Source organism: Coleofasciculus sp. D1-CHI-01, assembly GCF_040218875.1.
GTDB lineage: Bacteria > Cyanobacteriota > Cyanobacteriia > Cyanobacteriales > Coleofasciculaceae > Coleofasciculus.
In genome coordinates this window covers 1-51,152 of sequence record NZ_JAVJQP010000169.1, presented here as the reverse complement: position 1 = coordinate 51,152, position 51,152 = coordinate 1, and the positions used below count along the sequence as shown (strand labels likewise).

General features: G+C 45.4%; 36 protein-coding genes and 1 pseudogene. 17 read left to right on the top strand and 20 right to left on the bottom strand.

Annotated elements, in window-relative coordinates:
• Positions 1-945 precede the first annotated feature (945 nt).
• The gene (locus RIB93_RS29415; protein ID WP_446378365.1) at positions 946-1,842 is read left to right on the top strand and encodes a lipid kinase; all 897 of its coding nucleotides are present in this window, start codon (positions 946-948) and stop codon (positions 1,840-1,842) included.
• A 254-nt stretch (positions 1,843-2,096) separates the two neighbouring features.
• Here the strand turns inward: RIB93_RS29415 and RIB93_RS29410 are convergent, their stop codons facing one another.
• From RIB93_RS29410 to RIB93_RS29395, 4 genes are all read right to left on the bottom strand, one after another.
• Positions 2,097-3,197, bottom strand: a complete 1,101-nt coding sequence (locus tag RIB93_RS29410) for a hybrid sensor histidine kinase/response regulator (RefSeq protein WP_446378363.1) — start codon at positions 3,195-3,197, stop codon at positions 2,097-2,099.
• An 88-nt stretch (positions 3,198-3,285) separates the two neighbouring features.
• A complete protein-coding gene (locus RIB93_RS29405; RefSeq protein WP_446378361.1) occupies positions 3,286-8,751 on the bottom strand; it encodes a PAS domain S-box protein in 5,466 nt (1,821 codons plus the stop codon).
• 224 nt (positions 8,752-8,975) lie between these two features.
• Positions 8,976-10,220, bottom strand: coding sequence for a PQQ-dependent sugar dehydrogenase (locus RIB93_RS29400; protein ID WP_446378359.1), 1,245 nt, complete (start codon positions 10,218-10,220; stop codon positions 8,976-8,978).
• 43 nt (positions 10,221-10,263) lie between these two features.
• Positions 10,264-10,422, bottom strand: coding sequence for a hypothetical protein (locus tag RIB93_RS29395; protein ID WP_446378357.1), 159 nt, complete (start codon positions 10,420-10,422; stop codon positions 10,264-10,266).
• A gap of 417 nt (positions 10,423-10,839) precedes the next feature.
• Here RIB93_RS29395 and RIB93_RS29390 point away from each other — a divergent pair, with 417 nt between their 5' ends.
• Positions 10,840-11,190, top strand: a complete 351-nt coding sequence (locus tag RIB93_RS29390; protein WP_446378355.1) for a 4a-hydroxytetrahydrobiopterin dehydratase — start codon at positions 10,840-10,842, stop codon at positions 11,188-11,190.
• 223 nt (positions 11,191-11,413) lie between these two features.
• Entirely contained in the window at positions 11,414-12,379 is a 966-nt protein-coding gene (locus RIB93_RS29385) for a phosphoribulokinase (protein ID WP_446378353.1), read from the top strand.
• 149 nt (positions 12,380-12,528) lie between these two features.
• Here the strand turns inward: RIB93_RS29385 and RIB93_RS29380 are convergent, their stop codons facing one another.
• Positions 12,529-12,768: a hypothetical protein gene (locus RIB93_RS29380; RefSeq protein ID WP_446378367.1), complete on the bottom strand. Its 240-nt coding sequence runs from the start codon at positions 12,766-12,768 to the stop codon at positions 12,529-12,531.
• On the opposite strand from RIB93_RS29380, the gene RIB93_RS29375 reads away from it, so the two are divergent.
• The gene (locus tag RIB93_RS29375; protein ID WP_446378351.1) at positions 12,661-12,918 is read left to right on the top strand and encodes a transposase; all 258 of its coding nucleotides are present in this window, start codon (positions 12,661-12,663) and stop codon (positions 12,916-12,918) included. The two genes, RIB93_RS29380 and RIB93_RS29375, sit on opposite strands and share 108 nt — an antisense overlap.
• A gap of 234 nt (positions 12,919-13,152) precedes the next feature.
• On the opposite strand, the gene RIB93_RS29370 is transcribed toward RIB93_RS29375, so the two are convergent.
• On the bottom strand, positions 13,153-14,238 hold the full coding sequence (locus RIB93_RS29370) for a Fe(3+) ABC transporter substrate-binding protein (RefSeq protein ID WP_446378349.1): 1,086 nt from the start codon (positions 14,236-14,238) through the stop codon (positions 13,153-13,155).
• Positions 14,239-14,553: 315 nt separating this feature from the next.
• Between RIB93_RS29370 and dprA the strand changes: the two genes are divergently transcribed.
• Positions 14,554-15,678, top strand: coding sequence for a DNA-processing protein DprA (gene dprA / locus RIB93_RS29365; RefSeq protein ID WP_446378347.1), 1,125 nt, complete (start codon positions 14,554-14,556; stop codon positions 15,676-15,678).
• A gap of 379 nt (positions 15,679-16,057) precedes the next feature.
• Here the strand turns inward: dprA and RIB93_RS29360 are convergent, their stop codons facing one another.
• From RIB93_RS29360 to RIB93_RS29350, 3 genes are all read right to left on the bottom strand, one after another.
• Positions 16,058-16,696 carry a Uma2 family endonuclease gene (locus RIB93_RS29360; RefSeq protein WP_446378345.1) on the bottom strand — a complete coding sequence of 213 codons (639 nt, stop codon included), beginning with the start codon at positions 16,694-16,696 and terminating at the stop codon, positions 16,058-16,060.
• A gap of 425 nt (positions 16,697-17,121) precedes the next feature.
• Entirely contained in the window at positions 17,122-20,043 is a 2,922-nt protein-coding gene (locus RIB93_RS29355; RefSeq protein WP_446378343.1) for an NACHT domain-containing protein, read from the bottom strand.
• Between the two features lie 262 nt (positions 20,044-20,305).
• Positions 20,306-20,995, bottom strand: coding sequence for a peptidase C15 (locus tag RIB93_RS29350; protein ID WP_446378341.1), 690 nt, complete (start codon positions 20,993-20,995; stop codon positions 20,306-20,308).
• Between the two features lie 65 nt (positions 20,996-21,060).
• Here RIB93_RS29350 and hisH point away from each other — a divergent pair, with 65 nt between their 5' ends.
• Positions 21,061-21,696 carry an imidazole glycerol phosphate synthase subunit HisH gene (gene hisH, locus RIB93_RS29345; protein WP_446378339.1) on the top strand — a complete coding sequence of 212 codons (636 nt, stop codon included), beginning with the start codon at positions 21,061-21,063 and terminating at the stop codon, positions 21,694-21,696.
• Between the two features lie 49 nt (positions 21,697-21,745).
• Here hisH and RIB93_RS29340 read toward each other — a convergent pair whose 3' ends face one another.
• Positions 21,746-22,513, bottom strand: coding sequence for a carbonic anhydrase (locus tag RIB93_RS29340; RefSeq protein WP_446378337.1), 768 nt, complete (start codon positions 22,511-22,513; stop codon positions 21,746-21,748).
• Between the two features lie 305 nt (positions 22,514-22,818).
• Here RIB93_RS29340 and RIB93_RS29335 point away from each other — a divergent pair, with 305 nt between their 5' ends.
• The 9 genes and pseudogenes from RIB93_RS29335 to RIB93_RS29295 all read left to right on the top strand — a co-directional run bounded on the left by RIB93_RS29335 (position 22,819) and on the right by RIB93_RS29295 (position 36,531).
• On the top strand, positions 22,819-23,676 hold the full coding sequence (locus tag RIB93_RS29335) for a prohibitin family protein (protein WP_446378335.1): 858 nt from the start codon (positions 22,819-22,821) through the stop codon (positions 23,674-23,676).
• A 426-nt stretch (positions 23,677-24,102) separates the two neighbouring features.
• Positions 24,103-25,545, top strand: coding sequence for a cytochrome ubiquinol oxidase subunit I (locus RIB93_RS29330; protein ID WP_446378333.1), 1,443 nt, complete (start codon positions 24,103-24,105; stop codon positions 25,543-25,545).
• Between the two features lie 8 nt (positions 25,546-25,553).
• The gene (locus tag RIB93_RS29325) at positions 25,554-26,567 is read left to right on the top strand and encodes a cytochrome d ubiquinol oxidase subunit II (RefSeq protein ID WP_446378331.1); all 1,014 of its coding nucleotides are present in this window, start codon (positions 25,554-25,556) and stop codon (positions 26,565-26,567) included.
• A gap of 148 nt (positions 26,568-26,715) precedes the next feature.
• Entirely contained in the window at positions 26,716-27,270 is a 555-nt protein-coding gene (locus RIB93_RS29320) for a hypothetical protein (RefSeq protein WP_446378329.1), read from the top strand.
• A 141-nt stretch (positions 27,271-27,411) separates the two neighbouring features.
• Positions 27,412-28,038: a hypothetical protein gene (locus RIB93_RS29315; protein ID WP_446378327.1), complete on the top strand. Its 627-nt coding sequence runs from the start codon at positions 27,412-27,414 to the stop codon at positions 28,036-28,038.
• Between the two features lie 82 nt (positions 28,039-28,120).
• Positions 28,121-28,687: a nitrogen fixation protein gene (locus RIB93_RS29310; protein WP_446378325.1), complete on the top strand. Its 567-nt coding sequence runs from the start codon at positions 28,121-28,123 to the stop codon at positions 28,685-28,687.
• Positions 28,688-28,798: 111 nt separating this feature from the next.
• Positions 28,799-31,813 (top strand): pentapeptide repeat-containing protein, encoded by a 3,015-nt coding sequence (locus RIB93_RS29305; protein WP_446378323.1) that lies wholly within the window; start codon positions 28,799-28,801, stop codon positions 31,811-31,813.
• 117 nt (positions 31,814-31,930) lie between these two features.
• A pseudogene (locus RIB93_RS29300) lies at positions 31,931-34,249 on the top strand (pentapeptide repeat-containing protein).
• Positions 34,250-34,809: 560 nt separating this feature from the next.
• Complete coding sequence (locus tag RIB93_RS29295; RefSeq protein ID WP_446378321.1) at positions 34,810-36,531, top strand: DUF1963 domain-containing protein; 1,722 nt, start codon at positions 34,810-34,812, stop codon at positions 36,529-36,531.
• Positions 36,532-36,599: 68 nt separating this feature from the next.
• Here the strand turns inward: RIB93_RS29295 and RIB93_RS29290 are convergent, their stop codons facing one another.
• Positions 36,600-37,655, bottom strand: a complete 1,056-nt coding sequence (locus RIB93_RS29290; protein ID WP_446378319.1) for a YheT family hydrolase — start codon at positions 37,653-37,655, stop codon at positions 36,600-36,602.
• 69 nt (positions 37,656-37,724) lie between these two features.
• Between RIB93_RS29290 and RIB93_RS29285 the strand changes: the two genes are divergently transcribed.
• On the top strand, positions 37,725-38,831 hold the full coding sequence (locus RIB93_RS29285; RefSeq protein ID WP_446378317.1) for a TRAP transporter substrate-binding protein: 1,107 nt from the start codon (positions 37,725-37,727) through the stop codon (positions 38,829-38,831).
• Between the two features lie 69 nt (positions 38,832-38,900).
• On the opposite strand, the gene RIB93_RS29280 is transcribed toward RIB93_RS29285, so the two are convergent.
• The 9 genes from RIB93_RS29280 to psbP form a co-directional block, all read right to left on the bottom strand.
• Positions 38,901-39,650 (bottom strand): DUF928 domain-containing protein, encoded by a 750-nt coding sequence (locus RIB93_RS29280; RefSeq protein ID WP_446378315.1) that lies wholly within the window; start codon positions 39,648-39,650, stop codon positions 38,901-38,903.
• 79 nt (positions 39,651-39,729) lie between these two features.
• Complete coding sequence (locus RIB93_RS29275; protein WP_446378313.1) at positions 39,730-42,339, bottom strand: CHAT domain-containing protein; 2,610 nt, start codon at positions 42,337-42,339, stop codon at positions 39,730-39,732.
• 267 nt (positions 42,340-42,606) lie between these two features.
• Positions 42,607-45,483, bottom strand: a complete 2,877-nt coding sequence (locus tag RIB93_RS29270; protein ID WP_446378311.1) for a two-partner secretion domain-containing protein — start codon at positions 45,481-45,483, stop codon at positions 42,607-42,609.
• A gap of 290 nt (positions 45,484-45,773) precedes the next feature.
• Entirely contained in the window at positions 45,774-46,526 is a 753-nt protein-coding gene (locus tag RIB93_RS29265; RefSeq protein ID WP_446378309.1) for a hypothetical protein, read from the bottom strand.
• 45 nt (positions 46,527-46,571) lie between these two features.
• Positions 46,572-47,372: a hypothetical protein gene (locus RIB93_RS29260; RefSeq protein ID WP_446378307.1), complete on the bottom strand. Its 801-nt coding sequence runs from the start codon at positions 47,370-47,372 to the stop codon at positions 46,572-46,574.
• A 186-nt stretch (positions 47,373-47,558) separates the two neighbouring features.
• Positions 47,559-49,058: a hypothetical protein gene (locus RIB93_RS29255; RefSeq protein WP_446378305.1), complete on the bottom strand. Its 1,500-nt coding sequence runs from the start codon at positions 49,056-49,058 to the stop codon at positions 47,559-47,561.
• A gap of 71 nt (positions 49,059-49,129) precedes the next feature.
• A complete protein-coding gene (locus RIB93_RS29250) occupies positions 49,130-49,555 on the bottom strand; it encodes a hypothetical protein (RefSeq protein ID WP_446349209.1) in 426 nt (141 codons plus the stop codon).
• Between the two features lie 102 nt (positions 49,556-49,657).
• Positions 49,658-50,242, bottom strand: coding sequence for a Maf family protein (locus tag RIB93_RS29245; protein WP_446378303.1), 585 nt, complete (start codon positions 50,240-50,242; stop codon positions 49,658-49,660).
• Between the two features lie 54 nt (positions 50,243-50,296).
• Complete coding sequence (psbP, locus tag RIB93_RS29240) at positions 50,297-50,836, bottom strand: photosystem II reaction center PsbP (RefSeq protein ID WP_446347704.1); 540 nt, start codon at positions 50,834-50,836, stop codon at positions 50,297-50,299.
• Positions 50,837-50,890: 54 nt separating this feature from the next.
• On the opposite strand from psbP, the gene RIB93_RS29235 reads away from it, so the two are divergent.
• Positions 50,891-51,152: hypothetical protein (locus tag RIB93_RS29235; RefSeq protein ID WP_446378301.1), on the top strand; the 262-nt coding region annotated here is incomplete at its 3' end.

Here is a 51,152-nt window from a genome sequence, read left to right as displayed (position 1 = left end):
TTTCAACCGAAAAAGCCAGTCACACAAGCAGAAGCCGCCGCCGCCCTGTGGTATTTTGGGTCTCAGGGTGAGGGAATATCAGCTAGTGAGGTTCTCCAGCAATCGAACTAGAAAGAATGGGTCAGGGTTCGTCTGTAGGGGCGGGTTTTACTACTATCTTTTCGGTTGCACCTCAATGTGAGTAAACCCGCCCTGTTTCTCTAGTTGTTAATTAAACCAAGCGGGTCGCCCCTACAAGACGATGATTGGGGTTTGAATGCGCCAAGCAGAGAGCGATCGCCTATTCTTATCTATCCGTATCTGAAGACGCAATCACAGGTCACTTTTCCCAAAATAGCACTACGGGGATACGTTAAGAATCTGAAATGTAGGCGTAACCGTCCTTATCAAACACTATATCATTCGGTAAAGGAAGGTGCAAAAACTTTAGCCTCTCCTAACTGCGGCGTTTGGGAATAGGCTACTGGGGAAAGCGTTACTCCTCCTAAATCAAAATAGTTACTAAAGCAACGCGGATTTAGGCCTGCCCGAAAACGTCGCGGCTAAATCATGATTTGATCAGGGTTTGAGGATGTAGTATGATGTTATTTGAATCCTGTATTGGGTTCACTTTAGTGCCAATTTTCAGCCGCAAACGCTTCAACGCCTGATAATGCGTTATTTTTTTCGTTTTCCTGTCGCCAACTATTAAATGCTACAAGCATGTTGCATTACCCAATTGCCTAGACTCATTTTGCCGCCGATTTGACAAACAAGCCATTTAATGCATCGAATGCCTGAACAAAAAAAAGACAACGGGTGGAATGGGAATGGCAATATCCACCCGTTAGAAGAGGTGCGATCGCATCAAACCGATAAAATGTAATAAGTAGGTCGGTGGAAAAACACCCAACACTCCACCAATTCTCTAAGAAGTCCTCAAACCCTTACATAAACAAATGACAAATGACAAATGACCATCTCCAGTTGCCGCCGAAAACAGCATTACTCTTAATCAACCATAAATCTCGTCAAGGACAGGAGAATCTAGCCGAAGCCATTCGTCAACTGAATCAACTAGGCTTTATTGTACTAGAAGAATTAACCGAAGATCCACTCAAGCTTCCGGACATAATCCGTCACTATCACCATCAAGTAGACCTGGTAATCATTGGTGGTGGTGATGGTACGCTGAATGCGGCGATAGAGGGGTTAGTAGATACTCAGTTACCCTTAGGTATTTTACCCTTGGGTACAGCGAATGATTTGGCGCGGACGTTGAACATTCCCATTCCTTTACCCCAAGCTTGCCAAGTCATTGCTACGGGTCAATATCAGAGAATAGACTTAGGTTTAGTTAATGATCAATATTTTTTTAATGTGGCTAGTTGTGGGTTGAGTGTAGAAATTACTCAGCGCCTCACCAAAGATGCCAAACGTCGCTGGGGAATTTTCGCCTATCTAGCTACAGCATTAAAAGTGATTTGGAAAGCACGACCGTTTCGGGCAGAAATTCGCATTAATGGAGAATCTATTCATATCAAAACAATTCAAATTGCTATCGGGAATGGGCGGCATTATGGTGGGGGAATGACCGTATTTCATGATGCCACAATTAATGATAATAAACTGGATTTGTACAGTTTAGAAATGCGTCATTGGTGGCATATTTTATTGATACTTCCTGCATTATGGAAGGGACGCCACACGGATTTACCTGGAGTCCGGACTCTCCACGATACGGAATTTGAAATCTATACTCGCAAACCTCGTTCTATTAATACGGATGGAGAAATTACCACCTCTACACCAGCAACCTTTCGAGTGATTCCGCAAGTTATATCTGTTTTGGTTCCCAGATAGAGCTTGCTGCACCACCCAAAAACCATTAGCCATCGATACTTTGAGTAGCATTGACATTGGCTCATCTTCCAGGAAAGAGAATCAAACTCATCAAAAACCTTGCACCGCTATCAGAAAAATGTACCCCTTGCTCCCCCAGCTTCCCCAGCTCCCCCAGCTTCCCCAGCTCCCCCAGCTCCCCCAGCTCCCCCAGCTCCCCCAGCTCCCCCAGCTTCCCCAGCTCCCCCAGCTCCCCCAGCTTCCCCAGCTCCCCCTTAAAGAACTACTGTAAAGATTGAACCTTGGGGTTGGTTGTCTGTGACGAATATTCTCCCATGATGCGCCTCAATTACCATTTTACAAAAGGTTAAACCCAAACCAATTTGAGACACGCCACTGATTAAATCTCCCACTTCATATTTGTCAAAAATATGGTGTTTGCGTTCTTCACTGACTCCTGGACCTAAATCAATAATCTGAAGCTTGGCTTGGGCGTTGGGGAAATTGGAGGATACCGACTCATTGGGAGAATTTACGGCGACAATGACTAAACTTTCTGGGGGAGAGAACTTAATCGCATTAGAAATTAAATTCTCCAAAACGCGATGAAATAAATTTATATCCAGACAAAGAGAAGATGGGGTTTCGGCAAGCTTACCTATTAGTCTAATCTTTTTATGTTCTGCAATGGCTTGGAATTGGAAAATCACGTCAGCCACTAATTGATTTAAATCAAGATCAGTCTGATTCAAAACCATTTTACCGGATTCCATTTTCGCTAACATGAGCAAGTTATCGATCATGGAGTTGAGTTCGCGACTCGAGTCAGAAATAATTTGCAATCGCTGTAAATCTTTGTCATTGCCTGTACTTTGCAACAGCAAATCGCTACAGAGTAAAATATTAGTCAGCGGATTTCTCAAATCATGGACGATCATATTCGATAAATCTTCCCGCATACGCAACGTCGCTTCTAGGGCATCATATTGCTGCTTAATCCGTAACATCGATCGCACTCTTGCCCGCAGTTCAATTCCACTGACAGGTTTGGTGATAAAATCATCAGCACCTGCATTTAGCGATCGCGCCAAGTCTTCTTTAGAGTTGAGTGCCGTTACAATAATCACGGGAACGTGTTTCCAATGGGAATCGGATTTGATCGTGCGACATACCTCAATCCCATTTAACTTCGGCATCATCACATCCAGTAAGATGACATCCGGTTCCACCGAGTCGAGCAGGTTTAACGCTTCTTCACCACTGGCGGCATAAAATAAGTCATACCCTTCTCGATAGAGATGGGCTTCAATCACATCAAAGGCATTCGGATCATCATCCACGATTAAGATAGATGTATTTTGATTTAGGTTAACCATAGATTTAAGTAGGTAGGGACAATAAAAGTTAACGGTTGAGATTAGGAAGGATCAGGGAACAGGGAACAGTAAGAGTTTGAGGTCTATATTACCGATGCAGATACTGTTCAATTAGCGTCACCAACTTTTTCAAGCGAATCGGCTTCGCCATATACTCCGTCGCCCCTGCTGCCAAGCATTTTTCCCGATCGCCCGGCATAGCCAACGCCGTCACCGCAATAATCGGCATCCGAGATAAATCACTGTCCGCCCGAATCTGGCGGGTTGATTCTAATCCATCCATTTCTGGCATTTGAATATCCATTAAAATTAAATCCGGTGTATACTTCTGGGCTTGTTGTACCGCTTCAATCCCATTCCTAGCTAAAACCACCCGAAACCCTTTACTGTGTAAATAATCGGTCAAGGTGACAATATTTGCCTCATTATCTTCTGCCAATAAAATTAACGGTAACTTTTCCTCAACCACAGGCGGAGTTGTCTCCGGCGGTGTGGCAAACAACTGACTCAAGACTGATTGTAACTGGGGACGAGAAATGGGTTTAAGTAAATAGTCAGACGCCCCTAATTCTAAAGCTTGAGTCGGATCATCGACAACAGAAACCACAACAACGGGAATAGATTGAGTGGCTGAATTTTCCTTTAACTGCACCAACACCTCCCAACCGGAAATATGCGGCAGTAAAATATCTAAGATAATCACATCCGGGTTAAACGTCTGCACCGCATCAATCGTCCCTTCCCCTTGGGGATGAATCAAAACAGTGATACCTAATTCTCCCAGATACCGGGCAATATGATTAGCTGAAGCATCTGAATCTTCCACCACTAAGGCTTTGTGAATCGGTGGTAATTCTTTAACCATCAGTTTAGATTGCTTCAGTCTTTCCCCGATACGACTCGGATGTTTCCAGGGAAGCATTACCGTAAAGCAACTGCCTTTCCCCACCTCACTTTCCAAGGCAATACTCCCCCCTTGTAATTCCACAATTCGCCGCACTAGCGCCAACCCTAACCCAGTCCCCGCATAGCGACGAGAGAGACTACTATCTAATTGGACAAAGGGTTTAAACAGTTTATCCAGGTTTTCTGGGGCAATGCCAATCCCCGTATCCGTAACACTCAACTGCAACTGTTCACCATCAGGATCAGTGGTAACTTGCAACGATACCTTACCCCCATCAGGCGTAAATTTTACCGCATTACTTAATAAATTAACTAACACTTGGCGGATGCGCCGTTCATCCACTTCAATCTCGCTTAAGCCCGGTGCAATGTGGTAATCGAGTCGAATATTTTTTTGCTGCGCCTGCTGTTTAATAAAAGTCAAACTCGATTCACACAGACTATCGACAGAGACAAGGGAAACTGAGAGAGACATTTTGCCTGACTCAATTTTAGACAGATCCAGAATATCGTTAATTAACTCTAACAAATGCTTGCCACTTTGTTCGATTGTCGCCAATGATTTGCGCTGCTTAGGAGTTAACGAACCATACACCTCTTCCTGGAGTGCCTCCGCTAACCCCAGAATCGCATTTAAGGGGGTGCGTAACTCATGACTCATACTTGCCAGAAACTCATCTTTTAACCGAGTCGCCCTAGCTAATTCCGCATTGGCTAAACTAATCCGTTCATTACTTTCGCGTAACTGTTTTTCAGCTTGCTTGCGTTCGGTGATATCATAAACTAAGGCACAAGACCATAATAAGTTTCCCTGGTCATCTAAAACCGGACTGGTGGACATATATGCCCAGATATTGTTTCCGGTTTTCGTGCGTAATTCAACCTCTTGTCGATGAACCTGGCTTGGATTTAGAGGGATACTTGAAGCGGGAGTGAAACGGTTATCTCCAGGGGTGAGAAAATCCGCGATCGCATGTCCTAATATTTCCACCTCGGTATACCCCAACATCCGTGCCATTGCCTGATTGGTGTAAGTCGTATTCCCTTGGACATCGGTGACCCAGATTCCTTCTTCGGCAAGTTCCACAATTTGGGCATATCGCGTCTCGGTTTCCCGAATCTGAGATTCTAACTTCTGGTTGAGGCGTTTAATCTCATGTTCCGCCTGCTGACGTTCGGTAATATCGGTGAGAAAGGCAATCACAAATGTGCCATGCTTGGTTTGAATCGTACTCAGCCCCACTTCAATGGGAAATTCAGTTCCATCCTGACGTTTGGCATATAAATCCTGGGATTTCCCCATGGAACGTTTACTGGGATGGGTAAGATAATCCGCCCGATGATCAGTATGGATAGAGTGATAGCGTGGCGGCATTAAGTATTCAATTTTGCGCCCAAATACCTCGGTGCGATTATAGCCAAATAACTCTTCAGCTTTGGCATTAAAGACAATAATTTCTCCCTGGGCATTAGTGACAATAATCGCTTCGGATGCCGATTCTAAGAATGCCCGAAACTTCGCCTCACTATCCCGCAAATCCGCTTCTGTCGCTTTGCGATCGCTAATATCTTCGACGACAGCCAGGGCATAGTTGGGTTTGTTTTCTGAATCACACACCCGCGAGATGGAAATATAGACCCATCGGCAGTTTCCATCGTTACGAATATAACGTTTTTCCGTGGCATAGGTGGACGTTTTCCCAGACATTAACTGCTGTAAATACTCAATATTGTGTTCCCGATCATCCGGGTGAGTAATATCTTGTACCCGCCGCCCCACTAATTCAGATTCAGGATACCCGGTAATCTCACAGTAGCGTTGATTCACCCGCAAAAGTTCGCCAGAAGAATGTGTGACAAGGGCAATCCCCACCGAGGCTTGTTCAAAGATAGCCCGGAAGCGTTCTTCACTATCATGTAATGCCCGTTCTGCTTGTTTGCGTTCGGTAATATCATGAATAATCGAAACCAGAAAAGTACGTCCTTGAATCTCAATCGGACTGGAATACACTTCCACCTCTCGAATCTCTCCCGACGCCAGACGGTGAGGAAAGACAAAATAGGTTCGTTCCTCTAATTTTGCCCGTCTCATCTCTGCCTGAACTTGAGGCAATGGCAGACAATTGAAATCCGTAATCGTTTTGGTGATTAATTGCGATCGCGAATAGCCATAAAACTTAACCGCCGCCCAATTCGCATCCGCAATCGTCCCCGTTTCCGAATCAATTAACAATTTAATCGCCTTACTCCGCTCAAACATGGCACGAAACCGGGCTTCACTGTCTCGCAGTGCCGCTTCTGCCGCTTTGCGATCGCTAATATCGGTGTGGGAACCCACCATCCGCACCACGGTATCCTGGTCATCCCACAGGGCTTGTCCGCGATCCAGAATCCATTTATAGGAGCCATCTTTACACAGGAGGCGATGCTCACTAATATAATAAGGAGTCTTGTGATCAAAATGGTCTTGAATCAGCCCCATCACCCACTCGAGGTCATCGGGATGGACTCGTTTCGACCATTCATCTAGATGATTAGGAATTTCATTGTCCTCATAGCCCAACATTTCCTTCCAACGAGGCGAAAAGAAAACGTCATTGGTTTTCACATTCCAATCCCAGATGCCATCATTATTCCCCCGCAGGGCTAAATGCCAGCGTTCCTCACTAACCCGCAAGGCATCCTCGGCTTGTTTGCGATCGGTAATATCAGAGGCAATCCCATCCAGTCGCAGGGGATGACCCTCCTGATCATAAGTCACCCGTCCCCGATCATAAAGCCAACGAATCTCTCCATCCGGTCGCTGAATCCGATATTCTAGGCTATATGTACCTTGTACCAGTAACTGTTGATGAAAGGAACTAACCTGGGCATAATCATCCGGATGAACCCCCTCTAGCCGCAGGTGAGGATGATCAAAAAAGTCTTGTACCAGACGCCCATAGACTGTTTCCGTGGCTGGATTGAGGAAAAGTACCTCCTCTGTCGTCGCGGAGATTGACCAGACGACATCATCCAAGGCATTGAGAATACTATCTAAACGCTGTTTATTTTGGCGCAATGCCACTTGGGTTCGCAATGCAGAGATACCATAAGCCACGTCATTTGCCAATTCGGTGAGTAATCTCACCTCGGCTGGATCAAAGGCGTCAGGTTCACTGGCATAGAGATTTAACGCCCCCAGACAGGTTCCTTCTAAAATTAAGGGCAAAGCAATGGATGACGCATACCCCTGTTGACTCGCCGCATCTCGCCACCGTTGATAACTCAGATCAGTGAGAATATTTTGGATAATTCTGGGTTCTTGGGTGCGAATCGCGGTTCCAGTCGGTCCAACGCCGTATGCATTATCTGCCCAACTAATTTGTAAGGCTTCAATATACCCCGTCTCATACCCCGCTTGGGCAACCGGACACACAGTTTTGGCATCATCCTGTTGAGCAAATCCAATCCAAGCACAACGATAGCCACCAAAGTCTACAATAATTTGGCAGATGTTATGCAATAAGGTGGATTCATCGGTAGCCAAGACTAAAGCCTGGTTGCATTCACTCAGGGTTCGCAGGGCGCGATTGGCGTGATAGAGTGCCTGTTCTGACTGTTTAAGCTCTGTGATATCCTGAGCTACAACCATACCTACCATCAGTTCACCCGTTTGGTTTCTCAGGGGTAGGGCATGGATAATAAAAATGCGATCGCCAAAGGACATCTCACGGGTAACGGTTTCGCCCGCTAAGACTTGGCGATACATGGGTTCTAGCTGGGTATAGGTTTGGGTTGGTAAGCATTCCTGTATGGTGTTCCCTTCTAATTGGGTTTTGGATAAACTGATACTAGCTAAACCACTCCCATCCGCCAGTAAATAGCGTAATTCATGATTAAATAGAAGCACCGCCCCATTAGGGAAATTTTCCACGACTGCCCGATAACGGGCTTCACTCTCCCGCCAACGGCGATCGCTCTTTTGTAAATGGTGTTCTAAACGGTAGGATAGGTAAGCGGCGATCAGGGAACCACCGATACCGATCATCGCTGAAAGTGCCAAGATTGCCCCAGTCAATTGGCGCTGTTGGTCTAATGTTTGCTTGAGTTGCGTCTCTTCCTCTTGTTCAACAATCTGAAACTGCTGGATTTTATCGTTAAGCTGATCCATGACTTGCTTCCCCTCCACCAGTTGATCGATGAATTCTGGGGAGTCTGTAGCGGTTTCCGGTTGGGAATTCACAAGTCGGAGATTGCGTTGAAGTAAGCTAACTCTAGCGGTGGTTAATTCGCGAATCCGTTGCAGGCGATGGGTTTGGGCGTGTTCCTGGGCAATGAGTTGACGCAATTGATCCAGAGTTACTGGAATTTGTGCGATCGCGGATTCATAGCGATCCAGAAAGTCTTGACGGCGGGTAATTTCATACCCTCGGACAGCAGTTTCGGCTTCTAGGAGATCGGAGTGTAAGCTTTTTGTTTCCAGACGCACCCGTTGGGTATGTCGTAACCTAGCTTCGGCTTGGGCGGTTTGGAATTGCAACCAGCCAAACGTGGCGAGTGAGGTGACTAGACAGGTGACAGGAATCGCCAGGATCAACTGGCGTTTTTGTTGACGGGAAATCGAGATCCGGCGAGATAGTCGAGGTTGGGCGAGGTTGCTATCCATGCTAGGTGCTGCATCCGAAAGCTGATTCCACTCATATATAACGTATGAGGAAGTTTTGAGTTTTGACCCCTCGCTTTGGAAAGAGGGTATGGTTTGTCGGGGCGGGTTTCACGACTATCGTTTACGAAAGCACCCAAGCGATTTGATGTTTTCTTCATTTGTCCTAACTAGAGTGCGTAGTGCTATAACTAAACCCGTCGCCGATAAGTTTACCTCTAGCATAGTTAGCCAGGAATTGGTTCGATGCGGATCAGTTGTCCATTGGCTTCATCGGTGAGAATGTACAATAGTCCATCCGGACTTTGGCGCACATCCCGCACCCGTTGACCGATATCGATGGATGTCTCATTGACGACATTGCCGGATTCATCAAGTTCAATATGGCGGACATCCCGCGAAACCAATCCTCCCGCAAATAAATCACCCTGCCACTGGGGAACACGATCGCTATCATAGATAACCAGACCGGATGGTGCGATCGCTGGAGTCCAGATGAGTTTGGGATCGACCATTCCTGGACGAGACTGCTGATTGGAAATGATTCCCCCAGAATATTCTCGGCTATGGGTGACGAGGGGCCAGCCGTAGTTTTCTCCCGCTTCCACCAGATTCAGTTCATCGCCGCCTCTAGCACCATGTTCCGTAGACCAAATTCGACGGGTTTGGGAATCGAAGGTGAGTCCCTGGATATTGCGATGTCCGTAACTCCAGATAGCTGGATCAGCGTCTGGGGATTCGACGAAGGGATTGTCGCTTGGCACGGTACCATCGTCGTTGAGGCGGATAATTTTACCCAAATGACTGCGGCGATTCTGTGCCTGTTTACGGATTAAATCACCGTCGAGTTGAACGGGTGGATTTCCCCCATCACCGATCGCGATTAACAGGGTATCGTCAGGTAACCAAACAATGCGGGAACCGAAGTGCTGTCCCCCCGATTTAAGCTGAGATACCTGGAAAATTACCTCTACATCACTGAGGGCGCTACCATCAAATTTGGCACGGGCAACTCGTGTATGATTAGTCTGGCGCGTGCCGTGGGAATAAGTGAGATAAACCCAAGAATTCTCAGAGAAGCGGGGATGAAGCGAGACATCCATTAACCCACCCTGCTTCACCGCAAAAACCTCTGGCACCCCAGCGATTGGTGTGGGATCAAGTACCCCATCGCGGACAATTCGCAGTTGTCCCGATCGCTCCGTAATCAGTATCGCACCATCGGGTAACCATGCCATCCCCCAGGGATGATCTAACCCTTCTATGACGGTGGTTTTCTGGACACCTTGAGGAGTGGCGACTGAATCAGCCGACACTGTTACATCGGGCGATGAGGCGGAATCCTCCGATTCGGGTGGAGTTGGGGAAACGGTAGCGGTATCGGATGGAGGGGGAAATGCACAACTGGTGAGTGTCACGAGTGCGATCGTACTCCCAGTTCCTTGGATCAGGCGAGCGATGTTGAAGTTCATAATGATATTCCGTCTGATGTGGTATGTCTGGGTGTATTTCCCACTATAAAATGCTGGAAGAGCGCGGATCGTACTTATCATTAATCTCAGTAGCTTTTTCCTTGAGGGTATTGAACGCAACATCAACTTGCTGAGTCGTTTGAAAAAGGTTTTTAACAAGTTGGTTGAAAGGAGAGTGAGTCATCGCTGTAGATACAGTCATTTTTTATCATTCGGTGTCAGTAAAAGCTATATACTGTATTTACTTTTAAGTAAGGATTCACGCGCCTCTGTGGGCATGACAATGTACGTCAGTTCAACTTAAGTATCACTAGCGATCGCTCTCTCTTCCTCTTCTGGTTACTCCCACATTTTTTGTGATTTTTGCTGGAGTAAAGGTGGATCAGCGGTTTTCATCAGTAACCAATAAAAAAGAGAGCCACTCAAAGGACTCTCCCAATTATCAGGGTGCATCTATCTATCACACTATATCATTTTTGGGATTAGGGGTGTCACCCCCCTTCTAAAATTTTCCTAAGCTAGGTTCGTAGTCGGCGCGAAGCGTGGCATTCCTCCTCAGATAGATGCTCTGACAAAGTTGGGTATGTGAAAGTGATTGGCAGTTACAAGGATAATCACGATGGCTCAATTAAACCAACAAAAATGCGAAGCTTGCACCAAGAATTCATCCCCCGTTAGCCAAGAGGAGATCGCCCAACTGAAACCGGAAATTCCCGACTGGAACCTAATTCAGCCAGAAGGGGAAGCCCACTTAGAACGGTCTTATGAATTTCCCGATTTCAAAACAGCGATCGCCTTTACCAACCGTGTGGGTGAAATCGCCGAGGAACAAGGACATCATCCCGCTATTTTAACCGAGTATGGTAAAGTCACTGTGACTTGGTGGACTCACGCCATCTCCGGCTTACACAAAAACGACTTTATCATGGCGGCAAAAACAGATGATATTGCTAGCCAGATGGCTGGATGAGGTTTAGGGGACTGGGGAAGCTGGGGGAGCTGGGGAAGCCGGGGAAGCCGGGGAAGCTGGGGAAGCCGGGGAAGCTGGGGACGAATGACAAAGGACGAATGACAAAAGACGTAGCTTGCTTCTCGCGAAGTGAGTATGACAAAAGACCAATGACAAATATCCCCTTCCCACCTAGAATTATACGAATCAGGAGTTCCTTAAATTTAGTAATCATCGAAGACCTATGACTCATCGCCCTATTATCCTCGGTATTGTCGGTGATAGCGCTGCTGGCAAAACAACGCTAACACGAGGAATTGCTCAAATATTGGGTGAAGATGAAGTCACCATCATCTGTACCGATGATTACCACCGCTATGATCGTCAGCAACGGGCGCAAAAAGCGATTTCAGCCCTCCATCCTGACTGTAACTATCTAGATATCATGCAGCAGCACCTGGGTTTGCTGCGAACGGGACAATCGATTCTCAAACCCATCTATAACCACAACACTGGCACCTTTGAACCCCCAGAGTATATTCAACCCCACCGATTTGTGATTGTTGAAGGATTACTGGGATATTCTACTCGTTTGGCGCGTGAGTGCTTCGATGTCAAGGTATTTTTAGCCCCCCCAGAATCGCTGCGGAGTGAGTGGAAAGTTAAGCGAGATACCCGCAAGCGAGGGTATACGGATGAACAGGTACTCGAACAGTTGAGAAAACGGGAACCGGATTCGGAGGAATTTATCCGTCCCCAGCGTAAGTGGTCAGATATTGTTGTCAGTTTCTATCCTCCTGACGAATTATCTGACGAACAGAGTGATTTAATGTTAAATGTGCGGTTAGTCCTCAGACCGACGATTCCTCATCCAGATTTTACCCGACTCCTCAGTCCCAGCAAATCCCATCTAAGTACAGCCATTCGTCTGGAATTAGACCGAGATATGGGTAAACCTGTTGATGTCCTGGAAGTTGATGGTCATGCGACAGAGGAACAGGTGCGGGAATTAGAGCGGATTTTATGTAGTGAAATTCCTTACTTGGGTAAATACTGCACATTAGAAGGTGATCCCAATATTGGTAAGGTTACGGGAACCACAGGGGAAACACTCCAGAGTTATCCCTTAGCCTTAACTCAATTGTTGATTACCTATCACATGCTGAAAGCGGCTCATATTTATCAATCCAGTGAACCCGCGTTAACCTGAAATTTCCCCCAGGCAAAAATTAAGCTTTCCCAAGGGAGAGTGAACGAATCAACGCCTTATGATAACTTCACAAGAGCAGTTACAACTGGTGTTTGGCTGACCGAATTGAAACCTATCATCAACAGTTTATCCAGGGACTCTATTGCAGTTTAAGAACTAAAGCCGAAGCTTACCCATTGACCTGCTGCATCGTCAAAAACGGCGCAACAGGGAACTTTCATTAAGATATTAATGGCAGCATTTACGTCTCGGTCGTCAACGTACCCATAGACTCGGACGTATTGCAACGCAATATTGCCCGGTTGAACACCGCCTATAAAAACTTCTTTGATGGGCGGGGTTTTCCTCAGATATTTTACGGGAAAACGGCTCAGACTATTCGAGAACACTTGCCCGGAATATGTAACTACTTTATTAGTGGCACGACCAGTGGAGTTATGGAAGGAATTAACAATAAAATTAGACTAGTTATGCGCTTGGGTTATGGCTTAACCAACTTTAATAACTTGCGTTCTCGTTTACTAGGCTGCTGCTCTTAGAACAATTCTACAGGCTTGTCAAAAAGCATTCGGCTTGCCTTGAAAAGAGTAGTCTTGACTCTCCACTATCGTTCCGAGCCAAGACTAGAGCCAAGGAGCTAAACTCTTTTATTAAGAAAACTTATCACCCTGATTACTGGAGAGCCAGACAATTAGAGCTATTCTCTCAGGATATGTGGAATGTGAGTTCCGCAGAATCCCCCTTTTAGAAAAAGGGGGAGTAAAGGATTAGGATTATTTCCAACCTGCCCGATCCATTAGCTTAACCGCTTCTGGGTTCTTTTCCCCATAACTGATGACATCTAATTCTGATTCCTTAAAGTCGCCAAAGTCAGCCACAACAGGATTGGGTTCCATATCCGTCACGACAGGATACTCATTCGCTTGATTGGCAAAGATTTCCTGGGCTTCTGGCGTCACCAGGTACTCTAAAAATTTGACCGCATTCTCTTGGTTCGGCGCATTGGTAACCACACCGCCACCACTGATGTTGACATGAGTCCCATCGGCGCTTTGATTGGGGAAGAACACGCCGACTTGTTCCGCTACCTCTTGATCTTCCGCCGCATCGGATTTTTTGAGACGGGCTACATAATAATGGTTAACGATCGCGACATCACATTGACCAGCAGCTACGGCTTTAATTTGCGCCGTGTCATTGCCTTCCGGGGGACGGGCAAAGTTATCGACTAAGCCTTTGACCCAGGTTTCTGTCTCTTGTTCTCCTTTGCCTTCGATTTTAGAGGCGACTAAGGATTGGTTGTATATATTTTCGGAACTGCGGATGCACACTCGTCCTTTCCATTCGGGTTCGGCTAAGGCTTCGTAGGTGGAGAGTTCTTCTGGCTGAACGTTCTCTTTGTTATAGACAATGATTCGCGCCCGTTTGGATAACCCAAACCATTCTCCTTGGGGATCACGGAGATTGGCAGGAACGGCTGATTCTAAGGTTTCTGAGGAAATGGGTTGCAACAATCCCTCCTCTTGCGCCCGCCACAGGCGTCCCACGTCAACGGTAATTAAGACGTCGGCTGGACTGTTTTCGCCTTCACTCTTGATCCGTTCAATCAACTCATCGGCGTCTCCTTCAATTAGGTTCACCTCGATCCCCGTTTCTTCGGTGAAGTTGTTGTAGAGGGCATCATCGGTGTCATAATGACGGGCGGAGTAAAGGTTAATTTCTCCTGCATCAGCTGTGTTATCGGCTGCGCCATCTGTACTTGCTGTATCGGCGGGTTCGTTGGGATTTGAACAGCCTGCAACGACTAACAGGGCGAGTCCAGAGCAGAGTCCGATTATACTACGTCTAGTAATTTTCATTAATGACCAGTCTTGTTGTGATTTGGGTTGAGTTCCAGTGAGCCGCGATCGCTGTCCTTTGTGACCCGTTGCCAGATTGCTAACTATCTGAGCCTATCTGGGATTGGGCGACCTGATTTGCCCAGGGTTCACTCAGGTTGATTACGCTGCACTAGAGTGGACAAATGATTATTGTACCTGTTAATGCAATTAATTCTTAATTGAGTTCTAATTATCCTGACGATACTGTTCCCTGTTGCCTGTTCCCTCTTGGGATAAACTGATGTCCTAACGTATCCTCGTAGTGCTACATGTACTGATAGGGAGGACAATCCATTGCCAGACGATCGCGCTTATTGGTTAGCTTGGTCACAAGTCCCGCGTGTAGGACCAATATTACTGCGACGCCTACAGCAGCATTTTGACTCGTTAGCAAAGGCTTGGGCGTCTCCAGTGCAAGAATTGGGTCAGGTGGAGGGGTTTGGGCGGCAATTGGTTCAGGCTGTGGAGAAGACGCGATCGCATCTCAATCCCCAACAGTTTCTGGAACAACACTGTAGCAAAAATCCCTATTTCTGGACACCTGCTGATCCGGACTACCCCCGCTTATTGTTAGAAATTCCCAGTCCGCCGCCCGTATTGTACTATCGCGGACAGGTGGATCAGCAGGAAAATCAGGGAATGAAACCCATGGTTGCGATCGTCGGAACTCGTGAACCGACGGATTATGGCAAGCGTTGGACAAGGAAAATTAGTACAGCGCTGGCAAAAAAGGGCTTTACTATCGTATCTGGAATGGCAGCCGGGATTGATACCGAAGCCCACAAGGGATGTTTAGAGGCGGGTGGGAGAACGGTAGCGGTTTTTGGCACAGGAATTGATGTGATTTATCCACCCCGTAATAAGCTACTGTACCAGACAATTGTAGAAGAGGGATTAGTATTAAGTGAATATCCGGCAGGAACCAAGCCAAATCGCCCCCACTTTCCCCAACGCAATCGGATTATTGCCGGGTTGAGTCGGGCGGTTTTAGTCATGGAAGCGCCAACGAAATCAGGGGCGTTGATTACGGCGTATCAAGCCAATGAGTTTTGTCGGGATGTGTATGCATTACCGGGTTCGTTAGATAATCCCAATGCGGTGGGATGTTTGGGATTATTGAATCGGGGAGCAAGTGTGATTTTGAGTGAGGGGCATTTGTTAGAGATGTTGGGGGCAATACCGGAATTGGATAGCGGGAAACAGTTGTCTTTATTTGAGCCAGAATCGGTTAAAGCGACGCCGAAGTTAGCGCCAGAGTTGGCAAAGGTGTTTCAGGTTTTAGGGATTGAACCGACGCCCTTGGATGTGATTGTTCAGGAAACCGGGATGACAGTGGCGGAGGTTTCGGGTGTTTTGTTGCAGTTGGAATTAGAGGGGTTAGTGTCGCAGTTACCGGGGATGTTATATCGGCGAAATTGATAAATTATTTTATCGTAGGGGCGCACAGACGTGCGCCCGGTTTTGGGTTGTGTACCCGCATTTCCCCCTCATCCCCTAACCCCAACTCCCTTGAAACAAAAGCGAAGCATCCTCTGTCATCCCTCCTCACAGGGGGGAACGAGGGGGGTGGGAGAAGGGGAACTAATACTCCCATACGTGTCATATTAGTCTCTACACCGCTCCCTTCTGGCTCCCCTCTCCCAAGCTTGGGAGAGGGGCTGGGGGTGAGGGCTGGAAGTTAGCGTTCGCGCAGCGTTCCCGAAGGGTAGGGTAGCGTAACGCACCATAACTTTTGTAGTAAACGATGCGAACGTTTATGGCGAAGACAGCGCAACTACAAACAAACCTCTAAATTGCCTTAAAGACTATCTGGATCGATGTTCAACTCTCGCAATTTTGCTGCTAATCGTTCAGCCCGTTGCGCTTCTTGTTCTCGCTGTTGTTCTAATTCCAAATAGGACAAAAATCGTTGTCCATCTGGTCGATATAATTCTAACCCTGCTTCGGTTAATTCAAATCGCACTGTTAAGCGCGGACTGACCCAGCCGGACATGGGTTCAATGACTTCTAGTAGTCCTTCTATTCTTTGCCACCCTCTCAAATCTTGATTGTCTGGATCATAGAGGTAATATTCTTCGACACCATAACGGTTATAAAATGCCAGTTTTTTATCCATCTTAGTCTGGCTGTCGTGATAGGAACGGATTTCAAAGACAACCTGCGGCGGGATATTATTTTCGCGCCATTGTAGGTAGGAACGGCGATCGCCTTTTGGTACGCCAAACACAACCATTACATCCGGCGCTTGGGAGATGGTGTTATTGCCTTCAACTGGATACCAAAGTAAGTCTCCGGCGACAAAGACATTCGGGTCATCTTTAAATAAAGCATCACAGCCGCCTTGGATTTTGGTAATCCATTGATATTGAAGGGTGCTGTCTGCCATGGGTTTACCATCACTAGAGGGATAAATGATTTCTTCTTTGGCGAGTGTCATAGTCTTAAAACCTAAGTAGAATTTACTTAGTTATATGTTGTTGTGTTGTCGTTGAGGGATATTGATTAAATTGTATCAAAATTTGCCTCTCTAATAAGATTCTCCTGTAGGGGCGACCCGCTTGCATAAATTGACAACTGTATCTATTCAATTTAATCGGGTCGCCCTTGGTTTTCAGGGGAGGTCTAAACATTTGAGTCGGGGCGGGTTTAGTCACATCTGGGTGCAACCAAAAAGATAGTTGTGAAACCCGCCCCTACACATTTAAAACGAATGTCGCTGATTTAAGTTCGTAGTAGGCACTTTAGTGCCAGAAGCGCTAAAGCGCTGACTACAAACTCTAAAGTTAGTGCCATTTCACTTAACACTAACGTTGTTTAAATTGGATTATACACATAGATTTAATGACTAATGTCATAGCATATTTAACTCTTTTTATTCTCTACTTGTGCCAATTTTTTATGAGCAAACTCTCTAACTTTCTCATCAGGCTCATTTTCTGCTCTGTCGCGCAGCAAGGCTAGAGTCTGGGGATGGTTAGGATATTGTTTGATAATGATTTCAAGTGCTATTTGCCGAGGATTAGGTGTCTTGTTTATCTCGTCTTTTAAAGGATTTGTCTCATCTTTTAAAGGATAGGGATCATTGACGGCGCGATCGCATATAAATTCAAATATCCCAGCTTCATCTTTCCAGCCTCGTGCTAACTCCTCCAATGCTGCTGCTCGGACGTGCCAATGATCATTAGACTGAGCAACAGTCTTCAGGACGGGCAAAATATCAGAGTCTGATGACCAGCCTTGTGCCCATTCTCGCATCGCGGTCTCTCGCACACGACAATGCTTAGCTGACTGAGCCAATGTTTTAAGGACGGGCAAAAAGTTTGGCTCATCTTTCCAGCCTTTAAGTAGTTTTTGTATCGCTGCATTTCCAACATTACCATTCTCATCTGACTTAGCCATTTCCATCAGTAGGGGAAAAGTATCAGGATCATTTTTCCAGTTCTCTGCTAATCCCTCAACTGCTATCAATTGAGTATAATCATGATAGCAATAGCGCTCAGACTGAGCTATAGCTTTGAGCAAATTTAATGTCTCCGGGGCATCTTTCCATATAGTTGCGATCACTCTAATTGCTTCTTCTTTTTCCATAGGATCATCAGGATCATCAGTCAAACTTTTCAGTCGGTCGAGCAGTTTGTCAGAAGTTTCCTTAATGTCAACCCGATTTCTCACTTCTGAAATGCACCTAGCTGCAAAAAATAGGTGTGAAGAATCAGTATGCCATTCATCTGCGTCAGGTGGTTCAATCAAATATTCAATGACATGACCAGCAAATTGTGGCTGAATCATCCCTATGATTAAACACAGCACCTCATCCCAATATGGATTCCACCAATGTTTGCCAAAAACTTCAGTTTTTAACTCCTCTAGAGAAAGACTGCGTTCTTTCTCAAACTGCCAAACATATTCCCAGGCGCAGAAATATTCCAAAAATGTCCGATGCACAAAGGCATAATAATCCGCCCCCATGAAACATAATATAAAATTACGTTCCCACAGTTGCTTTATCATCACCCTAGCCACCGCCCTGGAATTATTAATATCTAGGGTTTTCAGATAATCTGTCAAAATTCCTTCTAACTCATCCGCCGCAATCAGATTACCCGCCAACCCTTTCTCTGCTGCTTGCATCTGATACGCTACCCGACGCAACATCGCCTGTTTATCTTTATAATCAAGGGTTTTAATCTCTAACTGCTGATGTTCCACTAACGCCCGTTCTACATCCCATTGATGCAGCAATACTCGCGAGGCTTGGTTGTATAATTCCGGTCTATCTCTGGGCAATTCCTGATTACGATTTAAAATTGCCATCATGGTTAGCAATAAGGGATTCCCAGCCAGTTCGCGAATCGCTTTTGAGGTGTTAATTGCCCGTTGTAGCCGTTCCCGCTTCCTCTGTTTATCAGCTTTATCAGTAAAGGTTAAATCATGCCAACGGGTAATAAAGTCCTGAATCTGATCCGCCTCTAAATCTTGCAACATAAAGTGATAAAACTGGGCATCTTGTAACCGCTGCGGCTTATAGCCAATCACGCGAGAGGTGACAATTACCCGCACATCAGGATAGTCATTGGTGAAGCGATGAATATCAGTAATTACATCCTCTCGTTTTCCCGGATCAAATACCTCATCTAAGCCATCAAACATCACCAAAGCATTTCCGGCTTTTAACTGTTCCACCAGTTGATGCTGATTCAGATGACAGACAATCCCACTACTATCATGGAAAAATTTCAGGAAATTCTTACATTGTCCCGCATCGCGATTCCGCATATAGGTGCGTAATTCAATCAGCAGGGGAATCGGCTGGAAATTGGCATCATTGGGTGTAGAATTTGCCCAATCTAATGCCAAATATTGCAACAAGGTAGACTTACCTGAACCCGGATCACCGAGAATCACCAGATAGGGATAGTTATCTTTATCTTGAATAATTTCTCTGATAGAACAAATCGGCTGTTGAGAATAAACCTGTTTATATTCGGTTAACTCTTCGATGGATATCTCTGTATCAAGTTGATTACTCTCTCGCAGTCGCCGTTGATGTTCTTTGGGGAGTTCATAGACTTGGGGGACTATCTGATGAACTTGTCGCACATTTTGCGGAATGAAGACTTGCCAGAGTTTCAGTTGGTTATAGGCGCAGCCTGTTGTGTCTAAACTGGATAGGTTTAAATTGCTGTAGCGTTCCCGTAAGCCTTCTTGATATTTGGTTAAATTAAAATCGGGAGAAACTCCGGCAATTTCTCGAACCTTTTCTTCTATGGATTCCTGAATCTCTAATTCTAACAGTTCCTCTAACTCTGGCGAATTCCTAACAATGCGTCTCACATCTTTAACATATTGCTTGGCAACCCCATCCCAATTAAACCCAGTCGGCATATCGGGAGAATAGCGCTGTACCCAAATGCTTCTTAATTGATTGGCGTCGATAACGCGACAATTTTTCTCAAAGGCTTTTCCCAATAACGGTTTCACGTCATCATCTCGGATAAACTGCTCAATTGCTACTTGATAGGTGTCGCGGATTTCTGCGCCAGTTAAGTCACATTCAAATAGTTCATCTTCGATTGTTGTCAAGAATTTGGCTAAAGCTTCAAGTAAGGCGTTTTTGAGGACATGCGGTGAGGCTAACAGTACCCCCTCTGGGATGCAGTCTTTGAAAAAATCGTTAACGTACTCTTCCAGATTTTCTTGCTGTAGTTTCAGCCAAATCTGCTTGAGTTCTAAGTTTTTAACTAAAGCGACAACACTACTCAAAGCTGTCCCCGGTTCCACCATGGTGCAATTCCTACAGGAAACGTATTTTTACCATTTTAGGGTATCTGCTTTTTCGTCTAGTGCAAGAAGGTAGAAATAACTGAACAGCTAACATCTTCCCAGATGCGCCATGGCACGTCTCTACATTGCTTCATCCTATCTACGAAGCTGTTCAAGTATTTCCGCTGCGCTGTGCAGGGGTTAGTCGGTTGGGTTGAGCGAAGTCGAAACCCAACCTAAAAAAACTCCATTAAAGCAGAAGGAATCAATATTGCCTTTGTCTCTAAGCCGCAGTCGTTGCGTCTCGTCTTCGGCTTTGGTGCTGAAGGGTTGACCAAAGGGCGATTCGGGAAATAATTAGGCGAAAGTCAGTCAAAATTGTAGATAGATTTTCGGGGGTTAGTACGGGAACGTGGACAAAGATGCAGCCCGTTGTTGGCGAATAATCCTGAAAATAGCGTAATAGCTGATAATAGAGTCCTTCACAGACAAATTTCCCCGCGTCATGACTAATCTCCGTTTCAGTTAATCCCTCGACTAATTTCTCTAAGTCTACAGCAGTTTTGAGGAATTGAGTCTCGAAAGATGTCTCATTGCCAAAGAAGGCGGGAAGACAATAGGACAACCCTTTCAGGCTTAAAATTGGTTGAAGAACTAGATAATAAATGAACCAATACACTTGAGCAACAAGGTATCGAGGCGTGGCTCCAGCTTCTACAGTTAATTGGGAACGGGATTGGGCCATACCGCAACAAATTACCACATCCGGTTGCAGGTGTTCAATTTTCGCGATCGCTAAATCGCTGGCGGGGAATACGTCCACGGGTAGCTGTCTCAGGAACGTTAAAGATATGGCTTGATCCGGGAACGGGTTACTCTCAGCTTGGAGTTTGAGGAGTAAATCATCGGACGCATTAGATTTGTGATCAGGTAACCAGGTTTGAAAGGAGGTCAAAAGGATGGTTGTTGACATTATCGATTAGCACCGAACTCATTAAAATGTAGATTGAACCATAAAAATAACGAGGAATCGGTATCATGCCAATCATTGCGGTGGTTGATTACGATATGGGTAACCTGCACTCGGCTTGTAAAGGGTTGGAGAATGCGGGTGCAACAACCAAGATAACAGATGTCGCGGCGGAGATTGAACAGGCGGATGCGGTGGTACTACCGGGAGTCGGTTCATTTGATCCAGCCGTACAGCATTTGCGATCGCGTGGACTTGAGGAACCGATTAAACGGGTAATTGCCAGTGGTAAACCGTTCCTGGGTATCTGTTTGGGGTTGCAAATTCTGTTTGAGGGTTCAGAAGAAGGAAAAGAACCTGGATTAGGGATTATTCCTGGAAAAGTGCGGCGATTTCAGCCAGAACCGGATATCCACATTCCGCACATGGGGTGGAATCATTTAGAGTTCACTCAACCGGATTGTCCGTTGTGGATGCAGTTATCAGAGAACCCGCAAGTTTATTTTGTCCATTCCTACTACGTTGAACCCGTTGATCCGACGATTCGCGCCGCTACAGTAACACATGGGTCACAACAGATCACGGCTGCGATCGCGCGGGATAATCTGATGGCGGTTCAGTTCCATCCCGAAAAGTCATCGACAAGAGGCTTGCAAATTCTATCCAACTTTGTCACACTCCTGAAAACTCCTGTATCCGTCTAAGATCGGGAAACAGATGGGGAAGATAGGGAAGATGGGGGAAGGTTGATGATTAAAACTCTTTGGTTTTAATAACTCGTTGATTCAGAGGTTGAACAGGTCGAGCATTACCGCTGTAAATTGACTGAAACTTTGCTAGCTGCTGGGATGATATCTCAATGGGCTGTTGTAAAACATACCAATTCACGCCTTCTGTACAAGGTGGCGTAGTTAATGAGCCAGTGTAATGATAATAAGACTTATCTTTTGGCGGTAAAGCACTGGCATTAACCGTCACACCTCGAACGATTCGCTCTCCTTTCTGGGTTGGTATATTCGCCCATAAGGTTTCAATAAATGGATTGTATTCACCTTCTTTCAGGAAAACCCCAATGACCGCCAATTGTCCATCCTGACTTTTGTGAACCAGATGGGCTTCCATGGGATAATCTTCGCCCTTAACCCTGTGTTCGCTGGGAGCATGGAAATGAAACTGGAGCAGTTCATACCGCTTACCCTCAATTTTGATAGAACTCCCAGCTTTGTAAGCCACTTCAATGGCATGACCATTATTAATGACTTTAAATGGTGTATATTTATAGGTAAATTCCAGAGAGTCAGCGCTAGAGGCTGACATATCGTTCAGGTCAAGAGGAGACTGATTTTTGCCGAGTTTACACATTTCAAATTCCGGACTTAAGTCTCCCCAATTTTTAGGGGATTCATCGCCACTATACCCCCAGTCAACCGAATGGGTATTACTTGATTTAACTTTCGGCGCGATAACTAAACAAGACGCGACAAGAACAAAGATAATAAATCTAAAGGTACTGTTCTTCATGGCACTTTTTCACTTTTACAGCCAATATACATATCTCTATCTATTTTAATAGCATTAAGCGGAATGAATTGAACCAGACAATTCATAAATGTTATGAATCATTTTATTTTTTGTTGAGATAGATTGAGATATATTTATGCAAAAATTCAGGGTTGAGGATGGAGGATTAGGGCACCCCATCACCCCATCACCCCGTCACCCCATCACCCCCAGCTCCCCTATCTTCCCTTGATCGCCGCAATTGAGTCTGAACATTGGTAGGCTGTAAAGAGTCGCCAATGGCGTTTAAGTAAGGAGAGTAAACGTTGAAGTATCAGAATTCACAGAATTGGCAAGCTTTAGTGGGAGGGATTATCGCAGCAGCCTTGATTCTCCTTAGCTTTAGCTCCTTTGTGATCATCAACCCAGGTCAAGCCGGGGTGATCAGCATCTTGGGTAAAGCCAGAGATGGAGCCTTACTAGAGGGAATCCACGTCAAGCCCCCCATAATCTCAGTGGTGGACGTCTATGATGTGACTGTGCAAAAATTTGAAGTTCCCGCCCAGAGTTCCACTAAGGATCTTCAGGATCTCTCGGCTAGCTTCGCGATCAACTTCCGCCTTGATCCCACACAGGTGGTTACGATCCGACGAACACAAGGCACATTACAGAATATCGTCTCGAAAATTATCGCCCCTCAAACTCAGGAATCGTTCAAAGTTGCAGCGGCTCGGCGAACGGTAGAAGAAGCCATCACCAAACGGACTGAACTAAAGCAGGACTTTGATAATGCTTTGAATGAACGATTGGAAAAGTATGGCATCATCGTCCTGGATACCAGCGTGGTTGACCTAAACTTCTCCCCAGAGTTCTCCAGGGCGGTTGAGGAAAAACAAATCGCTGAACAACGGGCGCAACGTGCTGTTTACGTTGCCCGGGAAGCCGAACAACAAGCCCAAGCGGACATTAATCGCGCCAAGGGTAGAGCCGAAGCCCAACGACTGTTGGCGGAAACCCTGAGGGAGCAAGGCGGACCATTGGTTCTGCAAAAAGAAGCGATTGAAGCCTGGAAACAAGGTGGAGCGCAAATGCCGAAAGTTTTGGTCATGGGTGGTGATTCCAATAGTAGTGTGCCATTCCTGTTTAACTTAGGGGATGTGGCACAGGAAACGCTACCGCGCTAAAGACACCAAACCCTGTGGTTATCCTGTAGGGGCGACCCACTTCGTCTAATGAACAACCTGTAGGGGCGACCCGCTTAGCCTAATGAACAACCGGTAGGGGCGACCCGCTTAGCCTAATGAACAACCTGTAGGGGCGACCCGCTTAGCCTTAATGAACAACCGGTAGGGGCGACCCGCTTAGCCTAATGAACAACTCCAGTCCACTCAATTGGCTCGGGTCGCCCTCCACTCAATTGGCTCGGGTCGCCCTCCACTCAATGGGTTAGGGTCGCCCTTAAGTCTCGTTCCCCCGTCTGAATACCCTTGGGGAGGATATGCCTCTCGTCGTCACGGTTTCAGCGCGTTAGCATGATAACTAATCGGGTCATGAGCCTGATCAAACGAAGGTTTTCTAGTCCATGTTCAGGTCTTATGTAACGGAAAGTCATGGAATTTTTGTCTGATACCGTCGTGCTGTCACGCCTGCAATTTGCGGTGACGGCTATTTTTCACATGCTTTGGCCCGTTCTCACCACAGGTATGGGTATTTACCTGGTTATCGTGGAAGGACTATGGCTGAAGACGCGCAATCCTGATTATTATTACCATGCTCGCTTCTGGTCGAAGCTGTATGTCCTCAACTTTGGCATCGGCGTCGCTACAGGGGTGCCGATGGAATTTCAGTTTGGTACCAACTGGGCATCCTTTTCCGAGGCGGTTGGTAATTTTTTTGGCAGCATTCTCGGCTTTGAAGCGTCGATGGCGTTCATGCTAGAAGCGGCGTTTTTAGGGATTATGGTGTTTGGTTGGCAGCGTGTGCATCCAATTATGCACTATGTTGCCACTATCCTTGTAGCATTCGGGGCGAACTTATCCACGTTCTGGATATTAGCCGCTAATTCCTGGATGCAAACCCCAGCCGGTGGCGAATTTGTTGATGGTAAGTTTATTGTCAGCGATTATTTTCAGGCAATTTTTAATCCCTTTATGATGAACAGCGTTCTGCACATGTTCTTTGGCACCCTGGAGACATCGCTGTTTGTGATTGGTGGGATTAGCGCTTGGTACATTCTCAACAAACGCCATTCAGCCTTCTTTTCTAAGGCGTTGAAAATTGTTTTAGCGACTGCGATCGCAGTTGCCCCCTTACAGATCTATATTGGGCATTTAAGTGGCGAACAAGTGTATCGTTATCAGCCGTCAAAACTAGCCGCGATGGAAGCGCAGTGGGAAACTGTACCTGCTGGAGTTGCCGCTGATTGGAGTCTTTTGGCATTTCCCAATGAAACCGCTGAAAAAAATGATTGGGAAATTAAAGTTCCCAATGCTTTGGGATATATCCTGGAATTCAAAAAAGAATTACCAGAACCTGTATTGGGATTGAAGGAGTGGAAACCGGAAGATCGACCCCATCTGTTAGGGTTAATCTACTATTCCTTCCGGATCATGATTGCCATTGGCTTCTTCTTCGCCGGATTAATGCTGGTGAGTGTACTGCAATGGCTACGGGGTAAGCTTTCGCCGGAAAACATTACCCAGCAGCGTTGGCTTCTATTTGCCTGGATTTTTGCCGCGCCCCTCGGTTATATTGCGGTTGAATCCGGCTGGATTGTCCGCTGTGTGGGACGACAACCCTGGACAGTGTACGGGCAAATCCGCACCGTAGATGCCGTGTCTAATGTCCCAGCCAGCAATGTTTTAACGTCGTTACTCTGTTTCACCGGGGTTTACATCCTGTTATTTTGTGCGACTTTATTTTTCGGTAGCCGAATTATCCGCCGAGGTCCCAATTTAAACCTCCCTTTACCCAGTTCTGAGACTCAAGAAGGTGTCAACACTACCCCAGGACAGTTTATTCCCGATGAACGCCCACTAGAAGCACAGCAGTAGGAGGTTTTATGGAGACACTATCCTATTTTCTGCCCCAAGTCTGGTTTGCGATTTTAGCCCTGTTTCTCTTCCTCTACGTGATGCTGGATGGATTTGATTTAGGGGTTGGCATTTTATCTGTTACCTCTTCTACTGAGGAACGCCGGGGTATTTTAATGACCAGTTTGGGTAATGTTTGGGATGCCAACGAAACCTGGCTGGTGATTATGGGCGGGGGTTTGTTTGGTGCATTTCCCTTAGCCTACGGCACGATTTTAACTGCCTTGTACATCCCAATTTTATTCATGGTTTTTGGGTTTATATTTCGGGCGGTGGCGTTTGAGTTTCGCGAACAAGCGAATCGTAAGTTCTTCTGGAATTTAGCCTTTGGTGCCGGAAGTTTTAGCGCGGCATTAGGTCAAGGATTTGCTTTGGGGGCTGTACTATCGGGGATTACGGTTGATGAAGCGGGTCATTTTATTGGCGGCACTTGGGATTGGCTCACCTGGCAATCGGTTATCGTAGCATTGACTTTAATTCAAGGGTATGTGTTAATTGGCTCAACCTATTTGGTTCTGAAAACAGAAGGAGAGTTACAAGCTACCCATTACAAAACCGCTAAAATTGCCGCGATCACCACGCTAATTGGCGCGATTGTGATTACGATTACCACGCCCATCTTTTATGAGTATGCGCGATCGCGTCTTTTTTCTCAACCCCAAGTTTATATCTTCGCCGCCATACCCCTACTGGGAATTACGCTGATTTGGCTACTCTGGAGAAGTCTGAATCGACAGGAAGAGAGAACGCCATTAATTTGGACGATTCTACTGTTTTTACTGACATTCCTGGGATTAGCCTTGGTTGTGTTTCCCTACATTATCCCCACTCAGATCACCATTTATGAGGCGGCGGCTGACCCCAGTGCGCTGGTGTTCATGATCATCTTTATCGGTGTTCTGATTCCGATTATGTTGGCATACAACATCTATCAATACATCGTGTTTCGAGGGAAGGTCACAGGTGAACATTATGGAGAATAGCGGGGCTAATTTTTCACAATAAGTCTGCCCAACTCCGTAATGGAACCGAATAAAACCTATGTAGGGGCGACCCGCTTGCATCACTAAATAACCCAAGTCCACTCAATTGGATCGGGTCGCCCTTTACTAACAGATACGTTTTGAACTTATGAAAAAAAATTCCAATCAACCCAATCCCAATGACGCCGTTTTAGGCGGACAAGGTTTGCCATTAAATTCTGGTGTGCTGGGTGGATTAGAGGGAGTTAAACAACGTTTGACCAGTGAGTCTGAAGAAATCCGAATGGCGGCTTTAGACGAGGCGCTCAACTATGGTCAGCCTGGGAAAGACGTGCTACGCCAAGTGGTACAAAACGAGACAGGTGATTTACAGTTCAAAGCCTATAATTTACTCTCTGAACAGGTTTTTCAAGCTGAAACAGTATGGAAAATTCAGCGGTTAGGACGCACCTATTCCGTCTGTTTAACTCAAGAGGGGACAAACTTTACCGGACATTATGTAGATATCAATAATCCCAGTACGTTTAACGGAGAAGTGGTAACAGGGCGAGGAATTACCCTAATTTATTTCATCCAAGAAACTCCAGGAAACGGCTACTATGCGGTTCATGCGGGAAGATTAACTCAACCCGATCGCTTTGATGGACATTGGTACGATACGGCGAGGAATGTAGGACAGTTTACCCTCAGCCGTTTAGAGTGATGAGCTGATGCGATCGCGAAATTATATAATTAACTTGACGTTCAATTTCCGTGTCGTTATCCTAAGTAGTACAAAAGTATTGTCGTGAGAACACCAGTTCTGTACACCTTTTCCTAACTACACCGACAACAATTGTAACCGATGACAGCCAATTCCAATCAACCCAATCCCAATGACGCCGTTTTAGGCGGACAAGGTTTCCCATTAAATTCTGGTGTGCTGGGTGGATTAGAGGGAGTTAAACAACGTTTGACGAGTGAGTCTGAAGAAATCAGAATGGCGGCTTTAGACGAGGCGCTCAACTATGGTCAGCCTGGGAAAGACGTGCTACGCCAAGTGGTACAAAACGAGACAGGTGATTTACAGTTAATAGCCTATAATTTACTCTCTCAACAGGTTAATGAGAAAGAGAAACAAGAATTACAAACTTATTTGCCTCCAGAATTACAAATTTATCTCAAGTTTGACCTTGAAATTGACACGAAAGAATTAGGGGAAGCGATTGAGCGAGCCGTCGATCGCGCGTTAGGGCGTCGAGAAATAGCCAGTGCCGATAGTCACGGTATTCTTTTAGCAGGCACAGCACCAATGCCTCCTCTAGCAGGCACAGCATTGGCTCCTCCGGAAACAGCGGGTGTAATATCTGTAGACCAAGTTAATGATCAGGCGGGGAATAACTCTAAAGCTGAGATAGCTAACGATCCACCGACTAAAACGTTAGGTTTACTGAGACAATGGTTGAAAAATAAAATGAATCGACAGCGTTAATTCAATCAAATATTTGCTTCCCAAAATTAAACCCCGTTGTCTCATCGTTAAATTCCAAATAAATTCTCATTCTTTAAGGGAAATGGCTAATTCAAGAAAAGATAGAATACAGCCGAGTCAGGCAACACCAATACCGTCAAAAACGGCACACCCCAAAGACAATAAATCTTCACTCTGTCCTAGCGCTCCCCCTGATACTAAAGATAGCGTTGTCTTTGGTATAGTAGGTGGCACTGTTGACAGTCCACAAGTAGCATATCTGCGGGAACCTCAGCCAATAACGGATGAATTACTAGCATTATCTGAACCCGTTGATCCAACCGAAGTCTATCGAATCGCTGCTCCTTGCTGGGAACGGGGGTGTCAACATTTTGATGGACATCAATGCCATCTTATTCAACAAATTGTCGAAGGATTACCGACAATGGTGAAAGACTTACCACCCTGTCGCATCCGTCAAGATTGTCGATGGTGGCAACAGGAAGGGAAAGACGCCTGTCTGCGTTGTCCTCAAATTGTCCGCACGAATTATGGTATATCTGAAACCGTTAAAAAAGTCATTAAACCACACCGCGATCGCGAAATTATAGCGCTACGCGAAGCGGGAATAGGGAATGGGGAATGGGGAATAGGGAATGGGAAAATGTAGAGACGTAGTATGCTACGTCTCTACGTGATCAAGGGATTGACCCTTCGACTTGACGTTCAATTTCCGCGCCGTTATCCTAGGTAGTACAAAAGTATTATCAACGAGACCACCATGAGTGATTCAGCACAACCTCCACGTCGTCGCAGACGGCGAAATAGTGCATTTGACGACGAATCGAATCATTCCGATCAATCGACACAGCCGCAACACCAAGGTCAATTAACCCGAAGCGAACGCCAAGAAATTGTTGATCTTCTACGTCAAGAAAGCGCTGATAACTTTCTGCAACGAGCCAGAGAAATTGGACTCAATCCGGCAACTGACTTTGCTGAACTTAATTTATCGGGAGTCAATCTAAGTCATGCTAATTTTCAACGTGCTGATTTAACTGGGGTCAATTTATCTCAAGTTAACTTGAGTAATGCTCACTTGAATCAGGCTAAATTGACTAACGCCAACTTACAGCAGGCAAACTTACAACGAAGCAATCTATCTTCCGTCGATCTAAGCAGTGCTAATTTGAAAGAGGCAAATTTGAGTAATGCTGACCTCAATAATGCCAATTTAAGTCAGATAAATTTGCAACAGGCTGATTTAAGCAACGCCAATCTCAACGATGCTAATTTAAATAATGCCAACTTAAAAGGAGCCAATTTCCAGGGAGTAACCTTCAATCAAGTCAATCTAAAAGGAGCAATCATTGACGAACAAACCCAACTGGCAGCCAGTTGGCGCAAGGTTATAGCTGTTCTCAACCAAACCCATGAGGATTTAGAGTTACAAAATCTTGACCTCAGTCACCAGAATTTTTCAGGATTTAACCTAGCGGGGGCTAACCTGCAATCGACAAAACTCTGCCAAACAAATTTTCACCATACCGATTTGAGTCAAGCTAACTTGAGTAATGCTCACCTGAATGACGCTAAGTTAACTAACACCAACTTACAACAGGCGAACCTACAACGAAGCAACCTATCTTCCGTCGATCTAAGCGGTGCTAATTTGAGAGAGGCAAATTTGAGTAATGCTGACCTCACTGGCAATCCTAATTTAAGTCAGGCAAATTTACAACAGGCTGATTTAAGCAACGCTTATCTCAATGGGGCTAATCTAACTGATGCCACTTTAGAAGACGCTAATTTACAACATGCCCGTCTTCACAATCTCAAACTGCAAGGAGCAAAATGCGATCGCGCCAACTTCCAAAATGCTCGCTTCCCTCAAGAAGATGATTTCAGCCACATTAGTTTTAAGGGAGCCAATTTTGCGAATGTATCCTTGTACAAGCTAGACTTTAGCCATTCTGACCTCAGCAATGCCAATTTTGAGCAAGCACACCTGAGTCAAGTCAATTTCTCTAACGCCAACCTCCAACAGGCAAACCTACAAAAAGTCTATCTAGGTCTTGCAAATCTGAGTCATACAAACTTAAAGGGAGCAAATTTACAGGGAGCAGAACTATCGGAAGTTCGTCTAGAAGGAACTATTATTGACGCTCAAACGCAACTCGATCCTACTTGGCGCAAGATTTGGGCTATTTTCAATCATCAAGTTACAGAGGATCTAGATTTAAGCAATGCTAACCTCAGTAGCCAGGATTTCCAAGGAATGAATCTTGCTGGGGCGAATCTTCAATCTACAAGGCTCTCCAGAACCAATTTTCGCAACACAAATTTGAGTGGAGCAGATTTGAGAAACGCTAGCTTTGATCGAGAATTGTGCCTTGCAGGAGCCAATTTAACTGATGCTAACCTAAGTGGCTTGAATTTGCAATTGATCAACCTATCAGGTGCAAATCTTCAAGGAGCAAACCTCAATCGGGCAACACTTAAAAACACTGATTTATCTGGTGCAAATCTTCAAGAAGCAAATCTCGACGGAGCAATACTTAAAAACACTGTAATTAACTCAGCAACCCTACTCGATCCTAAGTGGCAATTAGTCTGGGAAATCCTGAATCATAGTCAGTGTGGACGGGAATTGAGTGGAGTCGATCTGAGTAATGCTGACTTGATATCCGCAAACTTGGAAAATGCCAACCTCAAAGGTGCTAATTTAGCGGGAGTTGATTTGAGTAAGGCAAACTTTCTCGGAACTCAGATTGATGAAACGACGAATCTTGACCCAATGTGGCGCAGAGCTTGGGCTGTGGTTAATTCTCCTCTAGATGCGGAATCCTCAAATTATGTGATCAGGAAAGTGATGCCAGCCATTCTCGAACCTTATCGCGATCGCATCGAAGCAACTGCTAAACCCTATCTGGGGATTCACCTTGTTCCTGACGATACTTTAACCTGGTGGAGTAGCAAGTTTCCGGGAGAGCAAATCAGTCGGGCTGGCTTGCCGTATCTACCCAAAGGAATGAGCTATCCTCAAACACCAGAAGGGGAATATTTGCATCTGTTGATTCAGATTAATTTTGCCGAAGCGCCATCTATGGAGCCATTTCCACGGCAGGGGATTCTTCAGTTTTTTATTGCCGATAGTGGCTATTACGGTTGTCTCCACGAACACTATAGTGAATTTGATAAGACCGACTGGTTTCAACAAACAACCTTCTGTATCCGCTATTTTCCTGAACCCGATCTGAATGAGGCAAATCTGGAAACCAACTTTGACTTCTTGCCCGACAAAAACCCAGAGCTTAGAGATCTGGACGCAGTAGCAGAATTTAGTATTGTGGGCGCGTATCCCCCCACTTGTTCAGCCATTCAGTGGTGGTCTGGATATGAATTCATGCCAACAGTGGACTATCAGTTTTATGATGTGCTGTTGCATGACCTCGATCGGAGGGATATTGAGGCATTTAGAGAAGCCTATGAAGAAGCCTATGATTCTTGGGGAGAAGCGTTTGAAGTAAGGACTAATGAAGAAACGACTACAAGTAAACCTGAAGATTCTACCAGTTATACTCACATATCTGCCAGACTCGGTGGCTATACTCTCTTTCCCCAAGAAGATCCACGGGAGTATTCGACGGATTTCGAGGGACTTGACGGCCCACTGGATACGATACTGCTCGAAATAAATCTATCAGGAGAAGTTCTTTGGTTTTACATACAGCAATCGGATTTAGTCCGGCAGGACTTTTCCCGTGTTTATTATGTAGTAGAAAACACACTCTGATGTAATTGGCTTGACGTTCAATTTCTGCATTGTTAAATAGTGCAAAAGTATTGCTGTAAACCCATTACGAGTAGTTCATAACAACCACCATGTCGTCGCAGATAGCAAAGTAGTTCAATGAATAATGAATCTGGTCAGCCCGATCAAGCAACACAGCCGCAAAGCCAAGGTCAATTAACCCGGAGCGATCGCCAAGAAATTGTTGATCTTCTACGTCAAGAAAGTGCTGATAATTTCCTGAAACGAGCCAGAGAAATTGGACTAAACCCTAAAACTGACTTCGCTGAACTTAATTTATCGGGAGTCAATCTAAGTCCTGCTAGTCTGCAAGGTGCTGATTTAACTGGGGTCAATTTATCTCAAGCTAACTTGAGTAATGCTCACCTGAATCAGGCTAAATTGACTAACGCCAATTTACAACAGGCGAATCTACAACGAAGCTATCTATCTTCCGTCGATCTAAGCGGTGCTAATTTGAAAGAGGCAAACCTGAGTAATGCTAACCTCAGTCATGCTAATTTAAGTCAGACAAATCTACAACAGGCTGATTTAAGCAACGCTAATCTCAACGATGCTAATTTAAATCATGCCAACTTAGAAGAAGCGAATTTAGAAAATGCCAATTTAGCCGCCATTAAACTGCAAGGAGCTAAGTGCGATCGCGCTAATTTTCAAGGGGTTCGATTTTATGATCAATCCAAATATCCACATCATCAGACTTACAATCTGAGCCAGATTAGTTTCAAGGGGGCGAATTTTGCGAATACGTCTTTGGCTGGACTAACTGGAATAAATTTGAGCAACTCTGACCTCAGTCATGCCAATCTGAATCATGCTAATCTCAGTGGGGCTAATCTGACTAATGCTAATTTAGAAGGGGCAAATTTAGAAAATGCTAATCTAGCTAAAATTAAACTGCAAGGAGCTAAGTGCGATCGCGCTAATTTTCAAGGGGTTCGATTTTATTACGAACATCAATACAAAGCTTGGGATTTAAGACAGATTAGTTTCCAAGGGGCGAATTTTGCGAACACTTCTTTATCTAAACTAAACTTTAGCCATTCCGATCTCAGTCATGCCAATTTTCAGCAAGCGCAATTAACTCAGATCGATCTGAATTATGCCAACTTAAAAGGAGCCAATTTCCAGGGAGTAACCCTCAATCAAGTCACCCTAAAAGGAGCAATCATTGATGAACAAACCAAACTGGCTGCCAGTTGGCGCAAGGTTATAGCTGTTCTCAACCAAACCCATGAGGATTTAGAGTTACAAAATCTTGACCTCAGTCGCCAGGATTTGTCAGAATTTAACCTAGCGGGGGCTAACCTGCAATCGACAAAACTCTGCCAAACAAATTTTCACCATACAGATTTGAGTCATGCTAACTTGAGTCATGCTGACTTGACATCGGCAAACTTGGAAAATGCCAACCTCAAAGGTGCTAATTTAACTGGAGTTGATTTGAGTGAGGCAAACCTTCTTGGAACTCAAATTGATGAAACGACGAATCTTGACCCAATGTGGCGCAGGGCTTGGGCTTCCGTTAATACTCCTCTAGACGACGAATCCTCAAACTATGTGATCAGGGAAGTAATGCCAGCCATTCTAGAACGTTATCGCGATCGCATTGAAGCCACAATTAAGCCATATCTGGAACTGAAGTTAATCCCTGATCAAAACCTAACCTGGTGGCAAAGTAAATTTGCAGGTTGGCAAAACAGGAAAGGCGGGTTCCCCTATTTGCCCAAAGGAGTTGACTATCCCAAAACTCCAGATGGAAACTATCTGCATCTATTGGCACAAATTAACTTTGCCGAAGTCCCCCATCTCGAAGGTTTCCCCAAACAAGGTATTTTGCAATTCTACATTGCTGATGACGAGTCTTGTGGTCTTAATAAGAATTTTGGTACTCCCTATTCAGAAGATGCCTTTGAGCAAAATCGTTTTCGTCTTCTGTACCATAGGTAACTTGATTTTAACGAAAACCACCTAACAACCGATTTTAGTTTTCTGCCCGAAAAGGATGATCATTCTCATCTGAGAGAAATCTATCCGAGTGAATGTTCAGCGATTCAATGGGCTAAAGGATATGAACCTATTTCCCTAGACAATTATGATTCTTACCCCCGTCTTCTGCCTGAAGTATGTAATGATGATGAATGGATTGAGGATGAAATACATGTAGATGATTTACGCGAGGAATTTGAGGAAGCTTGTGGGTGGAGGTTTCAGGGAGCAAACTGTGATATTCAGATGGGCGGACACACCTGCTTTTTTAGTGACGATCCCCGTGATTACCTGGATTCAAACGAAGACCCTTTTGACACACTGCTATTGAAGATTATGCTTGTAGAAGATGGATCACTTTACTTCTATATTCAAAGTTCAGCTTTAGCCAGATGTGATTTCTCAAGAATTCTGTACGCTATGGCTTGAAGAGAAATCCTTGATCGGAATTGCACGGTTGCTTTAACCCCATAATCGTTGCAACATTATCAATCATAATCCCGTTTGGCGCACAGCAGCTCGTACCCACCTGTTAACCTTAAAGCTAATTATGGTCTGCTGTTGGGAGTATTTGAGTAGGGAGTAGGAGGAAAGGAGGAAAGGAGGAAAGAACAAAACGGTAGTGCGTTAAGCGAAGCCATGCCGCAGGCTTTGCGTCTCGCTCGCTATGATGCTAGGTTTTTCACAAATCCTATCTTATTTTCTGGCACTCCCTCAGCAGAAAAACTCCTGAAAAGCTTTTAAATATAAGGGTTTTCGACTTGTGCAGCCAGCCCTAATTACTTTCAATTGTATGTCATTTCCTGATTTTATCCTTGTAGTGCGAGCCAGAGATCTCGCTACTAATACCCAATTTAAATGCATGACAGCTTATCGGTATGCCAAAGAATGTTATGCTTTTTTATATCCAAAATTCTGCTTTAGCCCAACAGGATTTCTCGCTAGTTCTGTACACCTTTTCTTAACTACACCGACAACAATCGTAACCTATGACAGCCAATTCCAATCAACCCAATCCCAATGACGCCGTTTTAGGCGGACAAAGTTTGCCATTAAATTCTGGTTTGCTGGGTGGATTAGAGGGAGTTAAACAACGTTTGACCAGTGAGTCAGAAGAAATCAGAATGGCGGCTTTAGACGAGGCGCTCAACTATAGTCAGCCAGGTAGGGATTTGCTACGCCAAGTGGTAAAAACCGAGACAGGTGATTTACAGTTAAAAGCCTATAATTTACTCTCTAAACAGGTTGATGAGAAAGAGAGACAAGAATTACAACATTATCTCCACATTGAAATTGAAATTGACAATGAATCTAGTCATCCAGACAAATCGACACAGCCGCAACACCAACGTCAATTAAGCCGAACCGAACGCCAAAACATTGTTGATAGGCTACGTCAAGAAAATGCTGATAACTTTCTCCAACGAGCCATAGAACTTGGACTCAATCCCGCAACTGACTTGGCAAATCTCAATTTATCGGGAGTAAATCTAAGTCGTGCTAATTTGAAAAATGCTGAATTAAATGGTATCAAGTTATCTCAAGCTAACTTAAGCAAAGCTCACCTGAATCGCGCTAACTTGACTAACGCCAATTTAAAAAAGGCGAACCTACAACAAAGCCGTATGTATTTAGTCGATATAAACGGTGCTAACTTGAAAGAGGCTGATTTGAGTAATGCTGACTTGAGAAATGCTGACTTGACATCGGCAAACTTGGAAAATGCCAACCTCAAAGGCGCAAATCTAACAGGAGTATATTTGAGTGAGGCAAACCTTTTCGGAACACAGATTGATGAAACGACAAATCTTGACCCCGTGTGGCGCAGGGCTTGGGTTTCCGTTAATGCTCCTCTAGACGAAGAATCGTCAAATTATGTAATCAGGGAAGTAATGCCAGCCATTCTAGAACGTTATCGCGATCGCATTGAAGCCACAATTAAGCCCTATCTGGAACTGAAGTTAATCCCTGATCAAAACCTTACCTGGTGGCAAAGTAAATTTGCTGGTTGGCAAAACAGTCGAAGCGGGTTTCCTTATTTGCCCAAAGGAGTTGACTATCCCAAAACTCCAGATGGAGACTATCTGCATTTACTGGCACAAATTAACTTTGCCGAAGCGCCTCATCTGGAAGGCTTTCCCAAACAAGGTATTTTGCAATTCTACCTTTCCATGGATGATTCTAGGTATGGTTTTCCAGATTCAGAGGATGTATTTGAACAAAAGCGTTTTCGCATTCTCTACTTTAGAGAACCGGACTTTAACGAAGAGAATTTGACGACCGATTTCAGTTTTTTGCCGGAAAAAGATGATGATTTCCTGCTTAGAGACCTATATCCGGATGAGTGTTCAGCCATTCAATGGACTAAGGGATATGTACCTATTTCCATTGAAGATTATAATGCTTTCGACCGTCTTTTCCCTGAACTAGGTAATGACGGAATGACTGAGGTTGACATGAACGATTTGTATGCGGAATTAAGCTATGCTTCTGAGTGGATATTGGGTGGAGCGAATTGTGATATTCAGATGGGGGGATACCGTTATCATATTTCAGATGACCCTCGTTGTTCTTTGGATTCTGAAGAAGACCCCTTTGATACACTGCTATTTGCCATAAGCCTTTTACAAAGTGGTTCAGTTTTCTTCTATATGCAAAGTTCAGCTTTAGCCAGATGTGACTTCTCAAAAATCCTGTATGCTATGGCTTGAATAGAAATCCTTGATTCTAAGCAAGATCCCCGACAACTTCTACGAAGTCGGGGATCTGTCTATATCCCTCAATTGAACGAATTGCACCATTCCAGCACTCGATTCCACGCCCACCAGCAGTCAGGATCATGGTAGTCACTCTGACAAACACGAGAACTAATATAACCGACATGACCTCCCTGTTTTGTCACCCTTAAATCAATCGCGGGATTATCCGCACAAATCCCTTGTAAGTCGGGAATAATTGTCGGGTCAAACATCGGATCATCGGCGGCATAAAGAATCAGCGTTGGTTTGTTTAAATGAGGTAAAATATACAGCGCACTCGTAGCATCATAATACTCGTCCACCGAGGAAAACCCCAATCGCTTAATCACTAGCTCATGATCAAATCCCCAAATACTGTTTGCCCGTTCAACCGCTTCTGGATCGATGTCTTGGGGATGAGCCTGATAGAGACGCCATGCAAGTTGTTTCAAAGTCCGTGCAACCGCTTGTTCTAAATACCGCCCCCAGGGATGGTTTAACAGATACGTCAGAGAACGGTTAGAATCCAGACTGGGACAAATAACCGCACTACCGCCAATCTCTGACTCATTTAATCCTACCGCTTCGGAATAGGCGATCGCCTGGGCTGATTTAATCCCCCAAAGCGCTAATTGTCCGCCCAGTGAATAGCCTGTAAACCAAAACGGCGCGGGACATCCCATGGCTTTTGCTTGCGCCGCAATCAGAACAAAATCATCACCCTCGTACAAACCATCGGACATTAATGTTGGTGACAACAACGCTGTTTTTCCATGGGCTCGCCAGTCGAATAGCACCACCGCATAGCCTTGAGCAAAGGCTTTACGCCCCAATAGTCTCAGATACCATTGGTTCTCCAGATCCCCGGTAATTCCATAAGTTCCGACAATCGTACCCTTAGCATGTTCGGGAATGGCGACAATCCCAAAAATCGGTACATTGTCAGCGCCGCGAAATATTTTCTCCTGATAGGGAGGTTCTGGAAAAGGAATCGTTGCTTCCCAATCCCTAGACGCCCTAAACGCCAGGTGCAGGGTCATCGCCATACCAGAACTTAACCACCATGGGGAATGAAAGTGTTTTTTGTCATTCGTCATTTGTCATTCGTCGATTGTTTTTTCATGATTTATGATTAAGATTCATTATTGAAACAATATAAATAAGCTATGAAACGTCGAAATATTTTAAAGTATACAACAATCGGTGCGGCTGGTGCTAGTCTAAACGCCTGCCGTAAAAAAACACCTTTAATCCCATCCAAACCTGATCAACCCATCATTAATTGGCGCATGGCAACAAGCTGGGATCGCTATTTTGAAATCCTGTTTGAGGGCATTGAAACATTATGTCGCTCCGTTAGTACGATGACGGAGGGGCGCTTTACGATTACCCCCTATCTGGGTGGTGATTTAGCCCCACCTCTAGAAGTGTTTGATGCGGTGTCCACCGGAACGGTTGAATGCTGTCACACGAATACGTTCTACTCCTTCCAGAAAAGTCCTGCCCTCGCCTTTGGCACTACCCTTCCTTTTGGTTTAAATGCTCAACAGCAAAATGCTTTGCTCTACAAAGGGAAAGGATTAGATACGTTACAAACGATATTTTCTGAGTTTAATCTTATCGGATTTCCGGCTGGCAATTCAGGGACGCAAATGGGGGGATGGTTTCGGCGAGAAATTAATACCGTTGCGGATTTAAAGAACCTGAGAATGCGGCTACCTGGGCTTGGCGGGCAAATTATGAGCCGCTTGGGTGTCAATGTTGTAACGATCGCAGGTCAAGATATCGTACCAGCTTTGTTAGAAGGAAGCATCGATGCGGTGGAATGGATTGGTCCTTATGACGATGATACGCTAGGACTACAGAGAGCCGCCCCTTACTACTATTATCCAGGATGGTGGGAACCCGGAACCACGTACATGGTGCTGGTCAATCAGGCAGAATGGAACAAACTCCCCTCCGATTATCAAGCCATTTTCCAAACAGCGGCGGCTGAAGCCAATTTAAAAACGTTGGCTAGATATAATGCCGTCAATGGTGAAATTTTGGAGCGATTTCTGTTAGGAGGAACAAAGTTAATGCCCTTTAGCCCAGAGATTTTAGACACCGCTAGGAAAACAGCATTTGAACTCTATGAAGAAATCGCGAGTCAGGATGCTACATTCCGAGACGTTTACAGTCAATGGCAAGCTTTTAGTGAGCAGCTTTTTGAATGGAACAGAGTCAGTACGTTGAGTTTCACGGATTTTGCGTACACAACTATTGATAATTAGGGCTTGCTGCACAAAGCCAAAACCGCAAAGTCCATCAATGCTTTGAGATTTATTGACAGAGGGTTTGATTCAAGGAAATCGGGTAGTATTCTTCATAAGTATGGCATCACCTTGCTCAGGAAAAATGTATCCTTGCTCCTCCAATCCCACAGATTCCATTAATTCCGTCCAACTGGTAGCCACGGCGGGATTATTGGGTTGGGTGTGCTGAAGTTCCACTAATATAGTGAGAGCATCGTACCAAAATCCTTCTTTGGCATAGAGAGACACTTTTTCTAAGGCAGTGACATTCTCTAACTGTGGCTGTAACGGGTTACTAATTGGGACATGTTCCACCCAACCACCCACAACCCAGTCTTCCATGCGATCGCTCGGATTACAAACGAGGGCAACTGTCCAGTAGTAAGGCTGATCTGGGGCTAGAGAGGGTGCTGTATCCGGTAAGCCAACTCTAACCAAACCCGTTTGAGACACGGGGACACTCACCTGATAAATCCCGTTCATTTCCTCGTCAAACAGGCTAAATTCCATGGTTTGGGCAGTGGTTTGGGGGATAGATACGAACAAATTGGGGCGATTGCTTTGAGATAACCCGATATGAGATCCGGGCGCTACAGCCGTGAAAGAACCCGAGTTTGCCGATGGATTGGCTAAACAAGTGAGCTGCACCGGACGGGAACCGCCACCAACTGTACCGCCACGGGGCGCATTTCTACCGGGGGGAGGGTTAAAGCTAACAGTAACCGGAGAATCTGCCCAAACTTTCGCTGTCCTAAATGGCGCTACCACCACTGACAAGGATAAGAATACAGATATCATTCTCCTGGAGGATGTAGTCATTATCATAATTTTTGTAAGGGTTTTAAATCTAGTCTGACACATCAACTTTTTTTCTGGACTAAAGCCAATTTCCGACCAAAATAAATGGTGCCCAGAAGTAAGGATGGCTCGACTCTGGTTGTTTGAGTAAATGCAGTTGAGCGCGTCTTACCGCTTCCGATTTTGTGATGTTGGGAGTAAAAAGTTCTTTGTAGAACTGTTCCATAAACGTTGCGGTCGATTCATCACTAACCGTCCAAAGAGTTGCCAGGGTACTACGCGCCCCTGAACGCACCGCTACGCCAGCAAGTCCCAACGCGGCTCGTGTATCGCCTTTCGCCGTTTGGCAAGCACTTAGGACTAAAAGTTCCAGGGGAGGCGAATTGGATAATTCGCGGTTGGTTAATAATGTATTTAATTGTTGAACATCCAACCGTCCATCCCAAGTAAGGATAAATGTGTCTTCCGGTTTAGAGCTAAACTGACCATGAGTGGCGAGGTGGATAATGGAATAGGGTTGAGTTTTGACACCAGTTTCTAGCGCCTGAGTGGTGAACTGTTGATCCAGCAAAACGGTTGCTGAAACAGTGGCGTCAATGTCCTTAACTTCTTGCTTAACGCCGGGTAAAGCCGAAAAGTTCGGTTTACCTTCACTCAATCCCCCCAGTAACGCTTTAGACTGGCGTCTTGCTAAAGGTTCAGTTGTTAAGAGTTGTAAACTGGGCGCGATCGCAATTCGATATTGTTCAATTAAATACTGTTTCCCATCATGTAACGCCGCCATGGGTAGATTCCGCAGGGAACCATCCAGAACAAACACCAAGGTTTTAATCGATTGGCGGCTTAAATCTTTGGCGGCGGGTTGTACCAACCAGCTATAAATTTCTTGGGCAATGGATAATCGTTCTTCAGCAAAGGATGTGCGTCGAAAGGATTGGCGCATTCGGTTAATTGCCTCGTCTACTTCTGCTTGAGACAAGTTGGTGCTGTAATGCTTCAATGATTCATCGGGAAGGGAAAGAATTACTTCCAAGCGTGAATTAGAACTATCCCCAAGGGAATCCGGTAAAATAATCGGATAAATAACAGCTGCCGTCGGATCAATGCGATCAATAGCTTCCGGTTGAGTATCTAAGCAAGCTTCCCGAAAGAAATTAGCCAGTTCCGCTAGTTGCAGTGATTCAATTGTGGTTCGTGCTTGTTTCAGATTAGCTTGACTCACCTCCTCCCCTTTTCCTGGAATCGGTTGTAAGAGTAAATCAACTAATTCTCGATAAACAGGTTCAACCTGTTCCTGAAAGGAAAACTGCACATCTTGGTTAATTGCCACTAAATCTTGGCGTAGAGATTGTAGGGTATTAACGGCTTCTGTGTACGATGCGATCGCGCCGTTTTTATCTCCGGTTTTAAACAACAATTTCCCCATTTGCCACTGCCACTGATAGGCAATTTCTTCAGCCTGAATTGCCTCGGATAAACGGAGGGCTTTTTCAGTTAACCGTTTCGCCTCGTCCCACTGTTTTGTCTGCAAATAGACTTGTCCTAAACGCCCCAAAGCATAGGATTCAGCACGGGGATTTCCTAACTGTTTTGCCTGGGTTTGAGCCATTGCTAAGAGTTGAGCGGCTGTGGTAACATCCTGGGGATTGAGTTTAACTAGACTATCAGCTAGTTCAATTTGAGCGTAAATAGTGGTTTGACTTGGCGGTAACTTCGCCAGTTTAGTTTGAATCAGGGAAAGTAAGTCTTGAGCCTCTTGTAAGTGATTGAGTTGAACCAAAAGCTTAAGTTGACGGATTTGAGATTGTAGCTGAACCGGGCTGTTTTTGGCAGCTGCTTTTTGGTAATAGTCGAGTGCTGTTTCAGGTTGCTGTTGAGCTTCAGCAAGATTTCCTAAACTCAGCCAAGCTACTTGAATATCCCCAGTCGATTCCAGTTTTTGTGCCACGGCTAAACCTTGTTCTATGATTTTATAGGACGCCGTAAAATCGCCAGCAACGCGCAGCACGTTTCCCAAGTTTAGCAGTCCAGCCAGTTTGAGTTGGGAGTCAGATTGGTGGCTTAGGGATGCCTCAACCTGTTCTAAAGTCGTTCTGGCACGTAAGTAAAAGCCTAGGGCTTGTAAGGCTCTAGATTGGTTGAGTTTAGTGCCAATTTCACCTGTGGAATCGCCTAATTTTTGATAAAGCTTTTCCGCTTTTTTCCAAGTTTCTAGAGCTGTTTTAAATTGTCCCTGATTGAATTGTATTTGTCCTTGGTTGTTAATAATTTGGGCAACGATAAAGTAATCTGAGGATGAAGGGTAATTTTGGGTCAACATCACAGCTTGATCAATCACGACTTCCGCTTCTGTGAATTGTCCTAGTTGTTGATAAGCCAGAGCCAAATAACTAAGAATTAATCCTTGATCAAGCCTATCCCCTTGAGACTCAAACTCAGAGGCGGCGGCTTTCCAAACATCGGCGGCGGCTGAATATTGTCCACTTTGATAGAGGATTTGTCCCGTTTGGAGTTGGGAATCAGGTTGAGCTGCTATTATTTTAGGTGAAGAGAAGAAAACACGCGATCGCTCAAAATCCATGTTAAGGTTGTTGGTTGGGTTTTGTCTCTCAACCCCACTCTCACTTTTCGCCCCATGAACACCCACAGCCATCAGGAACCCCAATAGCGTACCAATAATGAATATCATTAATACGCTTTGGGAAAGTATTTTGAGCAAGTATCTGCTTAATAAATTCATGAGTTACTAAGTTACTAATTAAGGGTTTAGTCTCACCAACCGCCTTGGGTTGAAACCCAAATACCAACGCTAAAGTCAGAATAAAGCTGACTGGATAAGAGTTTGAGTCCACTTCAGTGGACTTGAGCTATAAGCCAAGAACTCAAGTTCTTGGCGGGTGTCGAGGCTTAGGACAAAGGTGCAAGATTTTAACGGGTTTAAGCTTCAATTCAAGGCTTAATTCTTAATAGCGTGATTTTCCTGACACTGTAAATAAGAAGAATTAGACGATATTTCCGCCGACGTTTCCGCCACCAATTGCACCGTTCCATCTGGCTGTTTTATCCAACCTGTAGCCTCAACTAAAGGAGTTTGAGTATTGAGTGTTGAGCTAACTTCCCCAGCTTCCCCAGCTTCCCCAGCCTCCCCAGCTCCCCTACTACCAGAAACTCGCCAATCAATCCAACCCGGAGCAGAATTCAACGCCTCACCCGGAGTTGGGGGTAATCCTCCTCGCCCAACCACAACAAAGCTATTATTTCGCGCTTGAGATGAGCAAGTTTGAGCAATTTGATTACTAGAATCAGTAAGCGTTGTCGGTAACTCGGCTAATCCTTTGGCTGGATCAATTCCTCGGATATCAATTTGCACCGTTCCACTAAACTCAGCACCCAAATCCGAAGTAGCTGTAATATCACTTAATCGAGTTAGTTGCTCCCGAAACTGAATACCGAAAATGCCTTGAGCAGTAACGCTGACTCGACCCCCAAAACCTTTTTCAGCATTCGCCGTAATGTCGCTATTTTCTTTAGGTACAGCAGCTAAAGTATCCGTATTAATCGTAATATTACCGCCATCTGCATTCCCTGCATCCGTACTAATTCGACTCCCACGACGCAACAAGATATTCTGTGCTTGCAGGTTAATATTTGCTCCTCCACCCGATGCTGTTGTGCCATCAATGCTGCTTTGATTATCAAGTGCGATCGCGTCGGCTACAACATTAATATTACCCGCCTGTCCCGAACCCAATGCTTGCAGATTCAGTGTTCCGCCCTTGTCCAGAATTAATTCTCCCACATTCAGATTCAATGACCCTCCATTCGCCGTCGCATTGGGATTAATTACGCGAGAGGCAATCCCTACAGAGGTTTGAATTTGACTATTAAATTCATCTTGACCCTGATTGCCAATTACCTCAACGAGATCGGCATCAATCGTGATACTTCCAGCATCGCCTCTACCTAAAGATGCTGTAGTAATCACGCCTCCATCTCGGAGCGTTAGTACAGGTGTAGAAATCATCATACTCCCTCCCCGATTCGCCGCATTCGCATCAGCCGAAATGAAACTCGGACCCCGACTCCCATTTGCATTTGCCAAAACACCAGAAATTCCCTCAATTGTGATTGACTCCGTAGCGTTAATCGTTAAATTTCCTCCGGGTCCTCCGGTTGTATTTAAAGGTTGGTTGCCAATCACAGCACCACTGGATAAACTAATACCACTTCCTCCAGCAATTCTTAACCGTTTGGTGTCAATCGTAATGTCCCCGGCTTGTCCATTTATACCGCCTGCGGTAGAACCAATTAAAGTAGCCACAGGGCTGCCATCAGGAGTACGCAGTACGTCTACCGATTCCGACGCTTTTAGATAAATATTCCCCGATGCACCGCGATCGCGAGTCACGCTAATCAACGCCGCACCATCACGCACAGTTAAACGTTCTCCCTCAAAGAAAATATCTCCTCCTGTACCCGTACTGCCTGCAATTGTGCCACTGTTCATGACAGAACCAACTAAATCGAAAACCCCAGCACGGATCATTATCTTTCCAGCATTGCCTGTACCCGACGTAGGGCTACCAAAAACACCTCCATTCTCTACCAACAATTTACCGGTATCAATCGTGATAGTTCCGGCATCTCCTATACCCGTTGTGCCAGTGACTAGCAGGATTTGGGGGTCAAACGGGTCGATCACTCCAAACTGTAAATACTGACCCACAAACAGTCGATAACGATCTGCTCCAATTCCCCTCATTTCTACAGAATCAGTCGCGTGGATATTGACCGCACCACCCACACCATTTCCGAGTGTCAGCGTAGAGATTTGGGAACCCCCGTAAACCTGAAATGTTTTAGCGTTAATATCAATACTCTGACCGTCACTATTTCCCAAAGTTAAAGCATAAACTTTACCCCCATTGAGACTGACTGTTTCCCCGCTAATCTCTACGCTGCCACCTCCCTCTCCCGTCGTATTGAGCATGGCTCCGTTTGATAGTTCAATCATGCCAAAACTAGGACTCTTATCATAGTTTAAACTCAGACCATCAGCCGTAGATGTAAACCCCACAAACCCAGCATTAGCAACACTACCTAGGATAAGTTGCCCCTCATTCGCCGTTAAATTGCCCCCATTGAGAACAATATCACCGCCAATTAAGGCTAAGGTTTTACCCGGTTGTACAGCTAACCCGACGTTATCGGAAATGGGACTATCTTCAGGCATTGTAGGCAGATTGAGGTTGGCTGGTGCCAATGCCGTAGATTGATTAATAATACGTCCAGGATTTGACCCAAACTGTAAACCAATGGGAGTATTAATCGTCAGTAGGGGTGGCGCTTGGGGATTGGTGGCACTAAAAGAACTCCCATCCGCTAATTTAATACTATTCGCTGTTGAGACAATAAACGAACCCCCGATATTTAACTGAGCATCATCTCCAAAAATAATTCCACTGGGATTAATTAGAAAGAGATTAGCATCAGCGTTAGCCTTAATCATGCCATCAAGTCGGGAGATGTTTCCCCCAGTAACTCGCGTTAGGATCGTCTGTATATCCTGAGCATTATTAAAATAGGCGGTTTGTCCGGTATCTACCGAAAACTGCTCAAAACTGTGAAATAAATTAGCACCTGATGCCGTACCCCCCGTAATCGTGAAGGTATCGCCATTAGGAGTAACGACAGAATTATCGGGTAACGTTCCATCCGGCACGATTTGCGCTTGCACGCTGAAGCTGGATACCAAGCAACAAGAGGTGATCGATGTCAGCGCCCAACAGGTACGGAACGCGATCGCGCCAAAATCAGTTGAATAAAACTTCATAGATTGATTATCGGTTACATCTGAGGATTCGGTAGATTCACCTCAAACAAACCGATCATTCCTTTAGGGGGAATGAATAGGCTTAAACTGAAGTTCGTAGCATTTATTATTATATCAAATCCACTTGGATAGCCGTCTTCTCTTTGCTGAAAATAAAAAACAACAGCCTCTAGGAATCCAGTAGGTTGGGTTGAAGCATGAAACCCAACATCCACAACGCTTACAGAGAATAACGCGACCCTTTCAACAAGATAGGGCGTGGGAAATGGAGAATGGTAACGCTAAGATCATCAAGGAGAAAACAATCGGGTTAAAAGTCGCTTAGCGAAACGCTTGGAGCTAGGTTTGGAAGATAGAAACCCGCCTAAAATTCGCCGGATAATCCATTGGTTTGCTGTTGGACGTAATAAATGAAGTAAGTGTCGAAATCCAAAGAAAAATAATCCAAACATTACCAAAGCAGCGATCAGCATGAAAGGAGTTTTCAGGAAAACTGGGATAAAGGGAATCACTAGCAGCATAGCAATCAGCAACGCCAATCCCAAAGCGAGTCCATTGATCAACCGAGTTAACGGCAAAAATGTACCCAAACGCAACTGACCCATGATTTCTTCAATTAACCAATAATGCGCCGCTGAAATCTGATGGGAAAACTTGGGACGTTCTAGACAATTGCGCTGGATTTGATGCATAATATCACCATCCATACCAATCACACTTCGCATCAGCGCCTCTTGGGAGTTTCCGCGCTGATAGTAAGTACAAAACGTTAATCCCGATTGCCAACGGTTTTCGTCATCAATGAGAGCGTAATATCGCAAATCTGTGAGTAATTGGCGGGAAAGCTTCAAGGAATCCCCCATCTGTTGAGCCTGTTGAATCTGATGTAGAATTTCTTTATCTAACGTGAAGCGAACTCCGTGAAACAGAACCTGAGAGCGAGAAATGCGTTCTACCTCGATTTGAATACAAGAGGCGATCGCTAAATCTTGGCGTGGAGAAAGCAGGTGAGACGGTGATGCTAAACGAGGATGCTGATTCATAAACGTCAAACCCTGTTTCCTTTGCCCTGCGTGCAGCGCTATACCTTATGACTTATGTAGTGTAGCTTTGATTAGACCAATAATAAACTCCAACAGTCCCCGCCATTGTCGTTCACTGGCGATTACTCCCTCTCGGTGAATTTGCAGAATAACCTCTTTCTGGGGATGGTGAAACAGGGATTGATCATAACGGTTGATCACATCGCCATCGAGTTGAATCACGGTTTGAGCGCAGATAGTATCCGTCGTGATCCTCCGTTGAATCATCTCAACTTGATCGGGTTGTTGAGAGACTAAACGTAGTACCGTCTGATTCCGATCATCCAAAGCGGCTTTGAGTTCCGCCAGTTTACGCAACCCCCGTAAAAAACGACAGTTCCCTAAAAGTCGTTGAATGGCAACAATTGTCTCTGGGCTTTTCAGATCCAGGGGATTGGGGAGACGAGTGGGAGTACGCTCAAAGTCATTCGCAAAACTGGAGTTATCCTCCTCATACACCGTCGGATCATGAAGTTCCGAGGTTGGATCATTCAACAGCCCCCGATACTCCCGTTCTAGGCTGGTACGTAACTCCAAGTAGCGATCGCGTAACGATTCGTGGATACCTTGTTGTTCTAAATACCCTGGCGAAATCGGATAAATATCCCGGTAGGCTTCCCAGGCAATAAACTTATGACCACTAATATGATCAACCACGATTGTATTCACTTCCAGCGCCGTGAAGTCGATCAGTGTGTCACCTAACGACTGCAAGAAATGATTAATGTTTCGATTCACACCCGAATTATTGCCTCGGGTTTTAGAGACGGGTACATCTGAATGCTCTTGTCGATTGCGATTGGTCATCAACCCACACCTTTTTAGAACACCTGTTCAGTCATCCAATCATCTACCGAAATTTCCCCAAAATGGAAACCTTCGTGACTCAACATTCAATTGTATCGCTCTACGGAATCTCTCCCCCAGCTTCCTCTGCTTCCTCTGCTTCCTCTGCTCCCAGACGTAGCATGCTACGTCTCTACATTGCTCCCCCTAGGGTTCATGTTTTTTATCCTTAAAGGGGCTAGGGGGTGGAGGCGGTGGTGGTTCTCCTTGCTGCGTTGACTTGGGTTTCTCCTGCCAATTCTCCTCCTCTGGATGGCTTAGGGGATCAAAATCATCCAGGGAAAATTCGTCCAAGGAGAGTTCCTCGAATTCATAATCCGGCTCATTCACATTTTCGGTTAATTGGTTTTGATCCCCCAACAAATCCATGGGATCACTTGATGATTCTGAGGTCAGTTCTTTTTCCTCAGACTCTTCGGGTAAAGCACCTAACCCTTCCAAAGGATCGCTGGTAGACTCAGACGTTTGGCTTTCACCCAAGTCTGACCATTCAATCTCACTATCAACCTCAGTTAAATCAGAATAGGGTTCAAGTTCCTCAACGGCAAATTCATCCCAGTCTTCCTGAATATTTAACGCTGAGGGGGACTCCTCAACAGGTGGAGGGGCGGCGAAGGGGTCAAAGTCTTCTACTAAATCACCCCAGTCTTCATCCGTATCCATCTGGGCAAAAGAGCGATCGCCTAATTCCGGTTCATCTACTACCCAGTCATCCCAGTCGGTATCGTCGTCAGTATCCTGGTTTAGTTCCTCTAAGGAGTCCAAACTGGGCATTTTTTTAGCCGATTCCGGTTCTTTCGGTTTGGGTTCAATGTCTGTCTGGGGTGGGATATCCGGTTCAGCCGAGGGGGGTGACTTCAATTCCTCAAGTTTCAATGTCCCCCAATCTTCGTTGAGAACTTGCCAGTCTTCCTCATCTAACTCCGCTTCGTGGCGATCTGATAGCGATTCTGGTTCTTCTTCTTCTTCAATGAATTCATCTCTCGCATCCTCATCAGTGATTGAGGACTCTTCATCCTCTAGCGGTGGGGGTGGAGGAGGGGGTAAAGACTCAAGCAAATCTAGCACCGAGTCATCCTCATCTTCTTCCTCGTCTTCTTCTTGTTCCTCCCAAGCTGTTGTTGTCTCTGGCGAGGGAGTCGATTCAGGAGAAACCTGTTCCTGAATATCCGGAGTCGTCAAATCTGGCGTTTGGGCGGTCAATTCGGCGGCTGCTACTCCCGCATCCGGTGGGGCGGCTGTCTCTTGCGGGGGAATGGATAAGGGCGGGTATTCTATCTCACTCAACCCTGTCTTGTCATGTTGCAGCGCAATTAAAATCTCAAATAGCTTTTGCAAACTTTTAAGATTATTCTCAACAAGCTGATTGCCTTGCGCCACCTGGTCTAAATGAAAGGGAAGCAGATCTCGATAGGGACCATTGCCGATAAACTGATCCCCAATCTCATTCGCGATCGCTCCCTCAATCGTATTAATTTGAGTCCGCAGGCGATAACCGGGTTGGGCGGCTGTTTCGGCGTTTTCCTCAGCATCAGATGCCACCCAGGTGGTAATTTTCAACTGAATGGCTTCCGCTAAAGCCCCAGCAAACGCTTCTTGAACTTTGCCTGCTTTAAGTTGTTGCCTAAAATCCTCACTCGACGCCATAATACACTCACCTGAATTTGGGCGATTACCAATACAGAAACTGCCAGATTTGTCAACCTCTATGTTCAAGATTAGGGTAAATTATCCTGACTCGAAGGCGACAGAGCTGGATTGCTCTCCCGAAGTTGCTGCTGGGTTGACTGTTGGGGTTGATATTGCACGCGAGTCAACACGGTAAAGAGTTGTTGCAAGTTTTCCAGATTATTCTGGATAATCTGGCGTCCTTCCTGAACTTGCTGGGTATGAAATTGGCGTAGTTCCGTGTAGGGACCATTACCGATAAATTGAGATCCTACCTCATTATCGATGGAGCCTTCCACAATATTAATCCGGGTACGCATACAGGAATTAGCCGCAGGCTTCTCTGTTTGTGGCGAATTGGCGGAAGCCACCCAGGTCGTAATTTCCAACTCAACCGATTCCGACAAGGCTAGGGTAAAGGCATCGCCAATGTTTCCTGACCTTAGTTTCTGTTTGAATTCTTCGCTGGTTGTCATATAATTAATCTGCTCCAGCTATATCAGCGTAATACTCAAAGTCCTTTGACTATAGCAAACTTCTGCCTCTACTCTCTACCTTCCCTGTTCCCTGTTCCTTGACTACCAAAAGTCTGTCACCTCATAACCCAGCTCAGTCAGCATCTGATACAACAGGGGTAAACTCAGACCAATAACATTACTATGACAACCGTCTAGTTTTTCGACAAATAAGCCGCCCCGCCCTTCCAGCGCAAAGCAGCCCGCGCATTTAAGTGGTTCGCCTGTCGCCACATACGCTTGAATCGCGCGATCGCTAACATTGGCAAAGTAGACTTGTGTTATCCCACAACGGACAATTGTTTTGTCCTGGGATAAGTCAATTAAGGCATGACCGGTATAGAGTTCGCCCACTCTACCCCGCATCATCTGCCACCGGGCGATCGCCTCTTGGGGATTGGCTGGTTTCCCGTGGATCTCACCCTGAATGCTTAACACTGAATCACAGCCTAACACTAGCGCATCGTTAAATTTAGGCGCAACGGTTTGGGCTTTGTGTAATGCTAACGTCTTGACCAACTCTACCGGATCAGTAACCTTAACCTGAGATTCATCAAAATCACTCTGACAAACGATGGGTTCAATGCCAACATTGTGCAATAAACGGCGGCGTGCTGGTGAAGCGGAGGCTAAAACGAATTTTGTCATTCGTCTATTGTCCTTTGTCATTCGTTACATTTATCTTGACAAATAACCCCTCATCTAGTAAACATTAAACGAACTAACGACTTGGGTAAACAAGTCTTGCACTTTATCCCAACGTTCTTCAGTAGTTGAAGCATTCAAGGTATAGAGCTTATCATGACTGATCACGGCTGTGGCTAGGTCATGCCGATTTTGACTGGGAAGTTTGACACTATATTCAAGAAGATAATAGGTTTTGTCTCCCGTATCGTGAGCTTTGGCATCGACTAATTCAACTTGACGATTGGAATTCGCCGCCGAAAGCACATTTTGCTGGAGTTGATAACCGACTTCCCCAGGCGTTCCTAAATCAGTGAGGGTTGTATTCTCTGGAACGGGGTTAATCACCACGCTGACATTTTCGGTTGGCTCGATCAAATCCCGAAATACGACATCGGGTCCATCAGTGACTTTAATCGGCACCCAACCATTCGGATAGAGAAACTCATAACCGTCAGCCGTATCGACATAGCTTTTCAGTCCACTAACGCCGACAGTGCAGCCATGCAGACTTAAGCTCAATACTAGCAGCAAAATGGCGGCAATGGTCTTGAGCATCTTTTTATCCTTTGAATTAGTGCATTCTTATTGTCTCATCTTCCGGGTACACTAATGATCAACATAGGTCATGTTGGCTTGGACAGGGTTAAGGTTATAGCACTACGCATTGAGGTTAGGACAATACAATTGGGTGAAAAGGCAACAGGCAACAGGCAACAGGCAACAGGCAACAGGGGTAAGGGTGGAAATGATTTCCTCTATGGCGGGGATGATCATGACCGAATTTGGGGTGATGACGGCGATGACCTACTTTGGGGCGGTTTAGGGGATGACACTCTCACGGGAGACGATTTCTCTGGGGGACAGGGTAGCG

Excerpts from the sequence above, each read along its gene's own strand:
- RIB93_RS29340 (WP_446378337.1), bottom strand. The coding sequence starts at position 22,513 with ATGAAGAACAGTACCTTTAGATTTATTATCTTTGTTCTTGTCGCGTCT.
- RIB93_RS29305 (WP_446378323.1), top strand. The coding sequence starts at position 28,799 with ATGAGTGATTCAGCACAACCTCCACGTCGTCGCAGACGGCGAAATAGT.
- RIB93_RS29330 (WP_446378333.1), top strand. The coding sequence starts at position 24,103 with ATGGAATTTTTGTCTGATACCGTCGTGCTGTCACGCCTGCAATTTGCG.
- RIB93_RS29270 (WP_446378311.1), bottom strand. The coding sequence starts at position 45,483 with ATGAAGTTTTATTCAACTGATTTTGGCGCGATCGCGTTCCGTACCTGT.
- RIB93_RS29390 (WP_446378355.1), top strand. The coding sequence starts at position 10,840 with ATGGCTCAATTAAACCAACAAAAATGCGAAGCTTGCACCAAGAATTCA.
- RIB93_RS29290 (WP_446378319.1), bottom strand. The coding sequence starts at position 37,655 with ATGACGAATGACAAAAAACACTTTCATTCCCCATGGTGGTTAAGTTCT.
- RIB93_RS29405 (WP_446378361.1), bottom strand. The coding sequence starts at position 8,751 with ATGGATAGCAACCTCGCCCAACCTCGACTATCTCGCCGGATCTCGATT.
- RIB93_RS29265 (WP_446378309.1), bottom strand. The coding sequence starts at position 46,526 with ATGAATCAGCATCCTCGTTTAGCATCACCGTCTCACCTGCTTTCTCCA.
- RIB93_RS29360 (WP_446378345.1), bottom strand. The coding sequence starts at position 16,696 with ATGACACTCGCCAAAGAAGAAATCATTTATCCCTCTAGTGATGGTAAA.
- psbP (WP_446347704.1), bottom strand. The coding sequence starts at position 50,836 with ATGCTCAAGACCATTGCCGCCATTTTGCTGCTAGTATTGAGCTTAAGT.
- RIB93_RS29355 (WP_446378343.1), bottom strand. The coding sequence starts at position 20,043 with ATGGTGGAACCGGGGACAGCTTTGAGTAGTGTTGTCGCTTTAGTTAAA.
- RIB93_RS29285 (WP_446378317.1), top strand. The coding sequence starts at position 37,725 with ATGAAACGTCGAAATATTTTAAAGTATACAACAATCGGTGCGGCTGGT.
- RIB93_RS29280 (WP_446378315.1), bottom strand. The coding sequence starts at position 39,650 with ATGATATCTGTATTCTTATCCTTGTCAGTGGTGGTAGCGCCATTTAGG.
- RIB93_RS29325 (WP_446378331.1), top strand. The coding sequence starts at position 25,554 with ATGGAGACACTATCCTATTTTCTGCCCCAAGTCTGGTTTGCGATTTTA.
- RIB93_RS29260 (WP_446378307.1), bottom strand. The coding sequence starts at position 47,372 with ATGACCAATCGCAATCGACAAGAGCATTCAGATGTACCCGTCTCTAAA.
- RIB93_RS29400 (WP_446378359.1), bottom strand. The coding sequence starts at position 10,220 with ATGAACTTCAACATCGCTCGCCTGATCCAAGGAACTGGGAGTACGATC.
- RIB93_RS29385 (WP_446378353.1), top strand. The coding sequence starts at position 11,414 with ATGACTCATCGCCCTATTATCCTCGGTATTGTCGGTGATAGCGCTGCT.
- hisH (WP_446378339.1), top strand. The coding sequence starts at position 21,061 with ATGCCAATCATTGCGGTGGTTGATTACGATATGGGTAACCTGCACTCG.
- RIB93_RS29315 (WP_446378327.1), top strand. The coding sequence starts at position 27,412 with ATGACAGCCAATTCCAATCAACCCAATCCCAATGACGCCGTTTTAGGC.
- RIB93_RS29255 (WP_446378305.1), bottom strand. The coding sequence starts at position 49,058 with ATGGCGTCGAGTGAGGATTTTAGGCAACAACTTAAAGCAGGCAAAGTT.
- RIB93_RS29395 (WP_446378357.1), bottom strand. The coding sequence starts at position 10,422 with ATGACTGTATCTACAGCGATGACTCACTCTCCTTTCAACCAACTTGTT.
- RIB93_RS29410 (WP_446378363.1), bottom strand. The coding sequence starts at position 3,197 with ATGGTTAACCTAAATCAAAATACATCTATCTTAATCGTGGATGATGAT.
- RIB93_RS29320 (WP_446378329.1), top strand. The coding sequence starts at position 26,716 with ATGAAAAAAAATTCCAATCAACCCAATCCCAATGACGCCGTTTTAGGC.
- RIB93_RS29370 (WP_446378349.1), bottom strand. The coding sequence starts at position 14,238 with ATGAAAATTACTAGACGTAGTATAATCGGACTCTGCTCTGGACTCGCC.
- RIB93_RS29250 (WP_446349209.1), bottom strand. The coding sequence starts at position 49,555 with ATGACAACCAGCGAAGAATTCAAACAGAAACTAAGGTCAGGAAACATT.
- RIB93_RS29350 (WP_446378341.1), bottom strand. The coding sequence starts at position 20,995 with ATGTCAACAACCATCCTTTTGACCTCCTTTCAAACCTGGTTACCTGAT.
- RIB93_RS29275 (WP_446378313.1), bottom strand. The coding sequence starts at position 42,339 with ATGATATTCATTATTGGTACGCTATTGGGGTTCCTGATGGCTGTGGGT.
- RIB93_RS29295 (WP_446378321.1), top strand. The coding sequence starts at position 34,810 with ATGACAGCCAATTCCAATCAACCCAATCCCAATGACGCCGTTTTAGGC.
- RIB93_RS29415 (WP_446378365.1), top strand. The coding sequence starts at position 946 with ATGACAAATGACCATCTCCAGTTGCCGCCGAAAACAGCATTACTCTTA.
- RIB93_RS29310 (WP_446378325.1), top strand. The coding sequence starts at position 28,121 with ATGGCTAATTCAAGAAAAGATAGAATACAGCCGAGTCAGGCAACACCA.
- RIB93_RS29245 (WP_446378303.1), bottom strand. The coding sequence starts at position 50,242 with ATGACAAAATTCGTTTTAGCCTCCGCTTCACCAGCACGCCGCCGTTTA.